59 protein-coding genes, 2 tRNA genes, 2 pseudogenes and 1 riboswitch (1 of these 64 running past the window's edge) are annotated in these 54,890 nt (G+C 65.9%); of the genes and pseudogenes, 33 read left to right on the top strand and 30 right to left on the bottom strand.

The window, feature by feature from the left end; all coding sequences use genetic code 11:
• The 6 genes and pseudogenes from QM789_RS00005 to QM789_RS00030 form a co-directional block, all read right to left on the bottom strand.
• Positions 1–214: GTP-binding protein (locus tag QM789_RS00005; protein ID WP_420349954.1), on the bottom strand; the 214-nt coding region annotated here is incomplete at its 3' end.
• A gap of 546 nt (positions 215–760) precedes the next feature.
• Entirely contained in the window at positions 761–850 is a 90-nt protein-coding gene (locus QM789_RS00010) for a hypothetical protein (RefSeq protein WP_420349955.1), read from the bottom strand.
• Positions 851–914: 64 nt separating this feature from the next.
• Positions 915–1,022 (bottom strand): GTP-binding protein, encoded by a 108-nt coding sequence (locus QM789_RS00015; RefSeq protein WP_420349956.1) that lies wholly within the window; start codon positions 1,020–1,022, stop codon positions 915–917.
• Positions 1,019–1,471, bottom strand: coding sequence for a Fur family transcriptional regulator (locus QM789_RS00020; RefSeq protein WP_420349957.1), 453 nt, complete (start codon positions 1,469–1,471; stop codon positions 1,019–1,021). Before QM789_RS00020 ends, QM789_RS00015 begins: the two co-directional genes overlap by 4 nt.
• Positions 1,472–1,716: 245 nt before the next feature.
• A pseudogene (thiC, locus tag QM789_RS00025) lies at positions 1,717–3,501 on the bottom strand (phosphomethylpyrimidine synthase ThiC).
• Between the two features lie 74 nt (positions 3,502–3,575).
• Positions 3,576–3,695: riboswitch (TPP riboswitch) on the bottom strand.
• A gap of 756 nt (positions 3,696–4,451) precedes the next feature.
• Complete coding sequence (locus QM789_RS00030) at positions 4,452–5,423, bottom strand: GlxA family transcriptional regulator (RefSeq protein WP_420349958.1); 972 nt, start codon at positions 5,421–5,423, stop codon at positions 4,452–4,454.
• Positions 5,424–5,471: 48 nt separating this feature from the next.
• Between QM789_RS00030 and QM789_RS00035 the strand changes: the two genes are divergently transcribed.
• Positions 5,472–6,176: a DJ-1/PfpI family protein gene (locus QM789_RS00035; RefSeq protein WP_420349959.1), complete on the top strand. Its 705-nt coding sequence runs from the start codon at positions 5,472–5,474 to the stop codon at positions 6,174–6,176.
• Here the strand turns inward: QM789_RS00035 and QM789_RS00040 are convergent.
• Positions 6,152–7,165 carry a siderophore-interacting protein gene (locus tag QM789_RS00040; RefSeq protein ID WP_420349960.1) on the bottom strand — a complete coding sequence of 338 codons (1,014 nt, stop codon included), beginning with the start codon at positions 7,163–7,165 and terminating at the stop codon, positions 6,152–6,154. The two genes, QM789_RS00035 and QM789_RS00040, sit on opposite strands and share 25 nt — an antisense overlap.
• Before the next feature lie 143 nt (positions 7,166–7,308).
• On the opposite strand from QM789_RS00040, the gene QM789_RS00045 reads away from it, so the two are divergent.
• A complete protein-coding gene (locus tag QM789_RS00045) occupies positions 7,309–8,184 on the top strand; it encodes a helix-turn-helix domain-containing protein (protein WP_420349961.1) in 876 nt (291 codons plus the stop codon).
• Between the two features lie 2 nt (positions 8,185–8,186).
• Here QM789_RS00045 and QM789_RS00050 read toward each other — a convergent pair whose 3' ends face one another.
• Complete coding sequence (locus QM789_RS00050; protein ID WP_420349962.1) at positions 8,187–10,271, bottom strand: TonB-dependent siderophore receptor; 2,085 nt, start codon at positions 10,269–10,271, stop codon at positions 8,187–8,189.
• 187 nt (positions 10,272–10,458) lie between these two features.
• Here QM789_RS00050 and QM789_RS00055 point away from each other — a divergent pair, with 187 nt between their 5' ends.
• The 5 genes from QM789_RS00055 to QM789_RS00075 all read left to right on the top strand — a co-directional run bounded on the left by QM789_RS00055 (position 10,459) and on the right by QM789_RS00075 (position 14,656).
• Positions 10,459–11,430 carry an ABC transporter substrate-binding protein gene (locus QM789_RS00055; RefSeq protein ID WP_420349963.1) on the top strand — a complete coding sequence of 324 codons (972 nt, stop codon included), beginning with the start codon at positions 10,459–10,461 and terminating at the stop codon, positions 11,428–11,430.
• On the top strand, positions 11,427–12,413 hold the full coding sequence (locus QM789_RS00060) for a FecCD family ABC transporter permease (protein WP_420349964.1): 987 nt from the start codon (positions 11,427–11,429) through the stop codon (positions 12,411–12,413). Before QM789_RS00055 ends, QM789_RS00060 begins: the two co-directional genes overlap by 4 nt.
• On the top strand, positions 12,410–13,375 hold the full coding sequence (locus QM789_RS00065; protein ID WP_420349965.1) for a FecCD family ABC transporter permease: 966 nt from the start codon (positions 12,410–12,412) through the stop codon (positions 13,373–13,375). Before QM789_RS00060 ends, QM789_RS00065 begins: the two co-directional genes overlap by 4 nt.
• On the top strand, positions 13,372–14,223 hold the full coding sequence (locus QM789_RS00070) for an ABC transporter ATP-binding protein (RefSeq protein ID WP_420349966.1): 852 nt from the start codon (positions 13,372–13,374) through the stop codon (positions 14,221–14,223). The genes QM789_RS00065 and QM789_RS00070 overlap by 4 nt, the downstream gene beginning before the upstream one ends.
• A 295-nt stretch (positions 14,224–14,518) precedes the next feature.
• Complete coding sequence (locus QM789_RS00075) at positions 14,519–14,656, top strand: hypothetical protein (RefSeq protein WP_420349967.1); 138 nt, start codon at positions 14,519–14,521, stop codon at positions 14,654–14,656.
• A 272-nt stretch (positions 14,657–14,928) separates the two neighbouring features.
• Here QM789_RS00075 and tnpB read toward each other — a convergent pair whose 3' ends face one another.
• Both tnpB and QM789_RS00085 read right to left on the bottom strand, forming a co-directional pair.
• Positions 14,929–15,492, bottom strand: coding sequence for an IS66 family insertion sequence element accessory protein TnpB (gene tnpB / locus QM789_RS00080; RefSeq protein ID WP_420349968.1), 564 nt, complete (start codon positions 15,490–15,492; stop codon positions 14,929–14,931).
• Positions 15,493–15,900: 408 nt separating this feature from the next.
• A tRNA-Thr gene (locus QM789_RS00085) sits at positions 15,901–15,975 on the bottom strand.
• 459 nt (positions 15,976–16,434) lie between these two features.
• On the opposite strand from QM789_RS00085, the gene QM789_RS00090 reads away from it, so the two are divergent.
• Complete coding sequence (locus QM789_RS00090; protein WP_420349969.1) at positions 16,435–16,749, top strand: hypothetical protein; 315 nt, start codon at positions 16,435–16,437, stop codon at positions 16,747–16,749.
• 54 nt (positions 16,750–16,803) lie between these two features.
• On the opposite strand, the gene QM789_RS00095 is transcribed toward QM789_RS00090, so the two are convergent.
• The 12 genes from QM789_RS00095 to QM789_RS00150 form a co-directional block, all read right to left on the bottom strand.
• Positions 16,804–17,286: a hypothetical protein gene (locus QM789_RS00095; RefSeq protein WP_420349970.1), complete on the bottom strand. Its 483-nt coding sequence runs from the start codon at positions 17,284–17,286 to the stop codon at positions 16,804–16,806.
• 231 nt (positions 17,287–17,517) lie between these two features.
• Positions 17,518–17,594 (bottom strand) — tRNA-Arg (locus QM789_RS00100).
• 51 nt (positions 17,595–17,645) lie between these two features.
• Positions 17,646–18,866: a cysteine desulfurase gene (locus tag QM789_RS00105; protein WP_420349971.1), complete on the bottom strand. Its 1,221-nt coding sequence runs from the start codon at positions 18,864–18,866 to the stop codon at positions 17,646–17,648.
• Between the two features lie 9 nt (positions 18,867–18,875).
• Positions 18,876–19,463 carry a YIP1 family protein gene (locus tag QM789_RS00110; protein WP_420349972.1) on the bottom strand — a complete coding sequence of 196 codons (588 nt, stop codon included), beginning with the start codon at positions 19,461–19,463 and terminating at the stop codon, positions 18,876–18,878.
• Positions 19,463–19,942, bottom strand: coding sequence for a YIP1 family protein (locus QM789_RS00115; RefSeq protein WP_420349973.1), 480 nt, complete (start codon positions 19,940–19,942; stop codon positions 19,463–19,465). Before QM789_RS00115 ends, QM789_RS00110 begins: the two co-directional genes overlap by 1 nt.
• Positions 19,942–21,201 (bottom strand): SufB/SufD family protein, encoded by a 1,260-nt coding sequence (locus QM789_RS00120; protein WP_420349974.1) that lies wholly within the window; start codon positions 21,199–21,201, stop codon positions 19,942–19,944. Before QM789_RS00120 ends, QM789_RS00115 begins: the two co-directional genes overlap by 1 nt.
• Positions 21,201–21,971, bottom strand: a complete 771-nt coding sequence (sufC, locus tag QM789_RS00125) for a Fe-S cluster assembly ATPase SufC (RefSeq protein ID WP_420349975.1) — start codon at positions 21,969–21,971, stop codon at positions 21,201–21,203. Before sufC ends, QM789_RS00120 begins: the two co-directional genes overlap by 1 nt.
• Positions 21,972–21,990: 19 nt before the next feature.
• The gene (locus tag QM789_RS00130; RefSeq protein WP_420349976.1) at positions 21,991–22,578 is read right to left on the bottom strand and encodes a hypothetical protein; all 588 of its coding nucleotides are present in this window, start codon (positions 22,576–22,578) and stop codon (positions 21,991–21,993) included.
• Positions 22,575–22,895, bottom strand: a complete 321-nt coding sequence (locus QM789_RS00135) for a heavy metal-binding domain-containing protein (protein ID WP_420349977.1) — start codon at positions 22,893–22,895, stop codon at positions 22,575–22,577. The genes QM789_RS00130 and QM789_RS00135 overlap by 4 nt, the downstream gene beginning before the upstream one ends.
• Before the next feature lie 229 nt (positions 22,896–23,124).
• Entirely contained in the window at positions 23,125–24,627 is a 1,503-nt protein-coding gene (sufB, locus tag QM789_RS00140) for a Fe-S cluster assembly protein SufB (protein WP_420349978.1), read from the bottom strand.
• 18 nt (positions 24,628–24,645) lie between these two features.
• Positions 24,646–25,713, bottom strand: coding sequence for a cysteine desulfurase family protein (locus QM789_RS00145; RefSeq protein WP_420349979.1), 1,068 nt, complete (start codon positions 25,711–25,713; stop codon positions 24,646–24,648).
• Positions 25,714–25,748: 35 nt separating this feature from the next.
• Complete coding sequence (locus QM789_RS00150; protein WP_420349980.1) at positions 25,749–26,207, bottom strand: Rrf2 family transcriptional regulator; 459 nt, start codon at positions 26,205–26,207, stop codon at positions 25,749–25,751.
• Between the two features lie 182 nt (positions 26,208–26,389).
• On the opposite strand from QM789_RS00150, the gene QM789_RS00155 reads away from it, so the two are divergent.
• The 9 genes from QM789_RS00155 (at position 26,390) to QM789_RS00195 (ending at position 34,068) form a co-directional block, all read left to right on the top strand.
• Positions 26,390–27,049: an alpha/beta hydrolase gene (locus QM789_RS00155; protein ID WP_420349981.1), complete on the top strand. Its 660-nt coding sequence runs from the start codon at positions 26,390–26,392 to the stop codon at positions 27,047–27,049.
• A complete protein-coding gene (locus QM789_RS00160) occupies positions 27,046–27,645 on the top strand; it encodes an HD domain-containing protein (RefSeq protein WP_420350733.1) in 600 nt (199 codons plus the stop codon). The genes QM789_RS00155 and QM789_RS00160 overlap by 4 nt, the downstream gene beginning before the upstream one ends.
• Positions 27,646–28,098: 453 nt before the next feature.
• Positions 28,099–29,310, top strand: a complete 1,212-nt coding sequence (locus tag QM789_RS00165) for an NADP-dependent isocitrate dehydrogenase (RefSeq protein WP_420349982.1) — start codon at positions 28,099–28,101, stop codon at positions 29,308–29,310.
• A 37-nt stretch (positions 29,311–29,347) separates the two neighbouring features.
• Positions 29,348–29,836, top strand: coding sequence for a GNAT family N-acetyltransferase (locus QM789_RS00170; protein WP_420349983.1), 489 nt, complete (start codon positions 29,348–29,350; stop codon positions 29,834–29,836).
• A 54-nt stretch (positions 29,837–29,890) separates the two neighbouring features.
• Positions 29,891–30,484: a YitT family protein gene (locus QM789_RS00175; protein ID WP_420349984.1), complete on the top strand. Its 594-nt coding sequence runs from the start codon at positions 29,891–29,893 to the stop codon at positions 30,482–30,484.
• Between the two features lie 62 nt (positions 30,485–30,546).
• The gene (locus tag QM789_RS00180) at positions 30,547–31,161 is read left to right on the top strand and encodes a YitT family protein (protein ID WP_420349985.1); all 615 of its coding nucleotides are present in this window, start codon (positions 30,547–30,549) and stop codon (positions 31,159–31,161) included.
• Positions 31,162–31,494: a DMT family transporter gene (locus QM789_RS00185; protein WP_420349986.1), complete on the top strand. Its 333-nt coding sequence runs from the start codon at positions 31,162–31,164 to the stop codon at positions 31,492–31,494.
• 62 nt (positions 31,495–31,556) lie between these two features.
• A complete protein-coding gene (gene typA, locus QM789_RS00190; RefSeq protein WP_420349987.1) occupies positions 31,557–33,377 on the top strand; it encodes a translational GTPase TypA in 1,821 nt (606 codons plus the stop codon).
• Positions 33,378–33,438: 61 nt separating this feature from the next.
• On the top strand, positions 33,439–34,068 hold the full coding sequence (locus tag QM789_RS00195) for a LysE family translocator (RefSeq protein ID WP_420349988.1): 630 nt from the start codon (positions 33,439–33,441) through the stop codon (positions 34,066–34,068).
• Here QM789_RS00195 and QM789_RS00200 read toward each other — a convergent pair.
• The 4 genes from QM789_RS00200 to QM789_RS00215 form a co-directional block, all read right to left on the bottom strand.
• The gene (locus QM789_RS00200) at positions 34,065–35,132 is read right to left on the bottom strand and encodes an ABC transporter ATP-binding protein (RefSeq protein ID WP_420350734.1); all 1,068 of its coding nucleotides are present in this window, start codon (positions 35,130–35,132) and stop codon (positions 34,065–34,067) included. The two genes, QM789_RS00195 and QM789_RS00200, sit on opposite strands and share 4 nt — an antisense overlap.
• Positions 35,133–35,161: 29 nt before the next feature.
• On the bottom strand, positions 35,162–35,968 hold the full coding sequence (locus QM789_RS00205) for an ABC transporter permease (RefSeq protein WP_420349989.1): 807 nt from the start codon (positions 35,966–35,968) through the stop codon (positions 35,162–35,164).
• Positions 35,965–36,846: an ABC transporter permease gene (locus tag QM789_RS00210; RefSeq protein ID WP_420349990.1), complete on the bottom strand. Its 882-nt coding sequence runs from the start codon at positions 36,844–36,846 to the stop codon at positions 35,965–35,967. The genes QM789_RS00205 and QM789_RS00210 overlap by 4 nt, the downstream gene beginning before the upstream one ends.
• Before the next feature lie 128 nt (positions 36,847–36,974).
• Positions 36,975–38,387: a PLP-dependent aminotransferase family protein gene (locus QM789_RS00215; protein ID WP_420349991.1), complete on the bottom strand. Its 1,413-nt coding sequence runs from the start codon at positions 38,385–38,387 to the stop codon at positions 36,975–36,977.
• Positions 38,388–38,475: 88 nt separating this feature from the next.
• On the opposite strand from QM789_RS00215, the gene QM789_RS00220 reads away from it, so the two are divergent.
• On the top strand, positions 38,476–38,664 hold the full coding sequence (locus QM789_RS00220) for a DUF1127 domain-containing protein (RefSeq protein ID WP_420349992.1): 189 nt from the start codon (positions 38,476–38,478) through the stop codon (positions 38,662–38,664).
• Between the two features lie 61 nt (positions 38,665–38,725).
• On the opposite strand, the gene QM789_RS00225 is transcribed toward QM789_RS00220, so the two are convergent.
• Entirely contained in the window at positions 38,726–38,974 is a 249-nt protein-coding gene (locus QM789_RS00225; protein WP_420349993.1) for a hypothetical protein, read from the bottom strand.
• Between the two features lie 127 nt (positions 38,975–39,101).
• Between QM789_RS00225 and QM789_RS00230 the strand changes: the two genes are divergently transcribed.
• Genes QM789_RS00230 through ybaK form a run of 3 tightly spaced genes read left to right on the top strand, consistent with a single transcriptional unit; the run spans position 39,102 to position 40,259 of the window.
• Positions 39,102–39,455, top strand: a complete 354-nt coding sequence (locus QM789_RS00230; protein ID WP_420349994.1) for a YigZ family protein — start codon at positions 39,102–39,104, stop codon at positions 39,453–39,455.
• Positions 39,448–39,789: a DUF4186 domain-containing protein gene (locus QM789_RS00235; protein WP_420349995.1), complete on the top strand. Its 342-nt coding sequence runs from the start codon at positions 39,448–39,450 to the stop codon at positions 39,787–39,789. The genes QM789_RS00230 and QM789_RS00235 overlap by 8 nt, the downstream gene beginning before the upstream one ends.
• On the top strand, positions 39,786–40,259 hold the full coding sequence (gene ybaK / locus QM789_RS00240) for a Cys-tRNA(Pro) deacylase (RefSeq protein WP_420349996.1): 474 nt from the start codon (positions 39,786–39,788) through the stop codon (positions 40,257–40,259). Before QM789_RS00235 ends, ybaK begins: the two co-directional genes overlap by 4 nt.
• On the opposite strand, the gene QM789_RS00245 is transcribed toward ybaK, so the two are convergent.
• Both QM789_RS00245 and QM789_RS00250 read right to left on the bottom strand, forming a co-directional pair.
• Positions 40,256–40,969, bottom strand: a complete 714-nt coding sequence (locus tag QM789_RS00245) for a GntR family transcriptional regulator (RefSeq protein ID WP_420349997.1) — start codon at positions 40,967–40,969, stop codon at positions 40,256–40,258. The two genes, ybaK and QM789_RS00245, sit on opposite strands and share 4 nt — an antisense overlap.
• Complete coding sequence (locus QM789_RS00250; RefSeq protein WP_420349998.1) at positions 40,966–42,327, bottom strand: formimidoylglutamate deiminase; 1,362 nt, start codon at positions 42,325–42,327, stop codon at positions 40,966–40,968. Before QM789_RS00250 ends, QM789_RS00245 begins: the two co-directional genes overlap by 4 nt.
• A 121-nt stretch (positions 42,328–42,448) precedes the next feature.
• Between QM789_RS00250 and hutI the strand changes: the two genes are divergently transcribed.
• From hutI to QM789_RS00310, 12 genes and pseudogenes are all read left to right on the top strand, one after another.
• Entirely contained in the window at positions 42,449–43,639 is a 1,191-nt protein-coding gene (gene hutI, locus QM789_RS00255) for an imidazolonepropionase (protein WP_420349999.1), read from the top strand.
• Positions 43,608–45,165, top strand: a pseudogene (gene hutH / locus QM789_RS00260) (histidine ammonia-lyase). Before hutI ends, hutH begins: the two are co-directional and overlap by 32 nt.
• The gene (hutG, locus tag QM789_RS00265; RefSeq protein WP_420350000.1) at positions 45,162–45,941 is read left to right on the top strand and encodes an N-formylglutamate deformylase; all 780 of its coding nucleotides are present in this window, start codon (positions 45,162–45,164) and stop codon (positions 45,939–45,941) included. Before hutH ends, hutG begins: the two are co-directional and overlap by 4 nt.
• Positions 45,938–47,071 carry a CaiB/BaiF CoA transferase family protein gene (locus QM789_RS00270; RefSeq protein ID WP_420350001.1) on the top strand — a complete coding sequence of 378 codons (1,134 nt, stop codon included), beginning with the start codon at positions 45,938–45,940 and terminating at the stop codon, positions 47,069–47,071. Before hutG ends, QM789_RS00270 begins: the two co-directional genes overlap by 4 nt.
• Positions 47,068–48,204: an acyl-CoA dehydrogenase family protein gene (locus QM789_RS00275; RefSeq protein ID WP_420350002.1), complete on the top strand. Its 1,137-nt coding sequence runs from the start codon at positions 47,068–47,070 to the stop codon at positions 48,202–48,204. The genes QM789_RS00270 and QM789_RS00275 overlap by 4 nt, the downstream gene beginning before the upstream one ends.
• A 15-nt stretch (positions 48,205–48,219) precedes the next feature.
• Positions 48,220–49,887 carry a urocanate hydratase gene (gene hutU / locus QM789_RS00280; protein WP_420350003.1) on the top strand — a complete coding sequence of 556 codons (1,668 nt, stop codon included), beginning with the start codon at positions 48,220–48,222 and terminating at the stop codon, positions 49,885–49,887.
• Between the two features lie 50 nt (positions 49,888–49,937).
• Positions 49,938–50,591: a flavin reductase family protein gene (locus QM789_RS00285; RefSeq protein WP_420350004.1), complete on the top strand. Its 654-nt coding sequence runs from the start codon at positions 49,938–49,940 to the stop codon at positions 50,589–50,591.
• A 28-nt stretch (positions 50,592–50,619) separates the two neighbouring features.
• A complete protein-coding gene (locus QM789_RS00290) occupies positions 50,620–51,429 on the top strand; it encodes a transporter substrate-binding domain-containing protein (RefSeq protein WP_420350005.1) in 810 nt (269 codons plus the stop codon).
• Between the two features lie 46 nt (positions 51,430–51,475).
• On the top strand, positions 51,476–52,123 hold the full coding sequence (locus tag QM789_RS00295) for an amino acid ABC transporter permease (protein ID WP_420350006.1): 648 nt from the start codon (positions 51,476–51,478) through the stop codon (positions 52,121–52,123).
• Positions 52,123–52,782 (top strand): amino acid ABC transporter permease, encoded by a 660-nt coding sequence (locus QM789_RS00300; protein ID WP_420350007.1) that lies wholly within the window; start codon positions 52,123–52,125, stop codon positions 52,780–52,782. The genes QM789_RS00295 and QM789_RS00300 overlap by 1 nt, the downstream gene beginning before the upstream one ends.
• 1 nt (position 52,783) lies before the next feature.
• The gene (locus tag QM789_RS00305) at positions 52,784–53,557 is read left to right on the top strand and encodes an amino acid ABC transporter ATP-binding protein (protein ID WP_420350008.1); all 774 of its coding nucleotides are present in this window, start codon (positions 52,784–52,786) and stop codon (positions 53,555–53,557) included.
• A 194-nt stretch (positions 53,558–53,751) separates the two neighbouring features.
• Positions 53,752–54,243: a CHAP domain-containing protein gene (locus tag QM789_RS00310; protein ID WP_420350735.1), complete on the top strand. Its 492-nt coding sequence runs from the start codon at positions 53,752–53,754 to the stop codon at positions 54,241–54,243.
• 51 nt (positions 54,244–54,294) lie between these two features.
• Here the strand turns inward: QM789_RS00310 and QM789_RS00315 are convergent, their stop codons facing one another.
• Positions 54,295–54,890, bottom strand: partial view of a M20 aminoacylase family protein gene (locus tag QM789_RS00315; RefSeq protein WP_420350009.1) — the final stretch only. It continues 604 nt past the right edge of the window; 596 of the gene's 1,200 nt are visible here — the last part of the coding sequence; the start codon falls outside the window, past its right edge — the gene reads right to left on this strand; it ends in the stop codon at positions 54,295–54,297.

The raw sequence follows: 54,890 nt of genomic DNA on the forward strand, positions 1-54,890 counted from the left end.
CAGATAGCCCCCCGGCAGCTCGTCCGGCAACCTCGACCGAGGTCAGCGCCGCGAACAGATCCTCCAACTCCGGATCGGTGAAGTCGCGCACGATCAGCACCAGCTTCGTGCGCCGGTCCGTGCCCTGCCAGTCGCGCAGCAGCACCGGCGGGTGGAAGATGTGCTGCACCCCGTGGACGACGAAGGGATGGGGCATATCCTCCAGATAAATCAATCCCTTGAACCGCCAGGATGTCGCCGCCCCGCCGCGCCATCAGGATCTCCATCCACAGATCGAAGGCGGTGGCCGAGAGCGGCTTGTCGACCACCCAGGACACCGCGCGGATCGCATCGAGGTGCTTTTGCGCCGCAAGGCCGGTCAGATGCGGCTCCGGCACCACTTCCTGTCGCAGCCAGGCCTGCACCTGCGCCGCCTTCATCGACGGGTCGAAATGGCCCAGGCCGGTCAGCCGCGCGGGATCCACCGCGCCGTTCACCACCGCCAAGACAGGTGCAGCGGTCAGCGCGGCGATCTCCTGCCGCACCGCGTCCTGCGCCTCGGGCAGATCTATTCATCAGGACCAGATCTGCCAGCGCCACCTGCCGCCGGGCCTCCTCATGCTCGCGCAGGCTGGCCAATCCGGTCGCCGCATCGACCGTGACCACCACGCCATCCACCGCGAAACGCTCGGACAGGTCGACGCTGGTCAGCAGCGTGTGCAGGATCGGCGCCGGATCGGCGAGGCCCGTCGTCTCGATCACCACCCGCCCGAACCCCAGTTCATCGCGGCGCGCGTCCAAGTCTATCCAGCGTGTCCAGCAGGTCACCCCGCAGCGCGCAGCAGACGCAGCCCGATTGCAGCAGCACCATGGTTTCCGTAGTTGTTCCACCACCAGCTCATGATCCAGCCCGACCGCACCGAATTCATTCACGATCACCGCCGTGCGGGCGAAATGAGGATCCGCAGCAGGGTGTTCAGAACCGTGGTCTTGCCGCTGCCCAGAAACCCGGTCAGCAGCGTGATGGGAATGGGCGCGCTCATGCCCGCCCCTTTTCCGGCGGCGCGCTCTCCCCCTGACACTCCGCGCAGGTGCCTTGCAATTCGACCACGCGGCGCCCGACGCGGAACCCGAGCGCTTTCGCCCAGCACGCAAACTCCGCATCCAGTTCGGGGAACTCCACCTCGACCGTGGCACCGCAATGATCGCGCAGCAGGAACGCCCCAAGGTTCCGGTCTTCGGGATGCGACGACGGCAGGAAGGCGTTGCGCGTCTCGATCCAGGTCACGAAACCCTGCTCCTGAAGAAACTCCAACGCGCGATAGGCCGTGGGCGGCGCAACATGTTTCCCGAGGCGGAGTTGCAGCGCCCGGATCAGGTCATAGGCCCCGGCGGGCCCGTTGAAGGCCAGCAGCGCCTCGAACGCCACGCGCCGCAGGGGGGTGAAGCGGACACCCCGTTCGGCACAGATCTGCGCGACGCGATCCGCCATAGGGCATTGGCGAAGGCTGATGCAGGTCCGGCATGGGTGGGGTCGTTCAGGATATGTAATGTTATTACATAAAAACACCTGAACGCAAGCCACCCGGAACATCACAGTTCCGGCAAACGCACCTGACCGGCAAGCATGGCAAAACCCCCTTTTCCCTTGCGGCAAAGGGGGTTTCGGGTGATGTGAGGACGCCCCGCTTTTCCGGATGAACCGGTCAGGTCACGGGCACCCTGTTTCCGGCGCGATCAGACCTTCTCGTCCGCCGGCAGGTAAAGATCGCCACCTTCGCGGAACTTTTCTGCCATTTTCGCCATGCCTTCCTTCTGCGCCTCGGCGCGGATGTCGTGGCTGATCCGCATCGAGCAGAATTTCGGCCCGCACATCGAGCAGAAATGCGCGAGTTTATGCGCCTCTTTCGGCAGGGTTTCGTCATGAAAGGCCCGCGCGGTATCCGGATCCAGCGACAGGTTGAACTGATCCTCCCAACGGAATTCAAACCGCGCACGCGACAGCGCATCGTCACGCACCCGCGCCGCCGGATGGCCCTTCGCCAGATCGGCAGCATGGGGCGATCTTGTAGGTGATCACCCCGGTTTTTACATCGTCCCGGTCGGGCAGGCCCAGATGTTCTTTCGGCGTGACATAGCACAGCATGGCAGTCCCGAACCAGCCGATCATCGCCGCGCCGATGCCCGAGGTGATATGGTCATAACCCGGCGCAATATCGGTGGTCAGCGGCCCCAAAGTATAAAACGGCGCCTCGCCACAGACATCAAGCTGCTTCTCCATATTCTCCTTGATCTTGTGCATCGGCACATGGCCCGGGCCTTCGATGATCACCTGACAGTCTTTCTTCCAGGCGATCTAAGTCAATTCGCCCAGCGTTTCCAGTTCCGCGAATTGCGCGGCATCATTGGCATCGGCGATCGAGCCCGGTCGCAGCCCGTCACCCAGGGCTGAAGGTCACATCATAGGCCCGCATTATATCGCAGATTTCCGCGAACCGCTCATAAAGGAAGCTCTCGCGGTGATGATGCAGGCACCATTTCGCCATGATCGACCCACCGCGCGACACGATCCCCGTCACCCGGTCCACCGTCAGCGGGATATGATGCAGCCGAAGCCCGGCGTGGATGGTGAAATAATCCACCCCCTGCTCCGCCTGTTCGATCAGCGTATCGCGGAACACCTCCCATGTCAGATCCTCGGCAATGCCGCCGACCTTTTCCAAGACCTGATCAAGCGGCACGGTCCCGATCGGCACCGGCGAATTGCGGATGATCCATTCGCGGATATTGTGGATATTGCGCCCCGGTGGACAGGTCCATCACCGTATCCGCACCCCAGCGGATCGCCCAGACCATCTTCTCGACCTCTTCGGCCATGGAAGACGTCACCGCCGAATTGCCGATATTGGCATTGATCTTCACCAGAAAATTACGGCCGATGATCATCGGTTCCAGTTCCGGGTGGTTGATATTGGCCGGGATCACCGCCCGCCCCCGCGCGATTTCCTCGCGCACGAATTCCGGGGTGACGTAATCCGGGATCGCGGCGCCGAAATCCTGCCCATCCCGCGCCGCGCGCAAAGCCTTTCGGCCAAGGTTTTCACAAATCGCGACAAATTCCATTTCCGGCGTGATGATCCCGGCGCGGGCATAGGCCATTTGCGTCACCGGCTTGCCCACCGCCCGGCGCGGCGCATGGCGGCGCGGGAATTCCGGCACCAGCCGATCGCCTGCGGCAAAGCCGTTATCCTCGGGCCTGACATGCCGCCCCTGATAGCTTTCCACATCGCGCAGCCAGCTTTCGCGCAACCGCGGCAGGCCCTGTTCAATGGAAATCTCCGCCGCCGGATCGGTATAGGGCCCCGAGAAATCATAAACCCGCACCGGCGGTTCACCCGCGCTCGGATGCAGGGCGATTTCGCGCATCGGCACGCGAATATCGGGATAACGCTCCCCGCTCAGCCAGATGCGGGTCGAGGCCGGAAGCGGCCCGGTCGTCACGTTCAGGGGTTCGTCGGTCATGTCAGGCTCCTCGCGATGCGCATGGAGACCCAGCACGATCTGGAGAGGAGGAAGAATGCCCCCGGGAATACGCCCAGGGAACATCCGCACCATCCCTACGCCAGTGTGAACTGGATCAGGTTCAACGGGTCCCTGCGCTGCCTTGCGGCACAGCAGTATCTCAGCCCCTTGTCGGAACTCCCCAGGTGAGTGGAGTGAAACTGCCCCGCCAAAGGGGCAATGTCAATCCGTCTCGGACAGACAGCGATAACGGGCAAAACCCCGCCGAAAGGCCGGCCGCAGGGGGCCGCGCACCCCAGCCGATTCAGTCCGGATCCGGGTCATTTCTGGACAGTGAACGGATCGGATCAACAAAGAACGGGTCATAGCGGAATCGCCCGTCGATGTTGGATGCGTCCCTGCCAATTCCGATGGGTTCGCCCCCCCGCGAACCATCGGATCAATTCGTCCCTGCATGATGAACTGCGAACTCTGATTTTGGCAGTGGCATTATTGAAGCGCCACATATTATCCAGAACGAGGAAAAATCCCCCTCATCCCAGACATTTCGCACAACCGATGAACCATCCTGCGACACACCCCCGGCGCCTATTCAAATTTTGATCCACGGAATTTGACGAAAGACTCAAAGGATAAGCCTCTTGCATCGCAAGCCGAAACTGTGGCACGGTTCAGCAAACCCAGGCCAAGGGGTGCAAAGCCCCGGCGCCGCAATCGCGCTTTCAGAGGGGTGCAATCCGCCATGGGTGCGGGGTATTCGGCCCCCACGGGCTGGCCGCTTTTGTTCCACTCCCCGACGCTCTCCACCAATGCGGCTCGCAGGAAACCAGGCGAGATCTGCATGCCGCGACCGGCAGATTGGCCCTTTACCGCCGCCGCCTGCAAACCGCCCAACCGGGAAACAGACAGGCCAAACGCAAGGCGCAGACTGGCCCTCGGCGGAAATCCACTCACCGCCGGAACCGCTCCTGCCAGTCCCGCGGCGCGACGCCCAGCCGGTGCACGAAGGCCCGCCGCATCGTCTCGGCGGAGCCATAGCCGCAGGCGCGCGCCGTGGCGGCGACCGGGGTGCCCTGCTCCAGCAGCGCCCGCGCCCGTTCCAGCCGCAGAAGCCCGACCGTTTCCGCCGGCGTCCGTCCGGTGCGTTGCCGGTAATGGCGGGCGAAGGAGCGCAGGCTCATCCCCGCCCGCTCCGCCAGAACATCGAGCGTCAGCGACCGTCGCAGGTTCCCCGCGATCCAGGCGTGCAGATCCGCGAAACGGTCATCCGCGTGCTGAAGCTCCAGCGGCACACTGAACTGCGACTGCCCGCCGGGCCGTTTGAGAAACACCACAAGCTGACGCGCGATGGCAAGGGCGAGACCCCGGCCGTGATCCTCCTCGACCATCGCAAGCGCCAGGTCGATCCCCGCCGTAACCCCGGCCGACGTCCAGACCGCCCCATCGCGCAGGAAGATCGGATCCCGTTCCAGCCGCACCTTCGGGAAGCGCGCGGCGAATTCATCGCAGCGGTTCCAGTGGGTCACGGCGCGTCGGCCATCGAGCAGCCCCGCTTCCGCCAGCAGGAACGCACCACTGCACACCGAAGCCATCCGTCGCACCGCCTCCGCGCGCCCGCGCAGCCAGCCGATCAGCGCGGGTCGGGCGCAGGCCCCGTTCACCCCGCCACCCCCCGCGACGATCACCGTATCCGACGGCGCTTCGCACAATTCCCGACAGCGCAGCGTGATCCCCGCACTACAGGTTACCTCCGCCTCCTCCGCCAGCAGCGCGGTTTCGTAAAGTGCGCCGCCGCCGAGCGTATTGGCATAGGCAAAGACCTGCGCCGGGCCGGTCACGTCCAGCACCTGGACACCGGGGAACATCAAAATCTCGATCCTTCGGGTCATATTGGCTGGAAACGTGGGATGATTGGCAGTCATGCCAAAACGTTTCGCGTTATTCCCCCTCCGTCAAGACAGGAGACCCCGATGACCCTACGTTTCGCCCTTCTCTGCTTTCCGAACGTGCAACTGCTGGACCTGACCGGCCCCTATGAGGTTTTCGCCGGGGCACGGGGCGCCGAGGTGCATCTGCTGTGGAAGACGTGCGCGCCGGTGCGCAGTTCCTCCGGGCTCTGGCTGACGCCGGACATGACCTTCGCCGAAGCGCCGGATTTCGATGTGATCTGCGTGCCGGGCGGCGGCGGGGTGAATGCGCTGCTGAACGATGACACGGTGCTTGCCTTCCTCCGTGACAAGGCCGCGCGGGCGCGGTTCGTCACCTCGGTCTGCACCGGGGCGCTGGTGCTGGGCCGGGCGGGGCTGCTGACCGGGCGGAGGGCGACGACGCATTGGAACGCGATGGACCTGCTCGCGGGGCTCGGGGCAGTCCCGACAGAGGGGCGCGTGGTGCGCGATGGTCCCGTGATCACGGCGGGCGGCGTCACTTCCGGGATCGACTTCGGCCTTGCCATCATCGCCGAACTGCTGGGCCGGGACGAGGCCGAGGTGATCCAGCTCTCGCTCGAATACGCCCCAGCGCCGCCCTTCGATTCCGGCCAGCCGACGCGTGCCCGCCCGGAGATTCTGGCCGAAGCCCGGCGCCGCGCGGCCACCGCGCGCGCGGAACGCGAAGCCCTGATGGCGTCGTGCCGATGCCCCGGGTTTGATCAGCCCGGCTTGCCGGTCCAGTAGCTTGAGAAATACCCCTCGCGCGCGGCGAGCCCGGCAGTGGCGCGGAAATGGGCCTTGGCGCGGCGCACGGTATCCTGTTCCGCCGCGACCCAGACGAAGCGGTCCGGGCCTTCGGGCGCGGGGGTCTCGCGCAGCGCCTCCCACAACCCGCCCCGGTCAACCCAGCGCAGCGCCTTGCAGGCGGGCGGCGGGTCGAGGAGGTGGTCTTCGGGGTTGTCGGCCTCGATCAGCACGGTGCAGTGCCGGTCCGGCGCGGAATGTTCCAGAATACGCCGGATCGCGGGCAGCGCGGTTTCATCCCCCGCCAGCAGGATCCGCTCCCCCGGCGGGAAATCACCCCCGCCCGGCCCGGTCAGGCCGACCGGCGCGCCCAGCGGCGCCTGCTCCGCCCAATCGCTGGTCCGGCTGCCGGGATGCAGGAAGATGTCGAAGCTGAACCGCCCCGCGCCGGGATCGAGCGTGACGAACGTATAGGCCGCGCGATGCAGTTGCGCCTTGCCGCCGGGCCAGATCGTGCGGCCTTCGGGCGACAGCCGGGGCCATTCGGGCGCGGCATCGTCGGGCGGCAGCAGCAGGGAGAAATGCATCCCCCCGGTGGTCAGCGCGGCGGTATCGGCACAGTCGAGGTCGATCCGCATGAACCCCGGGCTGATCCGCCGCCGCCCGGCCAGACGGCCAAGGTGAAAGCTCGGCGGCGCGCCCTCGAACGGCGGGAACCCCTGCCAGACGATCCCCGCCCCGGCCTCGGGGCAGAGGTGATCGAGCAGATAGAGCGCCATCTCCCGCAACTGATGGCGCTGCGCCTCGCTGGTGCCCAGAAACTCGATCCGGAGCGGCCCGGTGCGCAGCCGCACCACCGCCGGGCCGATGTCGATCTCGGTCCAGCCCTCGGCATCGCGCGGGGCATAGCCGTATTCGGTCAGGTGCATCCGCATATGCGACAGGAAATCATCCGGCAGCGGGCCTTCGTAAATGCCATGTGGGGTCATCGGGGCTCCTCTTCGGTCGGGGATATTGCAACGCCGGGGGGAATGCCGCAATATCCACGGCGGATTGCTCCCCAATGCAGGACCGGCGCGGCCTCCGTCAGGTATGCTTTCTCCTCCACCACGGACAAGCGGAAGATCGGGCGATGAGCTTCAGGCATTCCATGACCAGTTTTACCGAAGGCATCCGGGTCACCGATCCGGTGCGCTGGCGCAGCCTTGACGGCATGATCGGCGTTCATTGGCAGGCCGAGGGCCGCCCGGCGGCGCATGGCTATTACCTGTCGCCGGATCCGCGGATCGTGATCTTCTTCAACGACGTGTCGGAGCAGATCCGGCTGACCAACGGCGGCGCGGATGCCTGGCGCCCGATGACACGGGCGGTCTATGTACCCGCCGGAATGCCGATGTGGACGAATTTCACCGCCGCGCACAGTTTCTCGCACCTTGACCTGCATCTGCACAAGGACCGGCTGCTGCGGTTCCTGACGCCCTCGCTCGGGCAGTCGGCGGCGCTCGGGGCCCTGCGCGCGCCGGTGGAGATTCAGGATCTGAGCGCGATCGAAACGCTGGCCGGGCTTCTGGTGAAGGAACTGGCCGTGCCGGAGAAGCATGGCGTCTATGCGGAAAGTCTGGTGGCCGGGATCGTCACCGGGATGCTCGACATTCCGGTCGAACCCGCGCAGGCGCAGGGTGGGCTGACCGGGGCGCAGATGAAACGCCTGCGTGCCCGGCTGGAGGAAAGCCGCGAGCTTCGGTTCACCGTGGCGGAGATGGCGCAGGTGGTCGGCCTGTCCGAAAGCTGGTTCGCCGCCGCCTTCAAGCGCAGCACCGGCCAGACCCCGCACCAATGGCTGGCGCGGGAGCGGGTCACCCGGGCGCAGGCCCTGATGCGGGAAAGCGACCTGCGGCTGGCCGAAATCGCGGCGCAGCTTGGCTTTTCCGATCAGGCGCATCTGACCCGGACCTTCCGGCAGGTCACCGGCGCCACACCCGCCGCGTGGCGGCGGGTGCAGGGCTGAGCCTACCATGTGTGGCGCAGCGTGGCGGTGATGGTGCGGCCCTCGTTGAACCAATCCGCCCCGTAGCCGCCATTGGCCACGGCCTTCTTGTCAAACAGGTTCGACACATTGACCGACAGCGCCGTATCCTCGCGGACCTGATAGCTGAAGCTGGCGTCAAAAGTGGTGAAGCCCGCGTTCTTCTTCGTGTTGTCCTCTGCGTAGAAATACGACCCCTCATAGCGCGCACCAAGGCCCAGGGTGATGTCCTGCCCCGGCACCTGATACAGCGCCCAGAGCGACGCCTGTTCCTTCGGCACGAAGGGGACGCGGTTGCCCTCGTTGCCGCCCAGCCCGTTTTCGAGGATTTCCGACTTCATATGGGTCCAGCCCGCCACCAGGCTCAGCGCTTCGGTCAGCTCCGCCTTTGCCTCGACCTCGACCCCCTTGACACGCACCTCGCCGATGGCGCGCGGCGAGGAGGTCACCGGATCGGTAACGCTGACATTGGTTTTCTTCAGGTCATAGGCCGCGGCGGTGAACAGCGCGCGCATCCCGTCGGGGCGGTATTTCACGCCGATTTCGGACTGCCGACCGCGCGCGGGTTCGATGCCCAGATCGGCGGGCGCCACCGATTCCGCATAGCTGCCATAGACGGAAACCTCGGGCGTGATCTTCCACGTCAGCGCGGCGCGATGCGTGGTTTCGCTGACCTCGTTCGTGCCGCCGGTTTCAAAGGGCGGAAAACCCGGGAACAGATAATAGGTCATCCGCTGGTCTATATCCATCCAGTCGTGCCGCAGGCCGAGCGACAGGATCACCGTTTCGGCAAAGGTGAATTCCTGCTGGAGATAGACCCCGGTGGCCTTGTTGTCGCGCTTGGTGACGGAAAAGATCGGCACCGAGGCGGGCTTGCCGCTATGGACCGGATGCGCCCAGTCGATCGAGGGCGCGGGACCGGAATAGATCCGATCGTCGCCATTCGTCGCCCAGTATTCGATCCCGCCCAGCGTGCGGCTGCCCACGCCGTTGAAGGTGGTGTCATATTGCAGCCGGGCGTCGATGCTGAACCGTTCCTTGTCGTTGCGGTTGCCAAAGAACAGCCGATCCACCACCGTCGAGACCGTCGGATCCACCGTGCCATCCTGAAGATAGGCATAGGCGAAGCTGTTCTTTTCCTTGCTGTAGCGCAGACCGGAGCTGAAGGTCAGCCCGCCGCCGAAGTCATGGTCCAGCATCACGCTGATCGTCTTGCGGTCGCTGTTGCGGCTGTTGTAATCCGGCTCGCCCAGGAAGACGCTGCGGTCGAGGTCCACGCCAATCGGATGGCCGCCGCTGCCGGGGGTGGAGTTGCGCTTCAGGTAATCGGCGAGCAGCGTCACGCTGGTGCGGTCGGTCGGCCGCCAGGTCAGCCCGCCCATCAGGAAGGTCTCGTCGTCCTTCGAGTAATCGTATTCCTTCTCCGCATCCTTCAGCACCCCGGTCAGCCGCCAGGACAGCGTGGAATCCGCGGTGATATTGTCGCCGAAGTCGAAGCCCAGTTCCGCATGGCTGAACGATCCGCCGGTGGCATAGACCTCGCCGAACCTCTCCTTGCGCGGGAGTTTGCTGAGGTAGTTGACCGAACCGCCCGGATCCGAGATGCCGAAGGCCGAGGAATTCGCGCCCTTCACCACCTCGATCCGCTCATAGGCATAGGGTTCCTCGCGCAGCGCGCCGAACGGAGCGCCAAGGCTGAGCCCGTCGCGATAGGTAAAGGCGTCGAAGCCGCGCACGCGGATATAGTCGAAACGGTCGTCGGAGCCGTAGAAATGCGTCACCACGCCGGGGGTGTATTGTAGCGCCTTTTCGATCGTCGTGGCGCCCCGGTCGCGGATGTCCTTCGCCGTGATGACGGAGACCGAGGCGGCGGTGTCGAGGATGTCGGTGGCCATCTTCGACCCGGCGGTGGTGCTTCCGGGGACGACGGAGCGCGTATCGTCATCGGCCGGGCGGCCGCTCACGGTGATGGTATCAAGCTCCACCGCGCTCTCCTGCGCCCAAAGGCCGGTCGTCCAGAGCGCGGTGCATCCGAGCAGGGCTGTGAGGCAGGTGGTCTTTCTGGGCATGTCTGGGTCCGGATTCTGTGTGGGTTTCTGGCTGCCGGGGGGGAGCTGTTTCCCCGCCCTTAGCCGGTGCGGGCGCAGGCTGTATTGTGAAATCCCATGGTTTTTGTCGGAAACCATGGCAAAGCGGTTCCGGCGGGTTGACAGCGCAGCCCCCGGTCGGGGAAGCCTCGCGAAAAAGGAGGCTCCGATGCGGGTGTTACTCGGGATTGCCGTGGCGGTATTCATGCTGGCCGGGATGGCGCGGGCGCAGGATTTCCCGCTGACCCTCACCCATGCGCTTGGCACGGTGACGATCCCCGCGCGCCCCGAACGGGTCGCCACGGTCGCCTGGGCCAACCACGAGGTGCCCTTGGCGCTTGGCATCGTGCCGGTGGGGATGGCGCGGGCGAATTTCGGCGATGACGACGATGACGGCGTGCTGCCCTGGGTCAGCGAGCGGCTGGCGGAGCTGAACGCGCCGGTGCCGGTTCTGTTCGACGAAGGCGACGGGATCGACTTCGAGGCCGTCGCTGCGACCCGGCCCGATGTGATCCTCGCCGCCTATTCCGGGCTGAGCCAGCAGGATTACGACACGCTGAGCCAGATCGCCCCGGTGATCGCCTATCCGGATGCGCCCTGGTCCACTGCCTGGCGCGAGATGATCCGGCTGAACAGTCTGGCCCTTGGCCGGGCCGCCGACGGCGAAGCCCTGATCACCCGGATCGAAGGCGAAATCGCCGCGGAGGTCGCGAAATATCCCGAACTGCACGGCCGCACGGCGATGTTCGTCACCCATATGGATGTGACCGATCTGAGCACGGTGAATTTCTACACCACCAACGACACCCGGGTGAAATTCTTTGCGGATCTGGGCCTTGCGGCGCCGCGCAGCGTGGCGGCGGCCTCCCTGCCGGGGCAGTTCGCGGCCTCGGTCAGCGCCGAACGGGTCGATGATTTCGACGATGTGGATATTGTCGTGACCTATGGCAGCCTGAAGCTGTTCGACGCGATCAAGGTCAACCTGCTCTTGCGCCGGATGCCGGCGGTGCGCGATGAATTGATCGTTCTGCTGGGGCGTGACCCCTTGGGCACGGCGGCGAACCCCACGCCGCTGTCGATCTCCTGGGTGCTGCCCGAGTATGTCCGGCTGCTGGCCGAAGCGGCGCGCAAGGCGCCATGAAACGGGGCTTCGCGCTGGTGGCTCTGGCAGGGCTGGTGGCAGCGCTGTGCGTGCTGTCGGTCGCCGTGGGGACGCGGGATGTGACATTGGCCGATATTCGCGCGGCGCTGTCGGGAGATGTGGAGACGGTGGCGCAGGCGGCGGTGGCGATGCGGGTGCCGCGCACGGTTCTGGCGGCGCTGGCGGGGGCGGCGCTTGGCCTTGCGGGCGGGGTGATGCAGGGCGTGACCCGCAATCCGCTGGCGGATCCCGGGATCCTCGGCGTCAACATGGGCGCCTCGCTCGCGGTGGTGGTGGGCGTCGCCTGGTTCGGGATCGAGACCCTCCCCGCCTATATCTGGACGGCGATCGGCGGTGCCGGGGCGGCGGCGGCCTTCGTCTATACCGTCGGCTCGCTCGGGCGCGGCGGAGCAACACCGCTGAAACTCGCGCTGGCGGGGGCGGCAACATCGGTTGCCTTCGCCTCTCTGGTGATCGCGGTGGTGCTGCCGCGCGGCGATATCGCGGGGGGCATTCAGGCCTGGTCCGTGGGCGGTGTCGGCGGCGCGACCTGGGCGCGGGTGGTGCCGGTGCTGCCCTTCCTGATACCGGGTTTCGGGCTCGGGCTGCTGTCGGCGCGACGGCTGAACTTGCTGGCGCTTGGCGATGACCTCGCCGCCGGGCTGGGCGAAAGCGTGGCGCGGGCGCGGGCGATGGCCGCCCTTGGCGCGGTGCTGCTGTGCGGGGCGATCACCGCCACCTGCGGGCCAATCGGCTTTGTCGGACTGGTGGTGCCGCATCTGTGCCGCGCGCTTTCGGGTCCGGATTACCGCTGGCTGCTGCCGTTCTCCACGCTCGGCGGGGCCGGGCTGCTGATCGCGGCGGATGTGGTCGGACGCATCGCCGCCCGGCCCGGAGAACTCGACGTCGGCATCGTCACCGCCCTGATCGGCGCGCCGGTCTTCATCTGGATCGTCCGGCAACAGAAGGTCCGCGCGCTATGACCCGCCGCCGGACCCTTGCCGCGCTGGTCGCGACGATCGTCGCGCTTTTCGCGCTCACCCTGATGCTGGGGCAGTCCTTCACTCCGCCGGGCGAGGTGCTGCGCGTCCTGCTGGGCCAAACCAACAGCTTCACGGTGAGCGGGCTGCGGCTGCCGCGCGCGGTGCTGTCGGTGCTGGCGGGGGTCAGCTTCGGCCTGGGCGGCGTGGCGTTTCAGACCATGCTGCGCAACCCCCTCGCCAGCCCCGATATCGTCGGCATCAGTTCGGGCGCCAGCGCGGCGGCGGTCTTTGCCATCGTCGTGCTCGGCTGGTCCGGGCCGGGGGTGGCAGTGCTGGCGGTGGCGGCGGGGCTTGCGGCGGCGCTGGCCATCCACCTGCTTTCGGGGGGCGGCGGGGCGCGGCTGGTGCTGATCGGCATCGGCGTTTCGGCCATGCTGCAAAGCGTCATCGCCTGGGTGCTGACCCGCGCCCCGGCCTGGAGCCTTCAGGAAGCGATGCGCTGGCTCACCGGCTCGGTCAATGGTGCGCGGATGGATCAGGCGGCCCCGCTCCTCGCGGCACTGGTGTTGTTCGGCGGCGCGCTCCTCGCCTGCGGGCGGGATATCGAGGCGCTGCGCCTTGGCGACGACACCGCCGCCGCGCTTGGCACCGATGTCGCGCGCACCCGGGTGATGGTGATCCTCTGCGCCGTCGGGCTGATCGCGGTGGCTACGGCGGTGACCGGACCCATCGCCTTCGTCGCCTTCCTCTCCGGCCCGATCGCGGCGCGGATCGTCGGCCCCGGCGGGTCGCTCTTGCTGCCCGCGGCGCTGGTGGGGGCGGTGCTCGTGCTGGCGGGCGATTACGCGGGCCAGTTCCTGTTTCCCACCCGCTATCCGGTCGGCGTGATCACTGGGGCGCTCGGCGCGCCCTACCTGATCTGGCTGATCGTGCGCGTCAACCGAAGCGGAGGCTCGCTGTGACCCATCATCTGGAAGCCCGGGGCCTGTCCGCCGGTTACGACGCGGCGCAGGTCATCGACGGGCTCGATCTTGCCATCCTGCCGGGCCGGATCACCGCGATCGTCGGCGCCAATGCCTGTGGCAAGTCCACGCTGCTGCGCGCCCTCTCGCGCCTGCTGCCGCCGCGCGCGGGACAGGTGACACTCGACGGCACCCCCCTTTCCCGCATTCCCCCGCGCCGCCTTGCGCAGGTACTGGGCCTGCTGCCGCAGACGCCGATCGCGCCCGAAGGCATCACCGTCTCCGATCTGGTCGCGCGCGGCCGCAACCCGCATCTGGGCCTGTTCGGCCGCTGGACCCCGCGCGACGAAGCCGCCGTCACCGATGCGCTTGCGGCCACCCGCACGCTGGACCTTGCCGACAAGGCCGTCGATGAACTCTCGGGCGGGCAGCGCCAGCGGGTCTGGATCGCGATGGCGCTGGCGCAGCAGACGGAAATCCTGCTGCTCGACGAACCCACCACCTACCTCGACATCAGCCATCAGATCGACGTGCTCGACCTGCTGGCCGATCTCAACCGCGACCGGGGCACGACGATCGTGATGGTGCTGCATGACCTCAACCTCGCCGCGCGCTACGCCGACCACCTGATCGCCATGGCGCAGGGTGGCATCCACGCGCAGGGCGCCCCCGAAACGGTGCTGACCGCCGAGACGGTGCGCGCGGTCTTCGGGCTGGACAGCCGGATTGTCCCCGATCCGGTCTCGGGCCGGCCGATGATGCTGCCGATCGGGCGGCACCGGCGGGCAGAGGGAACCGCCGAGACGCTGTGGACACCGCCCACGGGGCCGCCGTCACGGATGCGCTGATCGCCCGGGCGGCGGACACCGGGGAGCTGCCTCTGGACGCGCTCCCGGCGGGCTTCACGGAGGTTCAGGCGAAGCAGGTCCATGCGGGCTACGTCGCCTCGGCCAATGCCACGCTTGCCACCGTTGGCGCCTCGGTGCCGATGCTGGAGGACTTCCTCTCCGACGCCGAACTCCTTCAGGCGCGCCGTGCGACCCTCGCAGGGACCGCCGGGAAGGAAGAACTGGCGGCCCTCGGTCAACAGGCCGTCTCGCGCCTCGCACAGTTGCCCCCACGGACCCGGAAGGCTTCGCCCAGATGGTCGCCGACATGGCCCCCGCCGAGCGCAAGTGCATCAGCTTCGACCGGAACCGCCGCGAATGGATGGTCCGCATCCCGGGCAAGCCCGCCATGTCCTTCGGCGGTGCCGTCCACGCGGGCCTGATCCGCATCTGATGCGCGCCCTCCGGTCAACCACGGGGGGCTCTCAATCATCACCCAAGAGGAAATCCGACCCATGACCTGCACCATCATCACCGTCAAGCCTCCCACAACGGCCATCTGCGCCACCTGCGGCAACTCCTTCGTCCCGCCGTCCTCGCCACCGAGCGCAACGGGGACGAGACCACCTGCCCGACCTGCGCCCGCGCGAAAACCGCAGCCCACCGCCGCGCCCAGATCGACGCATACACCGCCATCAACGAACGGCTCGACCAGATGAACCGGGCCTACCTGTCCCAGATCGTCAGCAACCCGTCCTTCACCGCAGGCCAGGTGAAGCTGTGCTCCTCCAGCCGTTTGTAAGCCATCACCAGCCCGGTGCCGTCCCAGTAGAGCAGCTTCAGCCGATCGGCTTTCTTCGCGCGGACCACAAAGACGGTGCCGGTGAACGGATCCTTGCGCAACGCGTTCTTTACCATCGCGGCCAGGCTGTCATGGCCCTTGCGAAAGTCGATGGGCTTCGTCGCCACCATGATCCGAACCCGGTTCGACGGGAAAATCACGTGCGGGCCTGCAGCGCCAAAACCAGTTCCGCAACCCGGGCTGCGGGCGTTGCCGCATCCAGACGCAGCATGACAGCGCCAATGATCAGATCGATCGGCGTCGTGACCGGCGTTCCGGACGGCTCTGGCAAAGCCACAGGCGCGCCAGAACTCCGCTCCTGCACTCTCGGGCACGACCAGCTTGCCCTGCCGGGCCAGTGTGCGCCACGCGGACAAATGGTTCGCCTGCAACGAATGACGTCGTGCCACCTCGTTCACCGACACTCCAGCCGCCAGCGTCTCGGCCACGATCCGCCCCTTTGCCTCGTCAGACCACCGCCGCTTGACTGCCGGAGCCGCCAAAAGCTCCACAAACCCAACCGCCTCCATAGGGCGCTCACGATGGACGCCCAATGACACCTCCCGTGCAAATCTCCACCTGGAGCCGCATCCCAGCTTACCGAACAGCAGGAAGGGGGGGTGAGCACACCGCTTACGATCTTTCGGGAGATATGGGCGGATGTTGGTGACGCCTGATCAGGCGGCGGCTTTAAGGTGGCGTAAGGTGGCGGAGGCCATCGCGGGACTCAACGCCCTGAACGATTTCGGGCAGGCGGTTCTGGCCGTCGAGTTTGTGCCATCTGCAAGGCCATGCTGCGGCACCGAAGCCAACCAACCCCCTGATAACAGCCGGGATTCAATATGCTAAGGGGAAAATGGTGCTGCAGGAGAGGATTGAACTCTCGACCTCTCCCTTACCAAGGGAGTGCTCTACCACTGAGCTACTGCAGCGCACATATCTGCGTTCTGGGGGCGGATTTAGTGGAGATCGGGAGGGGACGCAAGCACAATTTGCGAGAGAAATTCACCATCGGACTCCGTGACCTGCCGAAATACTCGGCACGAGGACGGCCATTTGCCTCAGCCGCGTCGGGACGGGGGTGATGATGCGGGGAACGGGCCGGACGAGCAGATCGCCGTTCAGCTATGCGGCGATGGAGGCGCCCCTCGGAGCGTTGCGCGAAACCCGCCGCTCGAAGCAATGGCGCCGTTCCCTAGGGCGCCATGCCCTGCCCGGCTGCGTTCCTAATGCGTTGCGGCCGGAGCGTCCGACCTTCTCGATGCCGCGCCTTCGGCTCTGCAACGTTCAACGCGGCACGCCGGCTCCCCCGCCCAGAAGGGCCATGGCGACGCCATAGCGCAGCGTTGAGCCACAGCTCACAGCTCCACCTGTGCAGTGGCCCGCCGGATATGTCCGTCGAGATCTATCACCACGCCATCCTGTCGAGCATGAGCGGAGCTGGACTTACCAGAACACGGGGGCTCACAAACGATGGCCAACGGAACCGGAGATGGCTTGAGCTACTTCGGGGGGATGTTCTGGCGGCTGTTGAACACTTTGCGCCCGATGATGCTGCGGCGATGGTTCATACGGTCGAAGTTGACAAGGAGGCTGACAAGATCGAAGCCGGAATGCGGAAGTTAAAAATCGCAGCCTACGACACGGTGCAGTCGAACAAAGCCCGCGAAACCTTCGTAAACGCTGCCGCGCCCGCCGCAGAATAGCGCCCATGGGCGCTCACAAGCTTTCCGTTGGATGCAGCGATGCGTCGAAGTCTTTTAATCGACGGGATGCCGCCCCAGTATCGCATTAACGTCGCGTTCTAGGCACCAACCGCCATTAGCCTTGACCATCACGCTTCCCGCAAGACGCGCGACCGTCGTGGCTATGTCTCGCACCGCTTGTGGCTTGTCCTGCTGCGCCGCGAAGGTGTTTTCTGCAATCGGCCAAAGGTCTTTCCATTGCAGGAACCGCCGTGCGCCGCCATCGGCATACAGAAAGCCCGCGTAGTAACCCGAATAGCCTAGGTTTGCGTGGCGACCTTGAGCGGCGTAGCGCCCCGCCGCGTCAAGCTTTGGCTGTATCAGAACGTCGCCTTCCCGAAGTTCATCTTCGTCAATGCCACCGTCTTTGAAATCGTAGTAGTCGTGAACTGCGCCCGTAAGTTGGACTGGCATGAATACCTCATTGGTTGCGCCGGTCATCATAGGTTTGTTCGAAATGCAGGCGCAATCGCCAAAAGCCTTCGGTGCAGCGTTCACGTTCGCGCGATCGTTTCCTGTCTGATCGCGGCCCGAAGCGTGACGCCCACAGGCTTCCGCCACTGTCCACGCCGGAGATATGGTAACGGCGCTATTCCGAAGCAAGGGGCGAAGCAACCGCCGAATCTTTCGCCGAAGATCGGTCCGTGCCGCTTAGGTTGCGGTGATGCCTATGTGATGCCTTCCGCATCACGCAGCATCTGCGACCATCGTATAAATCATTGATTTTATTGGTGCACCCGACAAGATTCGAACTTGTGGCCTCTGCCTTCGGAGGGCAGCGCTCTATCCAGCTGAGCTACGGGTGCCTTGGGCGCTGCATACCCGATCGGGAACCGGGTCGCAACGGGCAATCGACGTCAGGCCAACAACTCGTGGCACAGTTCCAGCGCATCGACCAGCGCATCGACCTCGGCTTCGGTGTTATACAGGCCAAAGGACGCCCGCGCCGTCGCTGTCAGGCCGTAATGCGCAAGCAGAGGCATCGCGCAATGGGTGCCGGCGCGCACCGCGATCCCGCGCTTGTCGAGAATCGTCGAAACGTCATGCGCATGGCCCGGCCCGGTGATCGTCATCGAGAAGATCGCCCCCTTCCCCGGCGCGTTCCCCTGAATGTTCAGCCAGTTGAGCCCGGCGAATCGCGCCTGGGCATAGTCGCGCAGCGCGACCTCATGCGCGGCGACATTCTCCATCCCCAGCCCCATCAGATAGTCGAGCGCGACGCCCAGACCGACCTGCTGCACAATCCCGGGGGTGCCCGCCTCGAACTTCATCGGCGGATGGGCATAGGTCACCGTGTCGCGGGTCACCGTGTCGATCATGTCGCCGCCGCCGAGGAAGGGCCGCATCTCCGCCATCCGCTCGCGCCGGATCCAGATCGCGCCGGAGCCCGAGGGGCCGTAGAGCTTGTGCCCGGTGATCGCGTAGAAATCCACATCCAGATCGCGCAGATCGACCGGCGCATGCACCGCGCCCTGCGAACCATCGACCAGAACCGGCACGCCCTTCGCATGCGCCCCCGCCGCAATCGCCTTCACATCGACCTTCGTGCCCAGCACGTTCGACATATGCGTCACCGCCACCAGCTTCGTGCGCGGCCCGATCGCGTCGATCATCTTCTGCGGATCGAGGCTGCCATCCGCTTCCGGCTCCACCCATTTCAGCACAACCCCCTGCCGTTCGCGCAGGAAATGCCAGGGCACGATATTGGCGTGATGCTCCAGGAGCGACAGGACGATCTCGTCCCCCGCCTCCATCCGCGGCGCGGCCCAGGCATAGCTGATCAGGTTGATCGCCTCGGTCGAGCCGGTGCAGAATACGATCTCCTCCGGATCCGGCGCGTTCAGAAACCGCGCGACGATCCCCCGCACCGCCTCATACCGCCCGGTCGCCACCGTCGAAAGGTGGTGCAACCCACGGTGGACATTGGCATATTCTTCTTCGTAGAAGCGCGTCATCGCGTCGATCACCACGCGCGGCTTCTGCGCCGAGGCGCCATTGTCCAGATAGACCAGCGGCTTGCCGTTGACCTTCTGGCTCAGGATCGGGAAATCTTCGCGAATGCGGGCGACGTCATACATCGCGGCCTCCTACATCTGAACCGGCACCGGCACGAAGCCGAGCGACACCAGCAGCGTTCCCGCAAGAATGCCGCTGCCGAGAAAGATCACGATCACCGAGGCCCCGACCTTCGCCAGGCTGCTGAAGCCATGCAGCGCCGCGGTGAATTGCGTCAGCAGCCAGAACAGCAGGCCGATCAGCGCGACCGTCCCCAGCACGGAAATGATCGGGAAAAACACCATGATCAGCAGTTGCACGCACTGCCCCGCGATCAGCATGAATTCAAGCCAGACGACCAGGATCAGCGCGTCGGGGAAGCTGCCCTGCCCGCCCATGAAGCGACCGAAGAAGGTCATCGCCCAGGCGCCGTAAAGGATCAGCCCCGCCTGCATCAGCGCCATCGGCAGGGGTTGCGTCGGGCCGCCGATGTCCACCTTCGTCACGAAGGCGAACAGCAGTTCCGCCGCCGTGCCAAGCGCCGCCGACAGGCAGATCACCGCGCCAAAGGCCATCCAGCGCGCCGCCATCGGCAGGTCCAGCGCCATCAGCGCCCGTGCCGCGCCACGCGGATCACGCAGCGAGCCGATCATCAGCGCCCGCAGAAAAGCCGCATCCATCAGCGATCCTCGAATTCGGCGACCCGGAGCCCCGCGCCCCAGATCAGAACGAAGGCAAGGAACACCAGAGCGGAAACGAGCGCAAGCTGCTGTCCCATGCCGATGAACCCCGCCACAAGCCCCTGAAACAGCATCAAGGGCGCCACCGCCAGCAACGCCCAGAACAGCGCGATCCGCGCGCCATACCAGTCGCCCCGGCCACCCAGCAGCCGCGCCACCAGATGCCCGAGCGCCGCCAGCCCGTAGAACAGCGGCACCGTCGCCCCAAGTGCCAGCGCCGTGCCCAGAAGCAGCCCCGTCAACGGCATTTCCGGCGTCTCGATCGCGGCCAGGCGCGGCCACTGGCCGATAAAGATCACGGTCAGCGCGACCAGCAGCAGGGTCAGCCCCCACGGCTCGGACCGCGGACGGGCCAGCAGGCCCCGCACCACGGCGCGGGGCGCGCGATAACTGCGCAGGATGTCGTCGACCGCCGCCATCAGCCGCGATGCCGCGCGAGCCAGCCTTCGAGCCGTGCGACGATCTCGTCCTTCAGGGCCTCGTCCTCGATCTCGTCGATCGCATCGGCGAGGAAAGACAGCACCAGAAGCGCCCGCGCCTCCTCCGCCGGAACCCCGCGCGAACGCAGGTAGAACAGCGCCGTCGGATCCAGCGCGCCGGTCGTGGAGCCATGCGAGCACTTGACGTCATCGGCATAGATCTCCAACTCCGGCTTGCCCAGAAACTGGCTGTCATCATCCATCAGCAGCGCCTGGCTGATCTGATAGCCGTCGGTCTTCTGCGCGCCGGGCTTCACCAGGATCTTGCCCTGGAACACGCCGACGGCGCCATGCTTCAGCACCTTCTTGAACACCTGCCGACTCTCGCCGCGCAGGGCGTCGTGGGTAATGAAAACGGTGTCGTCGTGGTGGAAGTCGCCATCGCCGAGCGCCGCCCCCGCGACATGCGCCACCGCATCGTCCCCGTCGAGCCAGAGCACGCATTCGTTCCGCGTCAGCCGCCCGTTGACGGTGAGGGTGAAGCTCTTGAACAGCCCCTCCCGCGCGACCCGGGCAAAGATATGCGTCACCGCCCGGCGCTCGGGGTCGATCCCCTGAGTGCGCAGGTGATGGAACCGGGCCCCCTCGGCCACCTCCACCTCCAGCGCGCCGTTGAACCGCGCCCCCGCCGTGCCGCTTTCCAGAAGCGTCAGTTCGGCGCCCGGCTCCAGCTTCACGCAGTGATGCAGGATCGGGTCGGAAGTCGTTGATTCATGGAGATGAATGACATGAACAGGCTTCGCCACCCGGCCCGTCACCCGGATCAGAACGCCATCCGTGGCCGCCGCCGTGTTCAGCGCGGCGAAGGGGCGGCGCACGGGCACCTGACCCGCCTCTTCCAGCGTGCCATAGAAGCCTGCGGACCAATGCCCCTCCGGCGCCACGGCCAGACGGCAGATTTCCAGCCCCTCCAGCGCCAGATCATCGGAGGCGTCGGCATCGAACACACCGTCGACGAAAACGACCTTCAGCCGGTCCAGATCACCGAAAACCGGGCTGTCGTCCTGCCGGAACACCGCCGCAGGCGCCGCTTCGGGCGCGTTCAGCGTCGTCGGATTGGTCCAGCGCCAGTATTCATCGCGCCGCCCCGGCAGGCCCATCGCCGTCAGCCGCTCCAGCGCGCCGCGCCGGGACTGCGCCGCGAAGCCGTCCGGAACCGCCAGGCTATCCAGCCGTGTCGCCTTTTCGACCACCGACATCACACGGCCTCCGCCAGACCATGCGCCCGGAGAATATCCGCATAGCCGTTCTGCTCGACTTCCAGCGCCAGTTCCGGCCCGCCCGACTGAAGCATCCGGCCATCGGCCATGATATGCACCACATCCGGTTTGATATGGTCGAGCAGCCGCTGATAATGCGTGATCACAAGGAACGACCGGTCGGGCGAGCGCAGCGCATTCACCCCTTCCGACACCAGCCGCATCGCATCGACGTCAAGGCCCGAGTCGGTCTCGTCCAGGATGCACATCCGCGGTTCCAGCATCGCCATTTGCAGGATCTCGTTGCGCTTCTTCTCGCCGCCCGAGAAGCCCACGTTGACCGGACGCTTCAGCATTTCGGCGTCGATCTTCAGCGTCTTCGCCTTCGCCCGGATCACCTTGAGGAAATCGCCCGCCGACAGTTCCTCCTGCCCGCGCGCCTTGCGCTGCGCGTTCACCGCGGTGCGCAGGAAGGTCATGTTGCCGACGCCCGGGATTTCGACCGGATACTGGAACGCCAGGAACAGGCCGGCGGCGGCGCGTTCCTCGGGCTCCATCTCCAGCAGTTCGGCCCCGTCCAGCTTCGCCGAACCCTCGGTCACCACATAACCGTCGCGCCCCGACAGGACATAGGACAGCGTGGACTTGCCCGAGCCGTTCGGCCCCATGATCGCATGCACCTCACCCGCGCCGATCTTCAGATTGACGCCCTTGAGGATAACTTTATCCTCTTCCTCAAGTTTGACATGCAGATTGTTGATTTCCAACATGATTCAGTCCTTCATCGTGTCACTGCGGGCGCAGGAAGGTTGTCAGGATCAGGCCGAGCTTCTCGGCCGGAATGGCCATTGGCTGAGCGGTGAAGATCGCCATCCGACCGACCATGCCGGTCAGCGGACAGAAATCCTCGACGAAATGATAGCGGTCGCGGTCCTTGTAATCGTCCCACAGCACCGTCACCGGATGCGTAATGCGAAACAGCGTGGTCAGGAAACAGGCGGCGCGGAACCGCCCGTCGATCAGCACCACATCCGGGTGCCGGAAATCCAACCGGTCCCAAACCGAAACGGCATAGCCCGGCCAGCGCGCTGCGTTCTGCGTGCCGTCCGGATAACCCCAATCCCGGGTCCGGCCAATATCGGCGTGATGCAGCACGACCTGCGCCGCGGGCGGCGCGGCCCGGAACAGATCGGCCAGATGCCGGTGCCAAGACGGATCGCTTTCCACCGAAAACACCGTCTTCCCCGGCAGTTGCGCGGCCATCACCGTCGAGCCGCCGGAGCCGTATTCCAGGATCACCCCGGCCTCGTCATAGGCCATGCGCAGGGCCTCCGCCTCTTCGGGCGGCAGCATCAAAGGGGGAGTCGGCTTGTTCATGAAATCACGACCGTAACAGCAGTGCCCGAGGCCGAGACCATCAGCATCGACTGGCCCAGAATTTCATAGTCGAGATCCACCCCCACCACCGCATTGGCGCCAAGCGCCTGCGCGCGCTCTTCCATCTCGCGCAGGGCAACCTCGCGGGCATCCTGCAACTTGCCCTCATAGGCTCCGGAGCGGCCACCGACGACATCCGTCACCCGGGCGAACAGATCGCGCAGAATATTCGCGCCCATGATCGCCTCGCCCACCACGATGCCGTGATAGGTGGTGATCCGGCGACCCTCGATCGAAGGGGTGGTGGTGACGATCATTTCGCGTCGCCTCCCCAAGGGCCATCCGTCAGCGCGCGAACGACAACCAGGAACCCCGCCCCCAAAACAGCGCCAGCCGCGAAACCCACGTCAGAGGACAGGCCCCACAGCGTTACGCCCCACATGGCCAACGACAGCGGCACGACGAAACCGGCAACCACAGCCCAGCCCTTCGCGCCGACCGGCTCCGCACCGTATCCATATCGCATCGGCCTGAACCAGGGCTGCCTCATCCGACAGACCCCTCCAGCGAAATCGCGACCAGCGACTGCGCCTCCATCGCGAATTCCATCGGCAGGGCCTGCAACACCTCGCGGCAGAAGCCGTTCACCACCAGCGCGACGGCCTCTTCCTCGTCCATCCCGCGCGAGCGGCAGTAGAACAGCTGATCGTCATCGACCTTCGATGTCGTCGCCTCATGCTCCACGCGGCTCGAATTGTTCTTCACCTCGATATAGGGAACGGTATGCGCGCCGCATTTGTCGCCGATCAACAGGCTGTCGCATTGCGTATAGTTGCGGCTGTCCGTAGCCTTCGGGTGGATCGACACCAGCCCGCGATAGGTATTCTGCGCCTTCCCGGCGGAAATCCCTTTGGAAACAATGCGCGAGCGGGTGTTCTTACCAAGATGGATCATCTTGGTCCCGGTGTCGGCCTGCTGGTAGTTGTTGGCGATGGCGATCGAATAGAACTCGCCCTGCGCGTCATTGCCGCGCAAGAGGCAGGAGGGGTATTTCCAGGTGATCGCGGAACCGGTTTCCACCTGCGTCCACATCACCTTCGCCCGGTCGCCCCGGCAATCCGCGCGCTTGGTGACGAAGTTGTAGATCCCGCCCTTACCGTCCTCGTCGCCGGGGAACCAGTTCTGGACGGTGGAGTATTTCACCTCGGCATCTTCCTCGATGACGATTTCCACCACCGCCGCGTGCAACTGCGCCGTATCGCGCTTCGGCGCGGTGCAGCCCTCAAGATAGCTGACATAGGCGCCCTTGTCGGCGATGATCAGCGTGCGCTCGAACTGCCCGGTGTTTTCCGCGTTGATCCGGAAATAGGTCGACAGCTCCATCGGGCATTTCACCCCCGGCGGGATGTAGACGAACGACCCCGCCGAAAACACCGCGCAATTCAGCGTGGCATAGAAATTGTCGGACTGCGGCACGACCGAGCCGAGGTATTTCTTCACCAGGTCCGGATGTTCGTTGATCGCCTCGGTCAGCGAGCAGAAGATCACCCCCGCCTCGGCCAGCTTTTCGCGGAAGGTGGTGCCGACGGAAACGGAATCGAACACCGCATCCACCGCGACCTGACGCTCCCCTTCGGGCGCGGTGACGCCCGCCAGAATCGCCTGTTCCTTCAGCGGGATCCCCAGCTTTTCATAGGTTGCCAGCAGCTTCGGATCCACCTCGTCGAGCGAAGCGGGCTTCTTCTCCATGCTCTTCGGCTGGGCGAAATAGTAGATGTCCTGAAAGTCGATTTCCGGGATGTCCAGCAGCGCCCATTTCGGCGGCGTCATCGTCACCCAGCGGCGATAGGCCTTCAGCCGCCAGTCCAGCATCCATTCCGGTTCGTGGTTCTTGGCCGAGATCAGCCGCACGATGTCCTCGGAAATGCCCTTCGGGGCATAGTCCATCTCGATCTCGGTATCCCAGCCGTATTTATACGAGCCCATGTTCTGGACTGTCTCGATCGTTTCCCGATCCACGCCTTCACGGACTTCGACTTGCTGTTCCAATGCCATCGCTCCTTGCGGTCAGTGCCGCATGCGGTGTTTCCGTAGCGCCGCGACATAGCCGTCCGCGAAGCGCAAGATATGGTCTCTGCTCACCCCCGGCCCGATCGAGACCCGCAAGGCACAGCCCGCATCCTCCTCGGACCAGCCCATGGCGCGCAGCACATGGCTCGCGCGGACCTTGCCGGAGGAACAGGCCGACCCCGCGGAAACCGCGAAGCCCAGAAGGTCGAGCCGCATCACCTGCGTCTCCCCCTTCCAGCCGGGGGCGATCACCGAAAGCGTATTGGGTAGGACCGGCGGTGCGGTGCCTGCCTGATCTCCCGATGTCTCCCAACCGGGAAAATAGAGCGTCTCGCCGCTGGCTTCCAGTGCCGATTTTAGAATATTTCTAATTTCAGCAACCTCTTCCCAGACGCCCTGCGCCAGACCCCGGGCCGCAGCCTCTGCCGCGGCGCCGAACCCTACGATTCCAATCAGGTTTTCGGTTCCGGCCCGGCGGCCCATCTCCTGCCCGCCGCCGCGCAGCCGGGCGGCAATGTCGGTGCCGCGACGCAGGATCAGCGCGCCGATCCCCTTCGGACCGCCCAGTTTGTGCGCCGAAACGATTCCCGCCGTGACGCCCAGCCAGTTGAATGCCAGCGGCAGCTTGCCGAAACCCTGCGTCAGGTCGCTGAGCCAAAGCCCTTCGGGCAGATCCTGGATCACCCCGGTCTCGGAATTGGCCAGTTGCAGGGTCGCACGCCCCGGATCGGCCACCGTCACCCGGCCCAGCCCATCCACCGGAAGGACCGGGCGGCACCAGGCCTTCACCGCGTCATGCTCGACCTCGGCGCAGGCGATGTCGCGTCCTTCCAGCACCAGCGATGCCGCCTCCGTCGCGCCCGAGGTGAACACCACATCCTGCCCGTCCGCGCCGATCGCCGTGGCCAGCTGCGCCCGCGCGCGCTCCATCAGCGCCTTGGCCGCCCGCCCCTCGGCATGCACCGAGGACGGATTGCCCACCACATCCATCGCCGCCAGCATCGCCGCCCGCGCCTCCGGGCGCAGCGGCGTGGTCGCATTCCAGTCGAGATAAAGCCTTTGCATCGCCCCCGCCTTTCAGGCGCGGGATAGCGCAAAGTTCACTCATCCACCACGGAAAACAGCGACGGCACCGCCGGACAGGGCTTCAGCCGGTTCTTCACCACATCTTCGAGCGTGGTCTGGTGCAGGAACACGAAAACCTGCGCCGAGAGGCTTTCCCACAGCCGGTTGGCGAGCGACTGCGCCCGGCTGCCCGAAATCCCGCCCGAGGCCCCCGCCCCCACATGCAGCGCCGAAACGGTTTCATCGACCGCCTCGAAAATATCCGAAATCTTGATCTCGCCGGGCTCTTTCGCCAGTTTGTAGCCGCCCCCCGGCCCGCGCACCGAGGCCACCAGCCCGGACCGGCGCAGCCGCACGAACAACTGTTCGAGATAGGGCAGCGAAATGTCCTGCCGCCGGGAGATCTCCGCAAGGGAGGTCATCTGCCCCGCCCCCACCGTTGCCAGATCGACCAGCGCGACCATCGCGTAGCGGCCTTTTGTCGAAAGTTTCATCTTCCCTCCGGTCGCGGACAGGCGGGGAAATCCCGGCCCGAGCATTGACGGCACGCGCTTCGCCGCTTAACTGCACTTCATCCCAACCCGGCAACAGGCCGGGCGGTTCCGTTGGTAGGCTGTCAACCCCCATGCGTCAAGCGCGCCGGGCAACGCAGCCACCGTTGAGCAGGCGAGAACAGATGCCCGAAGTCATTTTCCCCGGTCCCGAAGGCAGGCTTGAAGGCCGTTACCATCCGCAACCGATCCCGGATGCGCCGATCGCGATCATCCTGCACCCGGATTCGCAGTTCGGCGGCACGATGAACAACCGCGTTGTGTATAACCTGCATTACGCCTTCCACAAGATCGGCTTCACCGTGCTGCGGTTCAACTTCCGTGGCGTAGGCCGGTCGCAGGGCGAATACGACCAGGGGATCGGCGAGCTGTCCGATGCCGCCTCCGCGCTCGATTACCTTCAGGCGATGAACCCGAATTCCAAGCATTGCTGGGTCGCCGGGTTCTCCTTCGGCGCCTGGATCGGGATGCAGCTGCTGATGCGCCGGCCCGAGATCACCGGCTTCGTTTCGGTCGCGCCGCCCGCGAACATGTATGACTTCAGCTTCCTCGCGCCCTGCCCGTCTTCGGGGCTGATCATCAACGGCACCGCCGACCGCGTGGCGCCGCCGAAGGACACCCATACGCTGGTCGGCAAGCTGCGCGAGCAGAAGGGCATCACGATTTCGCATGAGGAAATCGAGGGCGCCGATCACTTCTTCAAGGATGATGAGGCGCATATGAAGCCGCTCGTCACCCACGTCCAGACCTATGTGCGCCGCCGCCTGACGGAGGGGTCGCGCTGATGGACCGGCTGGACCGGCAACTGGATTTTCTGCTCGAAGCGGAAAAGCTGAAGTCGGTCTACCGCGCCACGCCGCTGATCGACAATGCCCGGCCGGAGAATTCGGCCGAGCATTCGTGGTCGCTCGCGCTTTATGCGCTGGTGCTGGCCGATCAGGCGCAGCCGGGGGTCGATGCGAACCGCGCGATCCGGATGTTGCTGCTGCACGATCTGGTAGAGATCGACGTGGGCGATGTGCCGATCCATTCCGGCAATGGCGCCGCCCATGACGCCCCCGCCGTTCAGGCCGCCGAAGCCGCGGCGGCGGAGCGGCTGTTCGGCCTGCTGCCCGCGGATCAGGGCGCGGAACTGCGCGCGGTCTGGCAGGAGTTCGAGGCGAACGAAACCCCGACCGCGCGCTATGCCAAATCGCTCGACCGGGTGCAGCCGGTGCTGCTCAACCATGCGGGCGGCGGCGGATCGTGGATCGACTACGACGTCACCCTGTCGCAACTCGACGAGCGGATCGGCACCAAGGTCGCCCGCGGGCTGCCCGGCATCTGGGAAAAGGTCCGCGCGCGCGTCCTGCCCTGGTTCGAGGGCCGGGACCGCGCCTGATCCCGCCAGCAGATTTTGTGACGCCGGCAGGGCCTGCTGACAATTCCTTGCTACCCCGACTCCCGCTTCATCGGTAAGTGGGAGAGTTCTGTTTCGTCCATTTCCACCAGAAGCGCCGCCCTCGGTGCGACCATTGCGGCCGGTCTGTCTGCCACCGCCACGACCTATGGTCCTGGGGCCGATGTCATCGCTTCGGGCGGCGTGATCACGGCCACCTTCATCGTCAGGTTCGAGGATATTCTGTGGCGCGGCGACTATGACGATCTGGTCTTTGCCTTCAGCAACGTGTCCCCCGCGCCGGGGCGCTTGGGGCGGTGGGCGCTGATGTCATGGAAAGATGCGGAAAACCGCGCTTTCCGCATTTTTCGGAATCGGCATACAATTGCATACCTTCCGCTTCCCGGCGTTATCCGCTAAGACGATGCCACGAGTCACCCAACCGCGGAGAGACCTATGTCGAAGATCAAGGTAGCCAACCCCGTCGTCGAGCTCGACGGCGACGAAATGACCCGGATCATCTGGGATTTCATCAAGAAGAAGCTGATTCTTCCCTACCTCGACATTGATCTGAAATATTACGATCTGGGCATCGAGCATCGCGATGCGACGAACGATCAGGTCACCATCGACGCGGCCGAGGCGATCAAGCAATACGGCGTCGGCGTGAAATGCGCGACCATCACCCCCGACGAAGCGCGGGTCGAGGAATTCGGCCTGAAGAAGATGTGGAAGTCGCCCAACGGCACGATCCGCAACATCCTCGGCGGCGTGATCTTCCGCGAACCGATCATCTGCAAGAACGTGCCGCGTCTGGTGCCGCACTGGACCCAGCCGGTGGTTGTCGGCCGTCACGCCTTCGGCGACCAATACAAGGCCACCGATTTCCGCTTCCCCGGCAAGGGGAAGATCACGATGAAATTCGTCGGCGAAGATGGCACGGTGCAGGAATACGACGTGTTCGACGCGCCCTCCTCCGGCGTTGCGATGGGGATGTACAACCTCGACGAATCGATCCGCGATTTCGCCCGGGCGTCGATGAACTATGGCCTGCTGCGCGGCTGGCCGGTCTATCTCTCGACCAAGAACACCATCCTGAAGGCCTATGACGGCCGCTTCAAGGATCTCTTCGCCGAGGTCTATGCCGCGGAATTCGAAGAGGAATTCAAGAAGAAGGGCATCCATTACGAACACCGCCTGATCGACGACATGGTGGCCTCGTCGCTGAAATGGTCGGGCGGCTATGTCTGGGCCTGCAAGAACTACGATGGCGATGTGCAGTCGGACACCGTGGCGCAGGGCTTCGGCTCGCTCGGGCTGATGACCTCCGTGCTGATGACGCCCGATGGCAAGACGGTCGAGGCCGAGGCGGCGCATGGCACCGTCACCCGCCACTATCGCGAGCATCAGAAGGGCAAGGAGACCTCGACCAACTCGATCGCGTCGATCTTCGCCTGGACCGGCGGACTGAAGCACCGCGCCAAGCTCGACAACAACGCCGCGCTGCAAACCTTTGCCGAAACGCTGGAAAAGGTCACCGTGCAGGCGGTCGAGGATGGCTACATGACCAAGGATCTCGCGCTGCTCGTCGGCCCGGATCAGAAGTGGCTCACGACGATGGGTTACCTTGAAAAGGTCGATGAATATCTGAACAAGGCTCTGGCCTGATCTCAGGGGGCCGGCGGAAACGCCGGCCCTTTTCACCATGCAGATCCGCGATGAACACCCCGCCGATGTGGCCCCGATCCGGGCGCTGACCCAGGCCGCCTTTGCCACGGCGCCGCATGCCTCGGGCACCGAAAGCCGGATCACGGATGCGTTACGCGCAGCCGGGGCACTCACCCTGTCGCTGGTTGTGCAGGACAACGGCGCCCTGATCGGCCATGCCGCCTTTTCGCCGGTGAGCATCGCCGGGGCACGGGGCTGGTACGGCCTCGGCCCGATCTCCGTCGATCCGGACCACCAGCGCCGGGGCATCGGCAGCGCGTTGCTGCGCGCGGGGCTGGCCCGGTTGCGTGCGATGGGCGCCAACGGCTGCGTCGTTCTGGGCGATCCGGCGTGGTATGGCCGCTTCGGATTTGCGGCGGATCCCGCACTCTGGCTTGCCGATGTGCCGCCCGAATATTTCCAAAGCGTCGCTTTTCGCGGCACTGCGGCGGGCGAGGTCCGTTATCACCCGGCTTTCGCGGCCTGAACTCTTCCCGTTCCGGCAGCAAACGCTTACAGCGGGCATAAACCGGAGCGCAGCATGACCACCCACCACACCCTGATCGAAGACACCCAGGGCCTCGCCTTTGGCGGAGTCATGGCGGCGTTCGGGATCGTGATCCTGACCCATCTGGGCTTCATCACCGGGCAGATGGCGGGGCTGGCGGTGTTGATTTCCTATGTCACCGGCTGGGGCTTCGGGCCGGTGTTCTTCGTTCTGAACCTGCCGTTCTACTGGTTCGGTTACAAGCGCATGGGCCTGCGGTTCGTGATCAAGACCTTCATCGCGGTGGCGCTGCTCTCCGGGCTGGCGATGATCCTGCCCCATTATATCAGCTTTGCGACGCTGAATCCGCTGGTGGGGGCGGTGCTTTATGGCTTCATCTCCGGCTCTGCCCTGCTGGCGCTGTTCCGGCATGGGGCGAGCCTTGGCGGCGTCGGCATCATGGCGCTGTATCTACAGGACCGCACCGGGTTCAAGGCGGGCTGGACGCAGATGGCCTTCGACGCCTGCGTCTTCGCGCTCGCGCTGATGCTGCGGGAATGGCACACGGTGGCCTGGTCGGCGCTTGGGGCGCTGGTGCTGAACATGGTGATTGCGATCAACCATCGGCGGGACCGCTACGTCGCCTGACGCATGGCCGCCATGCGTTTTCCCTGATGGACGGCGGCGCGGCGCGGCCTGATAACTAGGTCATGACCCCTGACCTTCCACCCGTGAAACACTATACCCTGTTCGAGGATATTCAGGGCCTGCTGATCGCCTCGGTGCAATCGGCGCTCGGGCTGCATCTGCTGCGGGCGGCGGGGTTGGTCACAGGCGGCACGGCGGGGATGTCGCTGATCCTGTCCTATGTCACGGGCTGGAGCTTCGGGCTGGTGTTCTTCGTGATCAACATCCCGTTCTACGGCCTCGCCTGGCGCGCGCGGGGGCTGATGTTCTGCCTGAAAAGCCTCGCCTCCGTGACCTTCGTCTCGGTTCTGGCCGAGGCGATGAAGCCGCTCGTCCATGTCGACAGCATCCACCCCGGCGCGGCGGCGGTGCTGTTCGGGGTATCGACCGGCGTGGGCCTGCTCGGCCTGTTCCGGCATTCCGGAAGCCTTGGCGGCGTGTCGATCATGGCCCTGATCTTGCAGGACAAATACGGGTTCAAAGCAGGCTGGACCCAGACCATCCACGACCTTGCCCTGTTCGCCGTCGCGTTCTGGCTTCTGCCGGTGGACAAGGTGCTGTGGTCGCTGCTGGGCGCGGTGATCCTGAACATGGTGATCGCCTTCAATCACCGGCGCGATTGGTATATTGTCACCTGAATGCAGACCTACCTTTTCCTTCTGGCCGCCGTCGCCTTTGAAACCTTCGGCTCCTCCTGCCTTCAGGCCAGCCGGCAGTTCACCCGGCTCTGGCCCTCGCTCGGCGTGATCGCGGGCTTTGCCGGGGCGTTCTGGTTTTTCTCGCTGGTGCTGCGCGACCTGCCGCTCGGCGTGACCTATGCGATGTGGTCGGGCATCGGTATCGTGCTGATCACCGGATCGGGCTGGCTGCTGTTCGGGCAGCGGCTCGACCTGGCGGGGATGCTCGGAATCGGGCTGATCATTGCCGGGATCCTCGTCATCAACCTGTTTTCATCCACCGCTACGCACTAGATGCTGGCGCCCCCGGCGGTTTTGCCGTAAGGCCGCAGCAAATCTGACAAGGCTGAACACATATGGACATTCGCAATATTGCGATCATTGCACACGTTGACCACGGCAAGACCACACTGGTCGACAAGCTCCTGCAACAGTCAGGCGCCTTCCGGGAGAATCAGGCCGTCGCCGAACGCGCGATGGACAGCAACGACATCGAGCGTGAACGCGGGATCACCATCCTTGCGAAATGCACCTCGGTCGAGTGGAAGGGCACCCGGATCAACATCGTCGACACCCCCGGCCACGCCGATTTCGGCGGCGAGGTCGAGCGGATCCTGTCGATGGTCGATGGCGTCTGCCTTCTGGTCGATGCCGCCGAAGGGCCGATGCCGCAGACGAAATTCGTGACGTCGAAGGCGCTGGCGCTCGGGCTGAAGCCGATCGTGGTGCTGAACAAGGTCGACAAGCCCGCCGCCGATCCGGAAAACGCGCTGAACGAGGTGTTCGACCTGTTCGCGAACCTCGGCGCTTCGGACGAGCAACTGGACTTCCCGCATGTCTATGCCTCGGGCATCGGCGGCTGGGCGGATCTGGAACTGGACGGCCCGCGTCAGGATCTGTCGGCGCTGTTCGACCTGATCGTGCGCCATGTCGAGCCGCCGAAGCAGATCACGCGCAAGGATGAGCCGTTCCAGATGCTGGCGACCACGCTGTCGGCTGACCCCTTCCTGGGCCGTCTGCTGACCGGCCGGGTCGAGGCGGGCACGCTCAAGGTCGGCGATCCGCTCAAGGCGCTGTCGCGCGATGGCGAGCGGCTGGAACAGTTCCGCGCGACCAAGATCCTTGCCTTCCGGGGCCTGTCGCAACAGCCGATCGACGAAGCCGAGGCGGGCGATATCGTCACCGTCGCGGGCATGTCGAAGGCGACCGTGGCCGATACGCTTTGTGCGCTGGACGTGGACACCGCCCTGCCCTCGCAGCCGATCGACCCACCGACGATTTCGGTCACCTTCGGGATCAACGACAGCCCGCTTGCGGGCAAGGACGGCACCAAGGTACAATCCCGCGTGATCCGCGACCGCCTGATGAAAGAGGCCGAGGTCAATGTCGCGATCAAGGTCGAGGACACCCCCGGCGGCGAAGCCTTCGTGGTGTCGGGGCGCGGCGAACTCCAGATGGGCGTGCTGATCGAAAACATGCGCCGCGAAGGGTTCGAGCTGTCGATCTCCCGCCCGCGCGTGATCTTCCGCGAGGAAAACGGCGAGCGGCTGGAACCGGTCGAGGAAGTCATCGTCGATGTGGATGACGAATATTCCGGCGTGGTGATCGAAAAGCTGACCGGCAACCGCAAGGGCGATCTGGTGGAAATGCGCCCGGCGGGCCATGGCAAGACCCGGATCGTTGCCCATGTCCCCTCGCGCGGGCTGATCGGCTATCAGGGCGAGTTCATGACCGACACGCGCGGCAACGGCGTGCTGAACCGCATTTTCCATAGCTGGGCACCCTACAAGGGCACCATCACCGGCCGCCGTCAGGGCGTTCTGGTGTCGATGGAGTCGGGCGTTTCGGTGGCCTTCGGGCTCTGGGGCCTCGAAGACCGCGGCAAGCTGTTCATCGGCGCGCAGGAGCAGGTCTATATCGGCATGATCATCGGCGAGCATTCGCGGGAGAATGACCTTGAGGTCAACCCGATGAAGTCGAAGAAGCTGACCAACATGCGGGCTTCGGGATCGGATGAAGCGGTGCGGCTGACGCCGCCGGTGCGGATGTCGCTGGAAGAGGCAATTGCCTATATCAACGACGACGAACTGGTCGAGGTCACGCCGAAGATCGTGCGGCTGCGCAAGCGGTTCCTCGACCCGAACGAGCGCAAGCGCGCAGCGCGGGCGGCAGAGTGATCCGGGGGGCTTCGGCCCCCCTTTTCAATGCTTTCCGTAGCGCCCCTTTCAGCAAATCCCCATGACCCTCAGCCTCCTGCTCGCCGCCGCCTTCGCGGGGTTCATCTATGGCATCACCCCCGGCCCCGGCGTTCTGGCGGTGCTGGGCATCGGCGCGGACCGGGGGCGCGGCGCGGCGACGGCGTTTCTGGTCGGCCATCTGGTAGGCGACATGCTGTGGAACGGGTTGGCGCTGGTGGCGATCGTCGGGGTCACGACGATTGGTTCCACGGTGTTTGACCTGCTGGGCGTGATCAGCGGGCTTTACCTTGGCTGGCTCGGCTGGCGGGCGGTGACGGTGCGGCGCGGATCCGAGGGCACCGCCACCGCGCAGATCCGCCGCCCGATGTTGCATGGGCTGACCTTCGGCCTGACCAACCCGAAGGCCTATCCGGTCGCCGTCGCCACGCTGACCGCGCTCTTGTCGGCCAAGGCGGGGATGCTGACCTGGGGAATGCTGCCCGCGCTGGTTCTGGCAAGCTGCCTGGGCGGGTTCGCGGCCTATCTGATTCTGGTCGCGCTGGTGGGCATTCCGGGCGTACGCCGCGCCTACCGGCGGCACGAAATCCTCGTGACGCGGCTGAGCGGCGTGCTGTTTCTGGGCTTTGCCCTGCACGCGCTGATGCAATCGGCGCCGGGACTGCTCGGCTAGCGGAACAGCACCAGCGCGCCGGGCGCCCAGGCGACGCGGGTGCGCGTTCCCACATCCAGCACGGGCCGTCCGAAGACGTTGCGCATGGAAATCCGCACCGGCTTGTCCACCCCGTCCAGCTTGACGTCGTAATAGGTCATGTCGCCGTAATAGACCACCTCGTCGATGGTGCCGGTGGCCTCATGCTCCGCCGCGGGCTGGCCGTCATAGATGATGGTCAGCGTTTCGGGGCGGAAGCCGACCGAAGCCCCACCGCCCGCATGCTGCGCCGCGATCTGATCCTGCGCGATCCGGACCCGGCCCAGACCGGCGACCTCCAGATCCCCCTCTTCCGCCAGAACCTGCGCGGGCAGGAAGTTCATCACCCCGATGAACTCCGCCACCCGGCGCGAATTCGGCCGCCGATACAGGGTCTCCGGATCGGCAAGCTGGGCGATCTCGCCCTCGAACATCACGGCGATCCGGTCGGACATCACCAGCGCCTCCTCCTGATCATGGGTGACCAGAACGAAGGTGATGCCCAGTTCGCGTTGCAGCTTGATCAGCTCGACCTGCATCTGTTCGCGGATCTTCTTGTCGAGCGCGGACATCGGTTCGTCCAGCAGCAGCACCTTCGGCTTGAGGATCAGCGCCCGCGCGAGCGCCACCCGCTGCCGCTGCCCGCCCGACATCGCATGCGCCGCGCGCGGGCCGTAGCCCTTCAGCCCCACCAGTTCCAGCGCCTCGTCCACCGCCTTCGCCTTCTCGGCGGCGGAGCGCGGATCGCGGCGCAGGCCAAAGCCCACGTTCTGCGCCACCGTCAGATGCGGAAAGATCGCATAGCTCTGGAACACCATATTGGTCGGCCGCTTGTTCGCGGGCACGTCCGACATGTCCTTGCCATCAATCAGCACGGCGCCGGAGGAAATATCCTCGAACCCGGCGATGGTGCGCAACAGCGTGGTCTTGCCACAGCCCGAAGGCCCGAGCAGCGAAAAGAACTCCCCCGCCCGGATCTGCGCCGTGATCCGGCGCAGGGCGTGATAGTCGCCATAATATTTCTGCACGTCGCGGAATTCGATCATCGTCGGACGATCGGCGGCGGTTTTGATGGTCACAGGAAGCCTCCGGTGTCTTTGGCGCCGGTTTTCGCGATGCCGCGGCGGCGGAAATATTCGGCGATGGTCAGCAGCACGACCGAAGCGACGACAAGGCAGGTGCCAAGCGCCATGATCATCGGGATCTGCTTCGGGAAGCGCAGTTGCGAGAAGATATAGGTGGGCAGCGTCGTCTGCTCCCCCGCCAGAAAGAAGGCGATGATGAATTCATCGAGCGAGATCGTGAAGGACATCAGGAAGGAGGAAATGATCCCCGGCATCACCAGGGGCAGGGTGATCAGCCGGAAGGTGTTCCACTTCGTCTCGCCCAGATCATAGGCCGCTTCCTCGAACGAGGTATCGAGCGAGGAAAACGCCGCGTTCAGCACCGCGATCGCATAGGGCGTCGCCGCCAGCACATGGCCAAGGATCACGGTAAAGATCGACAGCGGCACACCCACGCCCAAAAGCACGATCAGCAGCGACACCGCCACGATGATCTCGGGCAGGACCAAGGGCAGCATGATCAGCCCCATGATCCCCGGCTTGAACGGAAACTGATACCGCGTCGAGGCCCGCGCGGCGAAAATGCCCAGCGTGGTCGCCAGAACCGCCGTGGACACCGCGATGATCAGCGAATTCTTCAACGCCTGCCCAAGCGCCGCATTGGCGAAGAGCTGATCGAACCATTGCAGCGTGAAGCCCTTCAACGGAAAGGCGATGATCGTGCCGTTGTTGAAGGCAAACACCGGCAAGAGCGCGATGGGCGCATACAGAAACACCAGATAGGCGAAGGCGAAAATGCGCAGGCCGGGGGACTTCATTTCTGCACCTTCAGGAAGCGCCGGTTGAGAAAGAGGAACAGCAGCGAAATCACCGCCACCACCAGCATCGCGCTGACCGCGATGGCCGAACCCAGCGGCTTGTTGTCGATCTTCAGCATGTTCTGCTGGATCATGTTCGCCACCATCGGGAGCTTGCCGCCGCCGATCAGTTCGGGGGTGACGTAATCGCCGATCGTCGGGATGAAAACGATCATCACCGCGCCGATCACCCCGGGCATCGCCAGGGGCAGCGTGACGCGCCAGAAGGTCATGAACTTGCTTTCGCCCAGATCCTGCCCGGCCTCAAGAAACGAGCGGTCGATCTTTTCCAGGCTGACGAAGATCGGCAGGATGGCGAAGGGCGCATAGGCATGGGCCAGCGTGATCGCGATGGCGCCCACCGAATTCAGCATCTGCAACGGCTGGTCGATGATGCCGAGCCCCTTCAGGATGGAATTGATCACCCCGTTGTAGTTCAGGATCACCTTCCACTGGAACACCCGGATCAGGTAGCTGGTCCAGAACGGGATGGTGATCAGGAACAGCCACAGCGACTTCTTCGACGGCGGCAGCACGAAGGAGATGAAATAGGCGATCGGGAAGGCCAGCACCACCGTCACCAGCGTCACCAGCGCCGAGACGATCACCGAGCGCAGCAAAATCGTGCGGAAGATCGGGTCGCTCCAGGCCTGAACGTAATTCTCGACGGTGAATTCATGGATCACCGTCAGATAGCCGTCCCGGAAGAAGGAATAGGCGACGATCATGCCCAAGGGCGCCGCCAGCAGCAGCACGGCATAGATCAGCGTCGGACTGATCATCAGGTAACCGTTGAAGGCTTCGGAATTCCTCAGCCGTTTCAAGGGCGAATCCGACATGTCTGCGTCTCCCTGTCCGCGCCCTTGCGGCACGCCGGGGAACGTTGGCACATGGCGCCTTCCGCGCCAAGAGGGAGACCTAAGGTTCGCGGCGCGAAAACCGGCAATTGCCCGTAAATTGCGCGCAGTCAGACCGGAAGGTCGCCCGGCGGGTTCTCCAGCAGCCGGACCAGACGGCGGATCGCGCGCTGGAAGCGCTCCTCGGGCACGGCACCGGCCAGCGCGATCCGTACGGCATTAGGGGCATGGCCGTCGTGCAACACATATTCGTCGGCCGAACGCAGCAGCACGCCCTCGCCCTCCGCCACTCGCGCGAAGGTCGAGGCCCGCCACCCTGTCGGCAGCCGCAGCCAGATGAAGCTCAGCCCCGGCTGCCAGCAGATGTCCTGATCGCCGAAGCTCTGCACCACCACCTGCAACCGCCGCGCCATCTCCTCCTGCGCGGCCTGGCGCAGCCGCATCGCCTCGCCCGAGGCGAAGATCCGGGTGATAATGTCCGTCACCGGGCGCGGCAGGCCGAAATAGCTGTGCTGCGCGGTCAGGCGCCCGGCCTCGCCCATCCCCTCCGGGGCGACGACGATGCCGAACCGCATCCCCGCCGAAATCGTCTTCGACAGCGAGGTGACATGCCAGGCCCGCTCCGGCGCCAGCGCGCGCAGCGAATCCAGCCCGGAAACCGGCGCGGTATAGCAATCGTCCTCGATGATTTGCAGGTCATGGCGCCGCGCCACCTCGATCAGCGCGAGCCGCCGTTCGTGCCCCATCCGCACCGCGGTCGGGTTCTGCGCGTCCGGCGTGACGCAGACCACCTGCCCCCCATAGCGCCGGCACGCGGCATCAAGCGCCGCCGGCACCATGCCCTCCTCATCCAGCGCGACGGGCACCACCTCCGCCCGGTTCAGCCGCGCGGCATGGCGGAACCCCGGATAGGCCAGCTCCTCGCACAGCACCACGGGCCGGTCGCCACGCAGGCAGCATTGCAGCACGATGTTGATCCCGTTCTGCCCGCCATGCGTCAGCACCAGATCATCCGCCCCGATCATCGGCCGCATGGTGCAATTACCGAACCAGTCGAGCACCGCCTCCCGGCAGTCCCGATCGCGCCGAAGCCCCGGATATTCCAGATATTTCCGGCCCAGTTCCGCCGCCGCCTCGGCCATCGCGCGCGCCAGCGCGGCGGTTTGCCCGACATCGGGCAACTGCGGCGAGCGCAGATCGACCACGCCGTCATCGTCATCCGGATCGGTGAGCGGCTGGCGGTAAAGCGGCTCGGTCGGCCCCAACCGGCGCGATTGTGTCGATACAAACGTCCCGCGCCCAACGGCGGCTTCGAGCAACCCTTCCTGCGTCGCGATCTGATAGGCGCGCGCCACGGTTCCCGGCGTCACCCCCAGTTTCCATGCCAGATCCCGCACCGTCGGCAGCCGCACCCCGGGATGCAGATCGCCCCGCCGCACCCCTTCGCGCAGCGCCCGGACCAGCGACAGATACTTCGGCCCGCTGATCTGCGACAGGTCCGGCTTCCAATTTGTATCAGTCACAATGTTTCTCTGGCTGCGATTGTATGGCCTGATGTAGAGATACATTACGAAAGCAAACGAATTGTATCAATACAGAAAAGGTGCCCCCATGTCGTCGCTGTCGCTGCGTCGCACGTCTCTCCAGAACCACAAGGGCCTGTTGCAGGTCGTTCTTGCCTGGATTGAGGCCCGCCGCACCCGCATCGCGCTGTCGCATCTGGATGCACGGTTGCTCGACGATATCGGCATCACGCCGGACACCGCTCGCAGCGAAGCGGGACGGTCGTTCTGGTCCTGAACAGGCGCCGCAGTCCCCTGTCGGCCCTCTTCCTGCCGGGTGCTTGCACCCGGCTTCTTTTTTAGCTGGCGACCACTTCGATCTGGATCGCGCGCTTGCGCAATTCGGCGAACAGCGCCGGCAGCACGCGGACTTCGCGCGAGGCCCGCACCAGCGCCTCGCCCACCAGCCCTTCGTTCGCCGGGGCGCGCACGCGCCACACCATCCGCCGCTGAACGCCGTCGTCATAGACGATCTCGACCGCGCCCTGCCGTCGCCGCATGCCCAGAAAATCGAACCCCCCGCCGGAGGTCTGAAAACCCGTCTTCATGATGTCACTGCCCGATCTTGTTTTTCTTCTGATGCCGGGCGCTCCGAATCGGGTCAAGACACGGCGACGTGAACGGCCTTCATCCTGCCGCTTGCGCCCGCCCGCGGATCGGCCTAGCCCTTGGGGCATGCGTGTTCTGGACAACATCATCTCGGATCGCGGCTCGAAATACGCGGTTTCGGGCGCGCCCTGCGACAGCGACACGCAGGCCCGCGCCCTGCTGGCCGAGTTGAAAACACGCAAGAAATTCGCCAAGGCGACGCATAACAGCTGGGCCTTCCTCGGCCCCGATGGCCCGGTGAAGAACGACGATGGCGAATCGGGCGCCGGGATGGTGATCGTGCGGATGCTGGAACGCGCCGAACTGAGCGGGCATCTGATCGTCGTCACCCGCTGGTTCGGCGGCAAGCATCTGGGCGGCGACCGGTTCCGCCATATTCAGGACGCGGTGCGGATCTATCTGGACACGCGCGATGAATGACCTCGACCGTTTCGCGCGCTCGCCGTTTCGTGCGCGCTTCCACCTCGGCCCGCGCGAACGGGACTATGCCCGGGCGAAGGGGCGCGACACCATCGCCCGCCATGCGGCGGATTTCATCGCCACCCGCCTCGCCCCCGCCGCGCCGAAGAACGACGGCAAGCAAACGCCGATGCGCGGCCATCCGGTCTTCGTCGCGCAGCACGCCACGGCGACCTGTTGCCGCGGCTGTCTGGAAAAATGGCATCATTTGCCGCAGGGCCGCCCCTTGACGGAAGCGGAACAGGCGCGGATCGTGGACCTGATCCTGCGCTGGATCGACAGGGACATGAGATGAGCACAAAGACCCCCGCCACCAATGCGCTGACCAAGGCCGGCGTTCCCTTCGAGACGAAGGAGTACGACTACACCGCCGGTCAGAGCCAGATCGGCCTGCATGCCGCCGAGGCGATCGGCATGGATCCCGAAAAGGTGCTGAAGACGCTGATGGTCGAGGTGGACGGCAAGCCCGCCTGCTGTGTCATCCCCTCGGATCACTCGCTGTCGATGAAGAAGGTCGCGGCGGCGTTTGGCGGCAAGTCGGCGCATATGATGGACCCCACGAAGGCCGAACGCCTGACCGGCTATCACACCGGCGGGATCAGCCCCTTCGGCCAGCGCGCCCACGCCCCCGTTGCCTTCGAGGATACCGCGATGGTCCATGACCGCGTGGTGATCAACGGCGGCAAGCGCGGGATGATGGTGCTGCTCGCCCCCGCCGATGCGCTGAAGGTCACGGGCGGCGCGGCGAAACCGCTGATCGCCTAGATCCCCGCCGTCAGCACATGGCCCGGCTGGAACGCCAGCCGCACCGTGGTGATCGGGCCAAGGTCGTTCCAGGTCGTCCGGTTCAGGATCAGGAGCGCCTGCCCCTGCCGGATCTCCAGCAGGCGGGCATCGCGCCCGTCGGCGTTGCAGGCCGAAAAATCCAGTTCCGCCCGGAAATAGGGCGCGTTCCGCACCAGCCATTCGTTGGCGTTCATGTGGCGGAAATCGACCCCCTCGCTCCCCGGCACGGCGGCGGGATTGATCCAGCGGTCCTCCAGCTGGAACGGCTTGCGGTCGCCATAATGCACTTCGCGCAGGTGGATCAGCGGCATGCCCTCGGTCAGGCCCATCCGTGCGGCGACCGGCCCCGGCACCGGGCTGCGGCGTTGGGCGACGATGCGGTGGCTGTAGGCCATCCCCGCCGCCTCGACCTGCTCGCGCACGATCGGGATCGACAGCGTGGCCTTGCGCACCGGGTTGATCGCCACCCGCGTGCCCGCGCGGCGGCGGCGGTCGAGCAACCCTTCCTCCGCCAGCAGTTGCAGCGCCTTGTTCACCGTCGCCCGCGCCACGCCGAATTCCACCGCCAGTTCGACCTCATCCGGGATGCGGTCGCCCTGACGCCATTCCTTTTCGACGATGCGGCGGCGGACCTCGGCGGCGATGGACACCGCCTTGCCCGCCGCCTTTGGCGCGGAGAGTTCGGTCACATCCGCTCCTGCAACCGGCGGATGCAGGCGATGTAATCGCCAGTGATTCGGTCATGATCCATGTGGCGCCCTTCCCGCACGACATGACGGCCCCCGGACCAGACATCGCGCACCAGCCCGTCATGCCCCGCAAAGATCAGACTGTCGAGCATTTCATCCCCGCCCCGTCCCGCCATCACCGGATTATCCACATCCACCGCGCAAAGATCGGCCCAAAGGCCCGGCGCGATCGCCCCCGTCTCGCGCCCCGCCGCCGTGCGGCCACCGTCCAGCCCGGCGTCATAGATCACCCGGCCCGTCGAGCCTTCGCGCGTGGCATAGATCGCCCGCGCCCGGTCACGCAGCCGCTGGCTGTATTCCAGCGTGCGCAACTCCTCGGTCAGGCTGATGCGGATGTTGCTGTCGGAGCCGAACCCCAGCCGCCCCTTCTCCGCCGCCCAGACCGTGCCGTTGAAGATCCCGTCGCCCAGGCTCGATTCCGTAATCGGGCAGAGCCCCGCCACCGCGCCGGTCCGCGCGAGCCGCCGGGTTTCGTCCTCGGTCATGTGGGTCAGGTGGATGAAGGTCCAGCGCGCATCCGGGGCGCAGTTCTCCAGCACCCATTCCACCGGGCGCAGGCCATAGGCGGCACTGACCTCCTCGATCTCGGGCACCTGCTCGGCCAGATGCAGATGGATCGGCCGATCGGGGCGCAGCGCGGCGCAAAAGGCCAGCCCCTCGGGCGAAACCGCGCGCAGCGAATGCGGCGCGACCCCGATCCCGGCATCGGGCAGGCCCCGGATCGCGGCTTCGGCGGAGTCCAGCAGGCGGGCGAAGTCCTCGGGCGTCGTGCCGAACCGCACCTGCCCCGCGCCAAGCCCGCGCCGGTCACAGCCGCCGAACTGGTAATGCACCGGCAGCAGCGTCAGGCCGATACCCGTGCGCGCGGCGGCGGCGGCGATGCGGGCGCTCATCTCGCCGATGTTGTCGTAATGCGCGCCGCCGGGTTGGTGGTGCAGGTAGTGGAATTCGACATTCGTGGCATAGCCCGCTTCGAGCATCTCCATCTGCACCAGCGCGGCGATCGCCTCCACATCTTCCGGCGTCAGATGATCGAGGAAGCGATACATGATCTGCCGCCAGGTCCAGAAGGTATCGCGCGGCTCCGGCCCCTTCGCCTCGCTCAGCCCCGCCATCGCACGCTGAAAGGCATGGCTGTGCAGGTTCGCCATCGCGGGCAGCAGCAGCCCGAATCGCTGCCCCTCGGGCGCCGCATCGGGCGTGACCTCGGCGATTCGGCCCTCGGGCGAGAGCGTCACCCGTATATTTTCCGCCCAACCTTCGGGCAACAGCGCCCGTTCCGCCCACAGCACAGTCATCGGTCCGATCTCCTTGCCGGCGCATCCGGTTTTCGCTTGCCGGGTGCAAATAGATTTAGACATACGCGATTTCTAAGTCTAAACATAATATCGCGAAGAAATCAATGCGAAGGGCGCCGGAATGCAGATCCTCAGCCATGCGAAAATTGCACGGATGACCGCGAAATCAGGTGGTTACGAGCTGATCGAGGACGGCGCCATCGCGCTCGACGGCGGCAGAATCGCCTGGGTCGGTGCGATGCGGGATCTGACGATTGACGGCCCGCGCACGGACCTCGGCGGGCGGCTGGTGACGCCCGGGCTGATCGACTGCCACACCCATATCGTCTTCGGCGGCGACCGCGCGCGGGAGTTCGAGATGCGCCTTGAGGGGGCATCCTACGAAGAGATCGCCCGCGCCGGGGGCGGCATCCTGTCGACCGTCCGCGCCACCCGCGCGGCGAGCGAGGATGAGATGGTCGCCACCGCCCTGCCCCGGGTCGATACGCTGCTGGCCGAAGGCGTCACCACGCTTGAGATCAAATCCGGCTACGGGCTGGATCTGGACACCGAACTGCGGATGCTGCGCGCCGCGCGCCGGATCGGGCGGGAGCGGAAGGTGAATGTGGTGACCACCTGGCTCGCCGCCCATGCCCTGCCGCCCGAATATCCCGACCGCGCGGCCTATCTGCGCGACGTGGTGATTGCCGGGATGGATCGGGCCCATGCCGAAGGGCTGATCGACGCGGTGGATGGGTTCTGCGAGGGGATCGCCTTTTCGGTCGATGAAATGGCGGCGGTCTTCGACCATGCCCGCGGTCTTGGCCTGCCGGTGAAGCTCCATGCCGAACAGCTTTCCGATCTGGGCGGCGCGGCGATGGCGGCGCGGCATGGGGCGCTGTCCTGCGACCATATCGAATATCTCGGTGCCGATGGCGTGGCGGCGATGGCGGCTGCGGGCACGGTGGCGGTGCTGCTGCCCGGCGCCTTCTACACCCTGCGCGAAACGCAACATCCGCCGGTCGCTGCCCTGCGCGCGGCGGGCGTGCCGATTGCGCTGGCGACCGATTGCAACCCCGGCACCTCGCCGATGACCTCGCTCCTGCTGACGCTGAACATGGGGGCGACGCTGTTCCGGCTGACGCCTTCGGAATGCCTGGCCGGGGTGACGCGTAACGCGGCGACGGCGCTCGGCCTGGCGGATCGTGGTGTGATCGCGCCCGGCGCGCGGGCCGATCTGGCGGTGTGGGATGTCGCCCATCCGGCCGAACTGACCTACCGCATCGGCTTCAACCCGCTGCATGCGCGCATCCTTGGAGGCGAATTTGTCTGAACTGATCCTGATCCCCGGCGAAACCACGCTGGCGCAACTGGAACGTGTCTGGCGCGAGGGTCTGGCGGTGCGCCTGCATGACAGCGCCCGGCCCGGCATCGCGGCCTCCGCCGCGCGGATCGCGGCGGCGGCGGGCGGGACCGAACCTGTCTACGGCGTGAACACCGGCTTCGGCAAGCTCGCCTCGATCAAGATCGCGCCCGAGGATACCGCGACGCTGCAACGCAACCTGATCCTGTCGCATTGCTGCGGCGTGGGCGAGCCGGTCGAACCGGAGACGGTGCGGCTGATCATGGTGCTGAAGCTCTTGTCGCTCGGGCGCGGGGCGTCGGGCGTGCGGCCCGAGGTTGTGGCGCTGATGGAAGACATGCTGGCGCGCGGCGTGCTGCCGGTGATCCCGTCGCAGGGCTCCGTTGGGGCCTCGGGCGACCTTGCGCCGCTGGCGCATATGGCCGCCGCGATGCTGGGCGAAGGCCGCGCGACCTATGGCGGCCGCGAAACCACCGGGGCCGAGGCTTTGGCTGCGGCGGGCCTTGCGCCGGTGACGCTGGCGGCGAAAGAGGGGCTGGCGCTGATCAACGGCACGCAGGTTTCCACCGCCTTCGCGCTGGCGGGGCTGTTCGATGCGCTGCGCGCGGCGTCGAACGCGCTGGTCACCTCGGCCCTCTCGACCGATGCGATCATGGGGTCCACCGCGCCGTTCCTGGATGAAATCCACACCCTGCGCGGCCACCGGGGGCAGATCCTCGCCGCCCGCGCGATCCGCGCGCTGATGGACGGGTCCGAGATCCGCGAGAAGCCACCGCGAGGGCGACACCCGCGTGCAGGATCCCTATTGCATCCGCTGCCAGCCGCAGGTGACCGGCGCCTGTATCGACCTGCTGCGGCAGGCGGCGCAGACGCTGGAGATCGAGGCGAATGCCGCCACCGACAACCCCCTCGTTCTCAGCGACAGGATCGTGTCGGGCGGCAATTTCCACGCCGAACCCGTGGCCTTCGCCGCCGATCAGATCGCGCTGGCGATCGCGGAAATCGGCGCGATCGCACAGCGGCGCGTGGCGCTGATGGTGGATCCGGCGCTGAACCACTGCCTGCCCGCTTTCCTGACGCCCGCGCCGGGGCTGAACTCCGGTCTGATGATCGCCGAAGTCACCTCCGCCGCGCTGATGAGTGAGAACAAGCATCTCGCCACCCCCTGTTCGACGGACTCCACGCCCACCTCGGCGAACCAGGAGGATCACGTCAGCATGGCCGCCCATGGCGCGCGGCGGCTGCGGCGGATGAACGCGAACCTTGCGCATATCCTCGGGATCGAGGCGCTGTGTGCCTGTGCCGGGGTCGAATTCCGCGCGCCCCTGCGGACCTCGGCGCCGTTGCAGGCCGTCATCGCGCGGCTGCGGGCGGAGATCCCGGCGCTTGGCGAGGACCGCTATCTCGCGCCCGATCTGGCGGCGGCGGCAGGGCTGATCCGCACCGGCGCGCTGCTCGCCGCCCTTCCCGAAACGCTGGCTCCGGAGGTCGCATGAACCCCGTCATCGTCGAACAGGGCGACAGCCCGGTCATCCTCGGCCTGCCGCATACCGGCACCCATGTCCCGCCCGAAATCTTTGCCCGGCTGACCCCGCGCGGGCAGATCCTGGCCGATACCGACTGGCATGTCGAACGGCTTTATGCCGGGCTGCTGCCGGGGGCGACGACCGTGCGCGCGACCTTCCACCGCTATGTGATTGACGCGAACCGGGGGCCGGAGGACGAAAGCCTCTACCCCGGGCAGAATACCACCGGGCTGGTGCCGCTCACCGATTTCGATGGCGAACCGATCTGGACCGAGGCCCCCGACGCGGCGGAGGTTTCCCGAAGGCTGGCCACGTTCCACGCGCCCTATCACGCCGCGCTGGCCGCCGAAATCGCCCGGGTCAAGGCGCGGCACGGGGTTGCGATCCTGTATGACTGCCATTCGATCCGCAGCCACATCCCCTTCCTGTTCGAGGGCACGCTTCCGGATTTCAACATCGGCACCAACCTCGGCACCACCTGCGATCCGCGCATCGAGGCCACCGTGCGCGACATCTGCGCCGCGACCGGGCGCACGATGGTGGTGAACGGGCGGTTCAAGGGCGGCTGGACCACGCGGCATTATGGGCGACCGGAAACCGGCGTCCACGCGATCCAGATGGAACTGGCGCAATCCACCCATCTGCAAACCGAAGCCCCGCCCTTCGCCTATGACGAGGCCAGGGCCGAAACGCTGCGCGAGACGCTGGGCGCGGTGCTGCGCGCGCTGGCCGGGGTGCTGACATGACGCCGCTTCAGGGGATCCGGGTGCTGGACCTGACCCGCGTTCTGGCCGGGCCTTATGCGACCGCGCTGCTGGCGGACCTCGGCGCCGAGGTGATCAAGCTGGAACCCCCCACCGGCGACGATTACCGCCATGTCGGCCCGTTCCGCGAAGGCGAAAGCGCGCTCTTCACCCTCAACAACCGGGGCAAGAAATCGGTCGCGCTGGACCTGAAGGATCCCGCGCATCTGGCGATGGCGCAGGCGATCGCGGCGCAGGTCGATGTGGTGGTGGAGAATTTCCGCCCCGGCGTCGCCGACCGTCTGGGCCTTGGCGCCGAAACGCTCAGGGCGGCAAACCCGGGGTTGGTCTATTGCTCGATCTCCGGCTTCGGGCAGAATGGCCCCTGCCGCGACCTGCCCGCCTATGACATCGTGGTTCAGGCGATGTCGGGCCTGATGGCGGCGACGGGCGAGGAAGGCGGCGCGCCCCTCAAAACCGGCGAGAGCATGGCCGATCTGATCGCCGGGCTGTTCGGAAGCTGGGCGATCATGGCGGCGCTGGTGAACCGCGCACGCACGGGCGTGGGGGCGGTGCTGGATGTGTCGATGCACGACGCGCTGTTCTCCATGCTGACGACGAGCCACGCGCTGCACCTTTACGCCGGGGCGCTGCCCGCGCGGGTCGGCAACCGGCATCCGCTGTCGACGCCCTTCGGCTGTTACGCCACGCGCGACGGTCAGGTGGTGATCTGCGTGCTCAACGACCGGCAGTTCGCGCGGCTGTGCGCGGTGATCGGCACGCCGGAGGCCGCCACCGATCCGCGCTTTGCCACGGACGAAAGCCGCACCGCGCATGAGCCCGCCGTGAAGGCGCTGATCGAAGCCTGGTCGCGCGGGATGACGACCGCGGAGGCCGTCGCCACGCTCGCGGAAGCGGGCCTTCCGGCGGCGCCGATCCTCGACATCGCGCAGGCGGCGGCGAGCCCGCAGGCCGTGGCGCGCGGGTTGGTGAGCGACCTTGGCGGTGCGCCCGTGGTGGGCCAGCCGGTGCGCTTCGACGGAGAAAAGCCACTGGCCCGGACCCCGGCGCCCGTTCTGGGCGGGGATCTGGCGGCGGTGGCGGCGGAATTCGGGTTGGAGGCCCTGACATGACCCCCTGGCACATGCTGACCGAAGAAGAGACGCTGTTCTGCGACATGCTCGAACGGCTCTGCGCCGAGAAGATCGCGCCGCTGGCCGCCGAGACGGATGAGACAGCGGCCTTCGTCCATCGTCAGTTGGGCGTGCTGAACGAGGCCGGGATGATGGGCGCGAACCTGCCCGATGCCGGTCTGTCGGCCACGGCGCTCCTGCGGGCCGTGGCGATCGTGGCGGGGGCCTGCGGGTCCACCGCTTCGGCACTGACGGCGCATTACCTGGCGACGGATTCGATCCTGCTCGGCGGGACCGAGGCGCAGAAGGCCGAATGGCTGCCGAAGGCGGCGGCGGGGCTTCTGGGGGCCTTCGCGCTCACGGAACCCACGGCGGGCTCCGACCCGGCGGACATGAAGACCCGCGCGCGCCGCACCGAAACCGGCTGGCACGTCAAGGGCACGAAATGCTTCATCTCCAACGGCGGGGTGGCGGATTTCATCGTGCTTTACGCGGTGACGGACCCGGAGAAGGGCCACCGGGGGATTTCCGCCTTTATCGTGCCGAAGGGCACGCCGGGGCTGGAGGCCGGGCAGCCGGAGCGGACGATGGGCCTGAAGGGCGGGCATGTCTTTACCCTGAACATCGACATCGACCTGCCCGAAGAGGCACTGTTGGGCGCCGAGGGCACGGGTTTCCGCACCGCGATGAAGGTTCTGGACAACGGTCGGATCGAGGTCGCGGCACAGTGCCTCGGCCTTGCACAGGCGGCAATGGCGGCGGCCATCGGCTATGCGAAGGAACGCGTGATCGGCGGTGAGCCGCTCGCCAACCGGCAGGGCATCCGCTGGATGATCGCCGACATGGGCGTGGCCTATCAATCCGCGCTGCTGCTGGCGCAGGACGCGGCGCGACAGCGCGACGCCAGCCACCACAGCGGCGCGCGCTTCAGCCAGGCGGCGGCAATGGCAAAGCTCGCCGCCTCCGAAGCCGCCGGGAAAATCGCGGATACCGCGCTGCAAATCCACGGCGGCTACGGCTATACCCGGGACTTCCCCATCGAGCGGATCACCCGCGACCTGCGCATCATGCGGATCTACGAGGGTTCCTCGGAAATCCAGCGCATCATCATTTCCGGCCAGATGCTGGCCTGACCGAAGGGAGACATCATGGACAACCCGCGCCACAACACCCGCGACATCTTCCCCCCCACCGGCCCGGAGCTGAACGCGAAAAGCTGGCTCACCGAAGCGCCGCTCAGGATGCTGATGAACAACCTGCATCCGGACGTGGCAGAGCGCCCGCATGAACTGGTGGTCTACGGCGGCATCGGCCGCGCCGCCCGGACGTGGAAGGACTTCGACCTGATCGTCGAGACGCTGAAGAAGCTGGAGGCGGACGAGACGCTGCTGGTGCAATCGGGCAAGCCGGTCGGCGTGTTCCGCACCCACAAGGACGCGCCGCGCGTGCTGATCGCCAATTCCAACCTGGTGCCGAACTGGGCAACCTGGGACCATTTCAACGAATTGGACAAGAAGGGTCTGGCGATGTACGGCCAGATGACCGCCGGTTCGTGGATCTATATCGGCGCGCAGGGCATCGTTCAGGGCACCTATGAAACCTTTGTCGAGGCGGGCCGCCAGCATTACGACGGCAACCTGAAGGGCAAGTGGATCCTGACCGGCGGCCTTGGCGGCATGGGCGGCGCGCAGCCTCTGGCGGCGGTGATGGCGGGGGCCTGTTGTCTGGCCGTCGAATGCGACGAGACGCGGGTCGATTTCCGCCTGCGCACCCGCTATGTCGATGAAAAGACCCATTCGCTGGACGCGGCGCTCGACATGATCGACGCCTGGACCAAGGCGGGCGAGGCGAAATCCGTTGCGCTGATCGCCAATGCGGCGGATGTGTTCAACGAGCTTTACCGCCGTGGCATCCGCCCCGACATCGTGACCGACCAGACCTCGGCGCATGACCCGGTGCATGGCTACCTGCCGCAGGGCTGGACCGTGGCCGAATGGCGGGCAAAGCAGGAAACCGATCCGAAGGGCGTCGAGCGCGCCGCGCGGGCGTCCATGCGCAATCAGGTCGAGGCGATGGTGGCCTTCCACGACGCCGGGATCCCGACGATCGACTATGGCAACAACATCCGGCAGATGGCGCTGGAGGAAGGGTTCGAGCGCGCGTTCAGCTTCCCGGGCTTTGTCCCCGCCTGCATCCGGCCGCTGTTCTGCCGCGGCATCGGGCCGTTCCGCTGGGCCGCGCTCTCGGGCGATCCGGAAGACATCTACAAGACCGACGCCAAGGTGAAGGAGCTGATCGACGATCCGCATCTGCACAACTGGCTCGACATGGCGCGCGAGCGGATCGCGTTTCAGGGCCTGCCCGCGCGGATCTGCTGGGTCGGCCTCGGGCTGCGGCACAAGCTGGGCCTTGCCTTCAACGAGATGGTGCGCAACGGCGAACTGAAGGCGCCGATCGTGATCGGGCGCGACCACCTCGACTCTGGCTCCGTCGCCAGCCCGAACCGCGAGACCGAAGCGATGCGGGACGGCTCGGACGCCGTGTCGGACTGGCCGCTGCTGAACGCGCTTTTGAACACCGCGTCCGGGGCGACCTGGGTCAGCCTGCACCACGGCGGCGGCGTCGGCATGGGCTTCAGCCAGCATTCCGGCATGGTGATCTGCTGCGACGGCACCGAAGACGCCGACGCCCGCATCGCCCGCGTGCTGTGGAACGACCCGGCAACCGGCGTGATGCGCCATGCCGATGCGGGCTATCAGATCGCCATCGACTGCGCGCGCGAACACCACCTGAACCTGCCCGGCATCCTGGGCTGACCAACGACCGGCCGGGCATCGACCCGGCCGGCACCCGACAGGAGAGAGACATGCACTATGCCCCGGGGCGCGAGCCCTGCCCCTTGCCGTATTCGCCCTTCAAGGCCTGCACCGTGCCGCGCCCGATCGGCTGGCTGTCCACGGTCTCGCCCGAGGGTGTGGCGAACCTCGCGCCCTACAGTCAGTGGCAGAACCTGACCTTCGACCCGCCGATGGTGATGTTCGCGGCCAACCCCTATTCCGACGGGCGGCGCAAGCATACCGTGCTGAACGCCGAAGCGACCGGCTGGTTCGTGTGGAACATGGCGACCTGGGATCTGCGCGAGGCGGTCAACATCTCCGCCGCCGAATGGCCCGAGGGCGATGACGAATTCCTCCGCGCGGGCGTCACCCCCGAGCCCTGTATCGAAGCACCCGGCCCGCGCGTTGCCCAAAGCCCCGCGCATTTTGAATGCCGCTACCTGTCGACCCACCGGCTGCGCGGCAATTCGCATCATGGCTGGGTCGATGTCGTTTATGGTGAAGTCGTCCATATCCATGTGCGCGACGGATTCGTCACGCCGGAGGGGAAGCTCGATTATGCGAAGATCCGCCCGCTGGCGCGGATGGGGTATTACGATTACACCGCTGTCTCGGAAACCTTCGAGATGCGCGTGCCCGGGCACACGACCGCCGCGGCGGCGGGGCTCGAAGGCAGGGCCTGACAACAACCTGTTCAACAAGGAGTGAAGCATGACCTTTGTAACCACCTTGAAGGCCGCGCTGCTCGGCCTCGCGCTGGCGACCCCGGCGATGGCGGACCAGCTGGCCGACATGAAGGCCGCGGGCAAGATCGTCACCGCGACCGACATGCATTATGCGCCCTTCGACATGATCGTCGATGGCGTCTATCAGGGCATGACCAAGGATCTGTTCGACGAAGTGTCGAAGGAGATCGGCCTTGAACCCGTCTATCAGGATATTCCCTGGACGGCGGAACTGCCGGGGCTTGAGGTCAAGAAATTCGACATCATCATCGCCCCGGTGACGATCACGCCCGAACGGCTCGACCGTTACGCCTTCAGCTATCCGATCGCCGATGCGACCGTGGCGCTGGTGCGTTCGACCCGTTCGGACGCGATCCAGAAGCCCGAGGACATCAAGGGCAAGCGGATCGGCGTGCAGCAGGGAACGGCACAGTTCCGTGCGCTCAGCGCCTTTGCCGAGGGCCTCGGCGGCGCGACGATCAAGGAATACGGCACTACCGACGAAGCCTATGCCGACCTTGCGGCGGGGCGTCTGGATGCGGTGGCCGGGTCGCTGCCGAACCTGACCTATCTGGTGAAGGAACGCGGCGAGACCTTTGCGCTGCTGGAACCCGCGACCTTCGGCGAGCCGAAGTATTTCGCCTGGGTGATGCGCAAGGATGCCGACAGCGCCTCCTTCGTCGAGGCGGTCAACGGCGCGCTGACGAAGATGACCGAAGACGGCCGCGTGAAGGCGATTCAGGAAAAGTGGCTGGGCCGCTATACCGAACTGCCGCTGTCCGTTCCGGGCAAGTGACCGGCCGCGGGCGGGGAAACCCGCCCGCCCCACCAAGGGACGCGCGATGTTTTCCTGGACGACATTCCTGAACAGTTTCGGCCCGCTGATGGGCGCGGCGAAGTTCACGCTGGCGGTATCGGTGCTGGGCATCGCGCTCGGGCTGGTGATCGGCACGCTGATCTGTGCGGCGCGGCTGTCGCCCCTGCCGGTGCTGCGCCGGTTCGCGGGGCTCTGGGTCAGCTTCCTGCGGGGCGTGCCGCTGCTGGTGCAACTGCTGCTGGTCTATTACCTGCTGCCGATGGTGGGGGTGAACGTGCCCGCGATGGTGGCCGCCGTGGTGACCGTGGGCATCTGCGCCAGCGCCTATATTTCCGAAATCTGGCGCGGCGCCATCGCCGCCCTGCCGAAGGGCCAGACCGAGGCCGCCGCCGCGATCGGCATGGCGCCCCTCACGCAATGGACCCGGATCATCCTGCCGCAGGCGGTGGTGATGTCGCTGCCCGCGCTGGTGAACGAACTGATCCTGCTGGTGAAGGCATCCTCGCTGGTGTCGGTCGTGGGGATCATGGAGATCACGCGGGCGAGCCAGGCCGCCGCCGCCACCACCTTCCGCCCGCTGGAGGTCTACCTCGCCGCCGCCTGCATCTATCTGGCGATCAACCTGTGCCTTGCGGCGCTCGGACGCTTTCTTGAACACAGGATGGCCGTGTGATGATCGAGACCTTCCGCCAATACGGCCCCGCGCTGGTGCAGGGCTTTGCGATGACGGTGTTCTGCTGGGCCGCGGGGGCGGTGCTGTCGATGGCGCTCGGGCTGGGGATCGCGCTGGTGCAGCGCTATGCGCCGCGCCCGGTGCAGTGGCTCTTGCGGGTGTATATCGAGGTGATCCGGGGCACGCCGTTCCTGGTGCAGCTCTTCGTGCTGTATTACGGCGGGCCGATGGTGGGGCTGATGCTCGACCCGGTTCCGGCGGGGATCGTCGGGCTGACGATCTATGGCTCACCCTATTATGCCGAAATCTTCCGTTCGGGGTTCAGCGCCGTGCCGAAGGGACAGATCGAGGCCGCCCGCGCCATCGGCATGACCGAAGGCACGATCATCGGGCGGATCCTGCTGCCGCTCGGGCTGGTCTCCGCCCTGCCCGCGCTGGTGAATTTCTCGATCATCCTGACGAAGGAAACCGTGATCCTGTCGATCATCACCGTGCCGGAACTGATGTATCAGGTCGGCCGGATGGGGGCGGAAACCTTCCGCTATGTCGAAACCAACCTCGCGCTGGCGCTGTTCTTCTGGGCGCTGGTCGAGGTCATCTCCCGCGTGGGCCGCAGGCTCGAAGCGCGGCTCACGCAACACCTGACCCCGAGGGCCTGAGATGTCCGACGCCTCCTCTGTCGAGATCCGCAAAGTCAACAAATACTACGGCCCGTTCCATGCGCTGAAGGACATCGACCTGTCGATCGCGCCGGGCAAGGTGACCTGCCTGATCGGGCCGTCAGGGTCCGGCAAGTCCACCCTGCTGCGCTGCATCAATTTCCTTGAGGAATACGATTCCGGCGAGGTCCGCATCGACGGCCAGCTGATCGGCTACGACGCCCCCGGCAAGAAGAGCCCGGCGCGCAAGCTGCGCGAGATGCGCCGCTCGATCGGCATGGTGTTCCAGCAGTTCAACCTGTGGCCGCATATGACCGCGCTTGGCAATGTGGCCGAAGGGCTGATCCGGGTGCGCGGATTTTCGCGCGCCGAGGCCGAGGCACGGGCCGCGCAGGCGCTGACCAAGGTGGGGCTGGCCGACCGGATGCAGAACCATCCCTCGCGGCTCTCCGGCGGGCAGCAACAACGGGTCGCGATCGCGCGCGCCATCGCGATGGAACCGAAGCTGATGCTGTTCGACGAACCGACCTCCGCGCTCGACCCCGAACTGGTGGGCGAGGTGCTGAACGTGATGAAGGCGCTGGCCTCCGAAGGGATGACGATGGTCGTCGTGACGCATGAAATGGGATTCGCCGCCCATGTCGCCGATGCCGTCGCCTTCATGGAAAAGGGCGAACTGGTCGCGGTGGATGCGCCCGAGGCGATTCTCCAGCGCCCCGAAGACCCCCGGATCCAGGGCTTTTTGCGCACTTATCACGAGCGGAACGCGTTCTGACGGCGGGTTTCCGCCGAAGAAACAATACCGCTGGCCGGTTCTCGCCGCTCCGCAGCGTGGCCGGTTTGCAACGGTAAGGATTTCTGAAACATCTCCCCGCAGAACCGATGCCGAAGATCGGAATCAAGAGGGACATAATGGGTTTCAGGGCGCATCTCGTTGCAACGGTCATCGGATTTGCCACCTTGGCGCATGTGACGCCGGCCTCCGCCGAGACGGAACGGCGAGAGGTTGTGCGGGTCGCCTCGATGGAACCGGGCGAGGTGAAAGCCGCCGTTGCCCGGACCAGCGCCGTGAACCGCAGCGTCGGTCGGATCTGGTGCGTGCCCTTCGCGCGCGAGGTCAGCGGCATCAACATCCGCGGCAATGCCAAGACCTGGTGGCATCAGGCCGAACGCGAATACGCCAAGGGCCAGCGCCCGGTGGTGGGTTCGGTGCTGAACTTCCGTGCGACGCGCAAGATGCCGCTGGGCCATGTCGCGGTGGTGTCCAAAGTCCTGTCGCCGCGCAAGATCCTGGTGGATCACGCGAACTGGCGCCGCAACCAGGTGTCGCTGAACATGGCGGTGGTGGATGTGTCGCCCCGGAACGACTGGTCCGCCGTCCGGGTCGAGTCGGTGCCGAACACGTTGGGCGATGTCTATCCGACCTACGGCTTCATCTACCGCGCGGCGGCGAACGGCTGACCGCGCCGCGCCGGACGGGTGCGCGGTTTGACGATCCTACCCCTAGCGCGCCTAACCGCCCAGTTCCTGCGCCACCAGATTCAGCCAGTATGACACCCCATAGGGAATCGCCGCGTCGTTGAAATCGAAATGCGGCGTGTGGACGTGGTGGAAGCTGCCATCCTCTGCCCGCCCGTTGCCGATCAGGATGAAGGCCCCGGGCCGCGCCTGAAGCATATAGGCGAAATCCTCGGCCGCCATCAGCGGCGGGAAGTCCGCATCCACCTGCCCCACCTGTGCCGCCGCCGCCGCGGCAATCGCCGTTTGCGCCGGTGCATTGACCAGAGCCGGATAGCCGCGCCGATAGGTGACCTCCGCCGTGCAGCCTTCGGCCTCGGCGAATGCCGTGGCCAAGGTGGTGAGCCGCCGCTCCAGAATATCGCGCACCCCGGGCGTATAGGACCGCGCCGTGCCAAGCGCGCGCACCTCCGCCGGGATCACCGCCCCCGCCTTCGGATTGCCCGCCGCGATATGGCCGATGCTGATCACACCCGCCTCGGTCACCGGCACCGCGCGCCCGATGATCGTCTGTAGCCCCAGGATCAGATGGCCAAGCGCCATCGTCGGATCCGTCGCCCGATGCGGCACCGCGCCATGCCCGCCGGTGC

This window comes from Paenirhodobacter sp. (genome assembly GCF_047600745.1).
In the GTDB taxonomy this organism is placed as follows: domain Bacteria; phylum Pseudomonadota; class Alphaproteobacteria; order Rhodobacterales; family Rhodobacteraceae; genus Rhodobacter.

Excerpts from the sequence above, each read along its gene's own strand:
- QM789_RS00010 (WP_420349955.1), bottom strand. The coding sequence starts at position 850 with ATGGTGCTGCTGCAATCGGGCTGCGTCTGCTGCGCGCTGCGGGGTGAC.
- QM789_RS00015 (WP_420349956.1), bottom strand. The coding sequence starts at position 1,022 with ATGAGCGCGCCCATTCCCATCACGCTGCTGACCGGGTTTCTGGGCAGC.
- QM789_RS00020 (WP_420349957.1), bottom strand. The coding sequence starts at position 1,471 with ATGGCGGATCGCGTCGCGCAGATCTGTGCCGAACGGGGTGTCCGCTTC.
- QM789_RS00030 (WP_420349958.1), bottom strand. The coding sequence starts at position 5,423 with ATGACTGCCAATCATCCCACGTTTCCAGCCAATATGACCCGAAGGATC.
- QM789_RS00035 (WP_420349959.1), top strand. The coding sequence starts at position 5,472 with ATGACCCTACGTTTCGCCCTTCTCTGCTTTCCGAACGTGCAACTGCTG.
- QM789_RS00040 (WP_420349960.1), bottom strand. The coding sequence starts at position 7,165 with ATGACCCCACATGGCATTTACGAAGGCCCGCTGCCGGATGATTTCCTG.
- QM789_RS00045 (WP_420349961.1), top strand. The coding sequence starts at position 7,309 with ATGAGCTTCAGGCATTCCATGACCAGTTTTACCGAAGGCATCCGGGTC.
- QM789_RS00050 (WP_420349962.1), bottom strand. The coding sequence starts at position 10,271 with ATGCCCAGAAAGACCACCTGCCTCACAGCCCTGCTCGGATGCACCGCG.
- QM789_RS00055 (WP_420349963.1), top strand. The coding sequence starts at position 10,459 with ATGCGGGTGTTACTCGGGATTGCCGTGGCGGTATTCATGCTGGCCGGG.
- QM789_RS00060 (WP_420349964.1), top strand. The coding sequence starts at position 11,427 with ATGAAACGGGGCTTCGCGCTGGTGGCTCTGGCAGGGCTGGTGGCAGCG.
- QM789_RS00065 (WP_420349965.1), top strand. The coding sequence starts at position 12,410 with ATGACCCGCCGCCGGACCCTTGCCGCGCTGGTCGCGACGATCGTCGCG.
- QM789_RS00075 (WP_420349967.1), top strand. The coding sequence starts at position 14,519 with ATGGTCGCCGACATGGCCCCCGCCGAGCGCAAGTGCATCAGCTTCGAC.
- QM789_RS00090 (WP_420349969.1), top strand. The coding sequence starts at position 16,435 with ATGTCCGTCGAGATCTATCACCACGCCATCCTGTCGAGCATGAGCGGA.
- QM789_RS00105 (WP_420349971.1), bottom strand. The coding sequence starts at position 18,866 with ATGTATGACGTCGCCCGCATTCGCGAAGATTTCCCGATCCTGAGCCAG.
- QM789_RS00110 (WP_420349972.1), bottom strand. The coding sequence starts at position 19,463 with ATGGATGCGGCTTTTCTGCGGGCGCTGATGATCGGCTCGCTGCGTGAT.
- QM789_RS00115 (WP_420349973.1), bottom strand. The coding sequence starts at position 19,942 with ATGGCGGCGGTCGACGACATCCTGCGCAGTTATCGCGCGCCCCGCGCC.
- QM789_RS00120 (WP_420349974.1), bottom strand. The coding sequence starts at position 21,201 with ATGTCGGTGGTCGAAAAGGCGACACGGCTGGATAGCCTGGCGGTTCCG.
- sufC (WP_420349975.1), bottom strand. The coding sequence starts at position 21,971 with ATGTTGGAAATCAACAATCTGCATGTCAAACTTGAGGAAGAGGATAAA.
- QM789_RS00130 (WP_420349976.1), bottom strand. The coding sequence starts at position 22,578 with ATGAACAAGCCGACTCCCCCTTTGATGCTGCCGCCCGAAGAGGCGGAG.
- QM789_RS00135 (WP_420349977.1), bottom strand. The coding sequence starts at position 22,895 with ATGATCGTCACCACCACCCCTTCGATCGAGGGTCGCCGGATCACCACC.
- QM789_RS00145 (WP_420349979.1), bottom strand. The coding sequence starts at position 25,713 with ATGCAAAGGCTTTATCTCGACTGGAATGCGACCACGCCGCTGCGCCCG.
- QM789_RS00150 (WP_420349980.1), bottom strand. The coding sequence starts at position 26,207 with ATGAAACTTTCGACAAAAGGCCGCTACGCGATGGTCGCGCTGGTCGAT.
- QM789_RS00155 (WP_420349981.1), top strand. The coding sequence starts at position 26,390 with ATGCCCGAAGTCATTTTCCCCGGTCCCGAAGGCAGGCTTGAAGGCCGT.
- QM789_RS00165 (WP_420349982.1), top strand. The coding sequence starts at position 28,099 with ATGTCGAAGATCAAGGTAGCCAACCCCGTCGTCGAGCTCGACGGCGAC.
- QM789_RS00170 (WP_420349983.1), top strand. The coding sequence starts at position 29,348 with ATGCAGATCCGCGATGAACACCCCGCCGATGTGGCCCCGATCCGGGCG.
- QM789_RS00175 (WP_420349984.1), top strand. The coding sequence starts at position 29,891 with ATGACCACCCACCACACCCTGATCGAAGACACCCAGGGCCTCGCCTTT.
- QM789_RS00180 (WP_420349985.1), top strand. The coding sequence starts at position 30,547 with ATGACCCCTGACCTTCCACCCGTGAAACACTATACCCTGTTCGAGGAT.
- QM789_RS00185 (WP_420349986.1), top strand. The coding sequence starts at position 31,162 with ATGCAGACCTACCTTTTCCTTCTGGCCGCCGTCGCCTTTGAAACCTTC.
- typA (WP_420349987.1), top strand. The coding sequence starts at position 31,557 with ATGGACATTCGCAATATTGCGATCATTGCACACGTTGACCACGGCAAG.
- QM789_RS00195 (WP_420349988.1), top strand. The coding sequence starts at position 33,439 with ATGACCCTCAGCCTCCTGCTCGCCGCCGCCTTCGCGGGGTTCATCTAT.
- QM789_RS00200 (WP_420350734.1), bottom strand. The coding sequence starts at position 35,132 with ATGATCGAATTCCGCGACGTGCAGAAATATTATGGCGACTATCACGCC.
- QM789_RS00205 (WP_420349989.1), bottom strand. The coding sequence starts at position 35,968 with ATGAAGTCCCCCGGCCTGCGCATTTTCGCCTTCGCCTATCTGGTGTTT.
- QM789_RS00210 (WP_420349990.1), bottom strand. The coding sequence starts at position 36,846 with ATGTCGGATTCGCCCTTGAAACGGCTGAGGAATTCCGAAGCCTTCAAC.
- QM789_RS00220 (WP_420349992.1), top strand. The coding sequence starts at position 38,476 with ATGTCGTCGCTGTCGCTGCGTCGCACGTCTCTCCAGAACCACAAGGGC.
- QM789_RS00225 (WP_420349993.1), bottom strand. The coding sequence starts at position 38,974 with ATGAAGACGGGTTTTCAGACCTCCGGCGGGGGGTTCGATTTTCTGGGC.
- QM789_RS00230 (WP_420349994.1), top strand. The coding sequence starts at position 39,102 with ATGCGTGTTCTGGACAACATCATCTCGGATCGCGGCTCGAAATACGCG.
- QM789_RS00235 (WP_420349995.1), top strand. The coding sequence starts at position 39,448 with ATGAATGACCTCGACCGTTTCGCGCGCTCGCCGTTTCGTGCGCGCTTC.
- ybaK (WP_420349996.1), top strand. The coding sequence starts at position 39,786 with ATGAGCACAAAGACCCCCGCCACCAATGCGCTGACCAAGGCCGGCGTT.
- QM789_RS00250 (WP_420349998.1), bottom strand. The coding sequence starts at position 42,327 with ATGACTGTGCTGTGGGCGGAACGGGCGCTGTTGCCCGAAGGTTGGGCG.
- hutI (WP_420349999.1), top strand. The coding sequence starts at position 42,449 with ATGCAGATCCTCAGCCATGCGAAAATTGCACGGATGACCGCGAAATCA.
- hutG (WP_420350000.1), top strand. The coding sequence starts at position 45,162 with ATGAACCCCGTCATCGTCGAACAGGGCGACAGCCCGGTCATCCTCGGC.
- QM789_RS00270 (WP_420350001.1), top strand. The coding sequence starts at position 45,938 with ATGACGCCGCTTCAGGGGATCCGGGTGCTGGACCTGACCCGCGTTCTG.
- QM789_RS00275 (WP_420350002.1), top strand. The coding sequence starts at position 47,068 with ATGACCCCCTGGCACATGCTGACCGAAGAAGAGACGCTGTTCTGCGAC.
- hutU (WP_420350003.1), top strand. The coding sequence starts at position 48,220 with ATGGACAACCCGCGCCACAACACCCGCGACATCTTCCCCCCCACCGGC.
- QM789_RS00285 (WP_420350004.1), top strand. The coding sequence starts at position 49,938 with ATGCACTATGCCCCGGGGCGCGAGCCCTGCCCCTTGCCGTATTCGCCC.
- QM789_RS00290 (WP_420350005.1), top strand. The coding sequence starts at position 50,620 with ATGACCTTTGTAACCACCTTGAAGGCCGCGCTGCTCGGCCTCGCGCTG.
- QM789_RS00295 (WP_420350006.1), top strand. The coding sequence starts at position 51,476 with ATGTTTTCCTGGACGACATTCCTGAACAGTTTCGGCCCGCTGATGGGC.
- QM789_RS00300 (WP_420350007.1), top strand. The coding sequence starts at position 52,123 with ATGATCGAGACCTTCCGCCAATACGGCCCCGCGCTGGTGCAGGGCTTT.
- QM789_RS00305 (WP_420350008.1), top strand. The coding sequence starts at position 52,784 with ATGTCCGACGCCTCCTCTGTCGAGATCCGCAAAGTCAACAAATACTAC.